Genomic DNA, 56,918 nt, shown 5'->3' on the forward strand with positions numbered 1-56,918 from the left:
ACATCCAGCCCCGCGTCACGATCGAAGTGCCGCCGGATCCGACAATCGTCGGCCAGCCCGCCATCGTTCGCCTGAAGGTGCTGGTGCCGACCTACATGCCAAATCCGCCGGTCTTTCCATCGCTTGAACAGGAAAACCTTCTGGTACGCCTGCCCGATCGCGCTTCGGGGCCGGTCAGCGAGAGCGTCGAAGGCCAAACATGGTCCGGGGTTCAGCGCAGCTATCGGCTGTATCCGTTGGCCCCCGGTACGTATGAATTTGCGGCGGCCGAGGTGCAGGTGACATTTGCCGATCCCGAAACCAACGATCCCGTTCAGGTCTCGGTTCCCCTGCCTGCCGTTCGCCTGACAGTCGGGATTCCTGACGCAGCCCGAGGATTGGATCCCCTGATAATCGCTGACGGGTTCGAACTGTCGCAGGAGATTGAGGGCGATACCAGCCTTCAAACCGGAGACGCACTGACCCGCACCCTGACGGCAAAGATCACCGGAACGACCCCGATCATGATCCCGCATTTGTTGCCCCAGATCGAGGACCCATTGTTGCGAGCCTATCCCAATGAGCCCCGATTGACGGAAACCGAAGACCGGGGCGTTTTGTCCGGCCAACGAACCGACCGCGTGACCTATGTGGCTCAGGACGGCGGACAGACCCAATTGCCGGCTGTCGAGATCGATTGGTTCAACCTCAAGACCAACAAGGTTGAAACTGCGCGCGCCGATCCCGTCGACCTCGTTCTTGCGCCGCCGCCTTGGCAGCCTCCGGACCGGGAAACCGTTCTGCAGCTGGTCGGCTATTTCTTCATTGGGGTCGTGATATTATGGTTTGTTTTTCGCAAACTACATCCGGTTCTTTTGGCACGCTGGGCAGCGGCCAGGCAACGCAGGCTGGCCTCGGCAGCGCATGCCTTTTCGGAACTCAAGCAGGCTGTGCGCCAACAAGACTTGGCCCGTGTTTATCAAAAGTTGGAAGTCTGGAAACGGCGACTGGCCGACCCGCCAGACACTGCTGAATTCGAGGCTTCGCTGGGCGAAATCGGCGCGTCCAGATATGGCGGCGGCGATCAACAAGCGGAAAACTGGAGCAAGGTCCGAGATTGCCTTGACCGTATCGCCCGCCCCTTGCGCCACTCTAAATCCGCCTTGCCCCAGCTCAATCCCTGACGCGGCTGCCAATTACTTACCTAACGTCAACCCAATCTGAGCCAAATCCCAGGGCGCTATCTTCAAACATAAGTATTTTTAGATTGGTCTTTGTGATAGTTATCAATTGCCTAGAGGGGCTTGTCTTGATTCCCCCTTTTTGCCGAACCGCCTGACCTGCGAAGGGCGTGTTGAATGATTGACGGATCGGGGGACGCATTTTCGCCTTTTTGACTTTCCTGCAAGGCCGTTTTTGCCTGACCACATAAGGAGAAAAAGATGTCATCACAGGGAAATTTAACGCATCTATGGCGCAGAGGACTGCGACGATTGGCAGTTGCTACGGTTTCTGTCGCGCTGGCCGCGCCGGCCTGGGCGCAAGATCAGAAACCCAACATTCTGGTCATCTGGGGCGACGACATCGGTCAGTCGAACATCTCGGCCTATACCAAAGGCATGATGGGATACCGTACGCCCAATATCGACCGGGTCGCGAATGAAGGCATGATCTTCACCGACTATTATGGTGAGCAGTCCTGTACCGCGGGGCGGTCGTCTTACATCATGGGTCAGTCAGTGTTCCGCACAGGGCTGTCGAAGGTCGGCCTGCCGGGTGCCGATCTTGGTATGCAGGTCGAGGATCCGACCATTGCTGGTTTGTTGAAGGATCACGGCTATGCCACCGGTCAATTCGGCAAGAACCACCTAGGCGACAAAGATGAACATCTTCCGACAAACCACGGATTTGACGAGTTTTTCGGAAACCTCTACCACCTGAACGCGGAAGAGGAACCCGAAAACGAAGACTATCCGGGTGACACCGTTCTGCCCGATGGTCGGACTTTCCGCGAAGCCTTTGGTCCCCGTGGCGTCATCAAGTCCAAGGCCGACGGAACCATCGAAGATACCGGACCGCTGACCAAGAAGCGGATGGAGACCGTGGATGAGGAAACGGTGGCTGCGGCGATCGACTTCATCAAGCGGGCCCACGAGCAAGGCCAGCCCTTCTATGTCTGGTGGAACGGAACGCGCATGCACTTCCGCACTCATGTCAAAGACGAGATGCGCCAGCAGGCCAATGACATGACCGGACGTGTGATGGACGAATACTCGGCCGGCATGATCGAACATGACATGCATGTGGGCCAGCTGCTCGATCTGCTGGACGAGCTGGGCATCGCCGACAACACGATCGTCCATTACTCGACAGACAACGGACCGCACTACAATACGTGGCCCGATGCTGCGTCCACGCCGTTCTGGGGCGAAAAGAACACCAACTGGGAAGGCGGCTGGCGCGTGCCTTCGATGGTGCGTTGGCCCGGCAAGATCGAACCCGGATCTGTCACCAACGAGATCGTGCATCACATGGACTGGCTCCCGACCTATCTGGCGGCGGCCGGAGATCCCGAGATCAAGGACAAGCTTAAAGCAGGCTATTCGTCCTCGGGGATGGGTCGCGACTACAAGGTGCATCTGGACGGCTACAACATCCTGCCGCTGTTGACGGGTGAAACCACAGAAAGCCCGCGCAAGGAGATCTTCTATTTCTCGGATGACGGCGACATGACGGCGCTGCGCTTCGGAGACTGGAAGCTGATCTTCCTGGAGCAGAAGGCCTGGGCCACCCTGCGCGCCTGGATGGAGCCGTGGACCGAACTTCGCGTTCCGATCATCGTGAACCTGCGCCGCGATCCCTATGAACGCGGATATCGCACGTCCAACACCTATTATGACTGGATGATCGACCGCGTGTATTTCCTAGTGCCCGCGCAGCAATACGTGGCGAATTTCCTCGCAACCTTCCAGGAGTTCCCGCCGCGCCAGAAGGCGGCGAGCTTCAGCCTGGATCAGGTGATGGAAACGATGCTGACGCCGACCAACAACTGATAAAGGTCGGTTCTACTCTCGAGGGTCGCCGGCTTGATCGGCGACCCTCATTTCTTTGATGCGAAAGGATATTTCATGTTCCGCCTGATCTTCTCAGCCGCCGTTTTCGCGTTGCCTGCGGGCCTTGCGGCGGACCCTCTGCCCAGTTGGACCGACAGTCCGGCCAAGGAACGGATCATCGCCTTTGTCGATACGGTGACGACGCCGAACTCGGACGACTATGTCACCCCCGCAGACAGGGTGGCGGTGTTTGACAATGACGGAACGCTCTGGGCCGAGCAGCCGGTCTATTTCCAGTTCATCTACGCCATGGATGAGTTGGCCGAGATGGCGCAGGACGATCCCTCGGTCCTGACTACGCCGACCTTGGAGGCCGCGGCCAAGGGCGACGCCGAAACCGTGCTGAAGGGCGGTGAGGATGCCTTGATCGAAGTCGTCAGCGCCACGCATTCGGGGCTCAGCGTCGATGCCTTCCAGGCTTCCGTTGCAGAATGGCTTCAGACGGAACGCCATCCCGATACGGGGCTGGCCTACGACCAGATGACGTATCAGCCCATGGTCGAACTGCTCCGGTATCTGCGTGACGAGGGGTTCACGACCTACATAGTTTCGGGCGGAGGCCTGCATTTCATGCGCGTGTTCGCCGAGGACGCCTATGGAATACCGCCCAACCAGATTTTGGGAACCTATGCGGACAGCACCTACGAAATTGTTGACGGCACGCCCACGATCATGAAGGCGCCCGCGCTGGCGTTCATCGACGATAAGGACGGCAAACCGATCAATATCGAGCGTACGATCGGGAAACGACCGATCCTGGCGGTCGGGAACTCGGACGGTGATTTTGCCATGCTGGAATGGACTACCGCTGGCGACGGGCCGCGGATGGGCGTTCTGATCCACCACACAGATGCCGAACGGGAATGGGCCTATGATCGCGACAGCCACATCGGGCGGCTTGTCGACGGGCTGGACAAAGGCCCAGAAATGGGCTGGGTTATCGTGGATATGGCCAAAGACTGGTCCCGGGTTTTCACCGGCTCGAACTAAAGCGCGGAAAGGTCGGCACACACATGTGGACATTCATCGCCTCGCTGTCCGTCTTTGCCATCTACTGTGTCGCGGTTTTTTTTGCAGTACGGGCCGCTCAGACGGCGCGCACTCCGCAGGGCGCCGTGGGATGGGTGGTGTTTCTGCTTTCGGCACCGTTTCTGGCGGTGCCGCTATACCTGTTCCTGGGACATCACCGGTTCAAAGGGTATCGGATCGCCCGCAAGGAAAGCGAGCGCGTGGTCGAAGGGATCCGCAGCTTTGCCGATCACTCAAAACCCGATCCCGCGACGCTGACCGTCAATCCGCGCCCGTTTGAGGCGCTGGCTCACCTGCCCCTGTCCCGCGGCAACGGGGCCGAACTATTGATCGACGGAGAGGCGACGTTCCAATCCATCTTCCGCGCGATCGATGCGGCCAAGAACTATGTCCTCATTCAGTTCTACATCGTGCGCGATGACGCGCTGGGGCTGGAGCTGCAAGACAGGCTGATCGATGCGGCCAAACGCGGGGTCAGCGTCCGGTTCATGACTGACGCGGTGGGCAGCTATGGCCTGCCGTCCTCATACCTGGAGGAGCTGCGCTCGGCCGGTGTGGATGTCGCTGATCCACGGGACCAGCGCGGGCCGAAGTTCCGGTTTCAGCTGAATTACCGCAACCACCGCAAGACCGTGATCATCGACGGCGAAACCGGGTTCATCGGCGGGCACAATGTAGGCGTCGAATACCTGGGGCAGGATCCGTATTTTGGCCGCTGGCGGGACACCCACATCAAGATGACCGGCCATATCGTTCGTCAGTTGCAGCTGATTTTCACCGAGGACTGGCACTGGGCCCGCGGAGAAGACCTGATTGACGTGCTGGACTGGGCCGGATCGGAATCCGATCAGGACATGAACGCGCTGCTGGTCGCCACCGGACCGGGCGACGCGACTGAAACGGGGTCGTTGATGTTCTTTTCCACGATCGCTGCGGCACAGGAGCGGCTGTGGATCGCATCACCCTATTTCGTGCCGGATATCGACGTGATGACGGCACTGGAACATGCCGCGCTGCGCGGCGTCGATGTCCGCATTCTGGTGCCGGACATGATTGACCACCGCCTGCCCTGGTTGGCCGCCTTTGCCTATTTCGATGAAATCCGGGATTCCGGCGTGCGTGTATTCCGCTACACCGACGGGTTCATGCACCAAAAGGTAATTCTGGTGGACGACACGTTGGCCGCAGTTGGCACCACCAACCTGGACAACCGCTCGTTCCGTCTGAATTTCGAAGCGATGGCGCTGTTCTTCGACAGCCGGGCAGCCGCTGCCGCCGAGGACATGCTGAAGACCGATTTCGAAGCCAGCTACGAAATGTCCAGAAGCCTCGCCCAGCAACCGCCGCATATCCGCTATGGCGCGCCTTTGGCGCGGCTGTTCTCGCCGATCCTCTAGGTCAGGAACCGTTCCTGGAATACGCGCGTCATCAGCGCGACCATGAATGCCGTGGAAAGACCGAAGGCCAACAATCCGGTGACCGAGGCGAAGGCCCCGAAAATCCGCAAGCCCTCGCCCAATACAATGTCGCCATAGCCCAGCGTCGTGAAGGTCACGAGCGAAAAATACAAGGCCGAGTTCCAGTCCGGCAGGACATCTCCCATCACCCAGACGATCGCCCAGATCCACACCTGAATCGTATGCGTCGCCACGATGACGGCCAGCGCCAAGGCGATCGGGCCTGCCGTGGGCAGAAAGGTTCCCTGCCCTTCCCATCTGTCGATCACCTTGCGCACCATGATGGTGCACCATGTGAGCAGCCCGATCTCGATCAGGAAACACAGCCCCAGATAGAAGCTGCCCCAAAGGATCTGCTGCGACAATGTCATGGTAATACCCTGCATCCGCCCGGAAACTGAAACTGCACAATGGCGGCTCTGCCCTCAAGGCACAAGGCCGGACAGCGGGCAGTCGTGCGACGAAAAGAACCGAAACTTTTTGAAGGCTGGACAGCGGATCGGCGCGCCGCACATTGTAGAGCGCACTATGTGAGACTGATCATGTTGTTGGAAATACAGAATATCCACAAAACCTACCCGCGCGGGCGGCCTGTCCTGAACGACGTATCGTTGTCGCTGGAACGCGGTCAGACGCTTGCCATCACCGGCGAAAGTGGCAGCGGCAAAAGCACGTTGCTCAACCTTGCCGGCGCGCTGGACAGTTTTGACAGCGGTGAGATCGTTCTGGATGGCACGGCGTTGTCGCGACTGGACGATCGCGGCCGCGCATTGCTAAGGCGCAAAGACGTGTCCATGGTGTTCCAGCAATTCAATCTGATCCCGTCGCTGACGGTTGCGCAGAACCTGTCATTTCATGCCCGGCTGGCAAATCGCGTTGACCCCGAGTGGCTCGCGCATCTGACCGCGACGCTCGGTCTCGCCGATTTGACCCAACGCTATCCCGAACATCTGTCGGGCGGCCAGCAACAGCGGGTCGCGATTGGCCGGGCCCTTGCCGTCCGGCCCAAGCTGCTGCTGGCGGACGAGCCGACGGGAAACCTGGACGAGACTGCAAGCGCGGCGGTTCTGGACCTGATGCTGTCCTTGGTTGCGGATACCGGGGCAGCCCTGCTGTTGGTCACGCATTCGCACGTGATTGCGGCCCGGCTTGATCGAACGGCGCACCTTGCAAACGGGCGGATCGTATGACTCGCACCGTGATCCAGGCCCTCTGGTCGCATTGGCGTTGGCACCGTATCCAACTGGCCACGCTGCTGATCGGAATCGCGCTTGCGACAGGCCTTTGGTCGGCGGTCCAGGCCATCAACGCCGAAGCCCGTGCCAGCTATGCGCGTGCCAACCAACAATTGGCGCTTGGGCAGATGGAGATGCTGCGGCATCCATCCGGCCACATTCCTTTGGAAACATACGTAAATCTGCGTCGCGCCGGATGGCAGGTCGCAGCCGTTCTGGAAGGTCGGTACAGGGTTGGGGACCGATCGGTTCTTTTGACCGGAGTGGACCTTGTCTCCTACCCGCCGCTTCCGGCGGTAACGCAACTGGAACAGGAAGAGGCCCCACCCGACCCGGCGACCATGCTGACCGCGCCCGGCCGACTGCTGGCGCCACCAGACTTGGTGCCAATGCTGCAGGATCAGCCCGATCTTCCACCGGCGATCGCCAGCACTGCGCTTCCCCCCAATGTGGTTCTGACCGATATCGGCGTGGCTGAGACACTGTTGAACAAACCGGGTGAGATTTCGCGACTTGCCATCCTGCCCGATCAGCCTCGCGGCATTGCGCCCCTGTCCCAGGTTGCGCCGGAGCTGAACCGTCAGCCCCCTTCCAACAGCGTCGACACTACACGCCTGACCGACAGCTTCCACCTGAACCTTTCCGCGTTCGGCCTGCTGTCCTTCGCCGTAGGGCTGTTCATCGTGCACGGAACGGTTGGGCTGGCCTTTGCGCAGCGCCGTGGAATGGTCCGCAGTCTGCGCGCGATGGGTGTCCCGATGGGTACGCTTTCCCGCATCATTCTGGCCGAACTTTTAGGTCTGGCTTTGATCGGTGGATCCATGGGCCTGCTGCTGGGTTTTTTCCTGGCCGGAGCGTTGTTACCCGATGTCGCCGCAACCCTGCGCGGGCTCTATGGGGCTCCGGTGGATGGTCAGTTGCAACTGAGGAGCGGTTGGGTGCTGACCGGACTGGGTATGTCCATCGCAGGAACCCTAGCGGCCAGCGGATACGCCCTGTGGCGTCTGGGCCGAATGCCGGTATTGTCCGGCCCAGGCTTGCAGGCATGGCGTGGCCGCAGCACACGAGCCGTCGTGACCGGACTGGCGGGTGTTGGGCTCGCTCTTGGCGGGGTCGTGATCTTTCTGCTCTTTGACGGATTGGTCGCTGGTTTCGCTCTGATGGCAGGCATTCTGACCGGCAGCGCCCTTTTGCTGCCTCTGGTTCTGTCCAGCATATTGCACCTGTGCGCGGGGCGCGCCCGTGACCCGGTTCGGCAGTGGGTGCTGGCCGACATGCAGGCCCAGCTGCCGGGCCTGTCGCTTGCGCTGATGGCTCTGCTGCTGGCCCTGGCCGCCAATATCGGTGTCGGAACCATGGTGTCCAGCTTCCGGCTTACCTTCGTCGGTTGGCTGGACCAGCGCCTGATGGCCGAGCTATACATCACGGCAAAGGACTCGGATCAAGGTCTCGAGATCGAGACATGGCTGACCCCGCGCGTTGACGCAGTCCTACCGATACGGAATGTGGAGCTGGATCATCCAACAGGCCCGCTGTTTCTGTACGGAGTGGTCGATCACGCGACCTACCGGGACAACTGGCCCCTTGTCGCCGCTGCCCCGGACGTATGGACCAAGGTTCTGTCCGACGGCGCCATCCTGATCAACGAACAACTGGCCCGCCGTGCTGATCTGTGGCCCGGGGACTCGATTGCGCTCACCGCCGATCACACTCTGGCAATCGCTGGCGTCTATTCCGACTACGGCAATCCGACCGGGCAAGGGATCGTCTCAATGGACCTGTTCGGCAGGATCGCACCAAATGCCGAAAACCGACGGTTTGGTATTCGCATCGCTCCGGAGCGCGTAGATGAGCTGGCGGCGGATCTGCAGAACAGGTTTGATCTGGACCCCGGCGCGATCATCGGGCAGGCCGCGGTGAAGGCGCAGTCCATGGCGATCTTCGAAAAGACATTTGTCGTGACATCCGCGCTGAACATCCTGACGCTTGGCGTGGCCGGCTTCGCCATTCTGACCAGCTTGCTTACGCTCTGGACCCAGCGGCTGCCTCAGATCGCTCCGGTCTGGGCAATGGGGCTGACGCTGTCGCATCTGTCGAAACTGGAACTGGCGCGGAGCATGGTTCTGGCTTTCCTTACCGCCTGCCTCGCCTTGCCGCTGGGTCTGGCGCTGGCTTGGATTCTGCTGGCCGTCATCAATGTCGAGGCGTTTGGATGGCGGCTACCCATGCACCTTTTCCCGTCGTCATGGGTGCAGCTCATGCTTTGGACACTTGTGGCCGCCGCCCTTGCCGCGGCGCTGCCCGCCTTGCGTCTTCGTCGGGTGCCGCCGGCCGATCTGCTGAGGGTCTTTGCCAATGAACGCTAAACTACTCGTGTGTGCGTTGTTCTGGCCCCTTGCGGCGATGGCGCAGGGGTTTGCCGGTTTGGGCGGTTCGGCCGACGGGTTTGACGTACCACAACCAGAGTACCAGTTCGAATTCCCCGCCGACCACGGCCCGCATCCATCCTATCGGATCGAATGGTGGTACCTGACGGCCAACCTGACCGGAGAAGACGGTCGGGACTACGGCATACAGTGGACTCTGTTTCGCTCTGCCTTGAAGCCATTTGAAGCCGCCGGCTGGCAAAGCCCACAGATCTGGATGGGCCATGCAGCACTGACAACTCCGGAACGCCACTTCTTTGCCGAGCGCTTGTCTCGTGGAGGAATTGGGCAGGCCGGCGTCACGGCCGACCCGTTCGAAGCATGGATCGACGAATGGCGCATGGCAGGACCAACGCTCCAGACCCTGACCCTGACTGCAAACGGAGCCGATTTCGGGTACGACCTGAACCTGTCTGCTTCGGGGCCGCTGGTCTTTCATGGTGAGAATGGCTTTTCCGTGAAATCCGCTGATGGGCAAGCCAGCTACTATTATTCGCAGCCGGGCTACGCCGTCCAAGGCACGCTGCATCTGCCCGACGGCGATGTGGCGGTCACCGGGAACGGATGGCTGGACCGAGAGTGGTCTTCGCAGCCTTTGGCCGCCGATCAGTCAGGGTGGGACTGGTTCTCACTCAGTTTCGAGGACGGCGACAAGTTGATGGCGTTTCGCCTGCGCGGCGGACGTGGGAACTATACTTCGGCCACTTGGATCAACCCGGATGGCTCCAGCCGCAGCCTGTCGGACGGGTCGGTTATATTCACACCACTGGAAACCAGCCGGGTGGCGGACCGCGATGTTCCGACGGATTGGCGCGTGACCATCCCGGGTGAGGATCTGGACGTTCGCGTCCAAGCTCAGAACACCCAAGCCTGGATGGGGACGCGCTTTCAATACTGGGAGGGTCCAGTCACCGTGTCAGGCAGCCACGAGGGGCGCGGCTACCTTGAGATGACCGGCTACTAGCGGGTTTAGCGGACCACGTAGACCGAAACGTTCGAGTGGCGCACCACTCGCGCCGCGTTCGGCCCTAGCAGGTAATCCTTGAAATCGGGCTTGTGTGCGCCAATCACAATCAGGTCGCTGCCCGCACTTTCGGCGGTCTTCAGGATCTCCTGATAGGCCGTGCCGGTTGCAACGACATGGCGGATCGTGGCGTTGCGCTCCGACCCGACCGCATCGACACACAGCTCAACCAGCTTGTCATGCGCTTCATGCTGCGCCTTGTCGTGGAAGTCGGGCCGGAAAAAGCCGGACACCCAGCTTTCACCGAAATCCGGCAGTACGGTCACCACGTCCAGCTGGGCCCCGTCGAGATCGGCCAGTTTCGCGGCAATTTTCAGGACAGGAGCATCGATATTGCCGTTGCTGATATCAACGGCGCACAGGACGGACTTTGTCATGCGGGCACCTCTTGTCTGGCGGCACGGCCGCGTTGCAGGAAGGCGATCAACCCCAGCAGCAGCATGGCCGGGATGTAGATCAGCTGTTTCGGCGGCTGGCTGACCGGCAGATCGGCGGATGCGATACGCACCGGCTCGTCCGCGTAATAGTCGAAATTGGCCAGGTCATCGGCGATGGGCGAGCCGAACATAGGTTCGTCCATCTTCACCAGGCCATCTTCCTCGATCAACAAAAAGCCCATGGCATCAACACGCGCCGCACCATCAGGTTCGGACCCCACGGTGACGACGACCGTGGTCTCGGTCATGTTGCCGGTGTCGAAATCCGGACCACTGACCACCACCCGCACGTCGGTGCCGGGTTCAGCCTCACCAATGGCCTGCACGAATCCGGCCGGCTCGACCTCGAGGTGCGAGGGCGAGATGCGATCCATGAAGTAGTCCGGCCGGAACAGCGCGAAGGCGATCGCAATCAGCGCAACGCTTTCGTAGATGCGGCTGTGGGTCAGGAAGTAGCCCATCGTGCCGGCCGTGAACACGAGGATCGCAATCGTGGCGAATATGGCCACTATGATCCCCTCAACCCAGGTGACATCGATCAGCAGCAGGTCGGTGTTGAAGATGAACACGAAAGGCAACGCCACGGTACGCAGACTGTAGAAGAACGCGGTGAAGCCGGTCTTGATCGCATCACCGCCCGATACGGCGGCCGCAGCAAAGCTGGCCAGACCCACAGGAGGCGTCACGTCGGCCATGATGCCGAAGTAGAACACGAACAGGTGCACCGCGATCAGCGGCACGATCAGGCCGCTTTGCGCGCCCAGTTCGACCACAACGCCCGCCATCAGCGAGCTGACGACGATATAGTTTGCCGTGGTCGGCAGACCCATGCCCAGGATCAGGCTGAGCAGCCCGACCATCACCAGCATCAGGATCAGATTGCCGCCGGACAGGAACTCGACCAGATCGGCCATCACCTGCCCCACACCGGTCAGGGTCACGGTACCGACGATCACGCCGGCCGTGGCCGTGGCCAGCGCAATGCCGATCATGTTGCGGGCGCCGTCAATCAGGCCCTGCCACAGATCGGCAACCCCATCGACAAAGGAGTTTGCCAGATCGCTCTGCCCCCGGAAGATCGCCTTGAGCGGTTTCTGCGTCAGCAGGATCACGAACAGCAGCGCGGTCGCCCAGAAGGCCGACAGACCCGGCGACTTCTGTTCGATCATAAGGAAGTAGACCAGAACGATGATCGGCAGCAGGTAGTGCAGGCCGGCCTTGTAGATCTCGGAGATCACCGGCAGCTTCACTTCGGTCGCGTTCGGGTCATCGGGCTCAAGGTCGGGAACCTGAGCCGCCAGGTACAGCAGAGCAACATAGACGGCGCACACCGCCAGGCTCAGGATCAGACCAGCGCTGGACGGCGCCCAGCTTGTGACAGCATCCACCGGGAACTGCGAACCATAGCAGAGCCCCGCAAACACCAGGAAGAACATCAGCATCCCCACGACCGTCCGCGCCAGATGCACGTCGCGGTCGCCCAGAGTGGGCATGTTCCGCTTCACGGCCTCGAGATGGACGATGTAGACCAGCGCAATGTAGGAAATCGCCGCCGGAAGGAAGGCGTGGGTGATGACCTCGACATACGAGATGCCCACGTACTCCACCATCAGGAAGGCGGCGGCGCCCATCACGGGCGGCATGATCTGGCCGTTGACCGAACTTGCAACCTCGACCGAGCCGGCCTGCTCGCTGGTAAAGCCTACGCGCTTCATCAGCGGGATGGTGAAGGTGCCGGTGGTGACGACGTTGGCGATGGACGAGCCCGAAATCAGGCCGGTTGCGGCCGAACCGACAACGGCGGCCTTGGCCGGACCGCCGCGCAGGTGACCCAGCGCGCCGAAGGCCATCTTGATGAAGTAATTCCCTGCCCCGGCCTTATCCAGCAAAGCGCCGAACAGAACGAAGAGGAACACGAATTTCGTCGAAACACCCAAGGCGATGCCGAACACACCCTCGGACGTGATCCACATGTGGCTCATCGCCTTTTTCAGGCTGGCGCCTTTCCACCGGATCACTTCGGGCACCCACTCGGACGAGCCGAAGAACACATAGGCCAGGAAGATCGTCGCAATGATCGCCATGGCGGGGCCAAGCGCGCGCCGCGCGGCTTCGAACAGCAGGATCAAGCCACCGAGGGCGATCCATTTGTCGACATCGTCCGCCAGACCGCCCGCATTGACGATCTTGTCATAGAAGAAATAACCGTAAAGGGCGACACCGGCCCCCAGAACACCCATGATCCAATCCTGGATCGGAATGTAGTTTCGCGGACTGGATTTAAGCGCTGGATAAGCCGCGAAGGCCAGGAACATCGCGAAGGCCAAATGAAACTGACGCGCGTTGTTCACAACGCTGCCGGGCAGCACATAGTTGGCAATCGGTGACGCCAGAACGACTTGAAAGATCGACCAGATCGCGGCCACGATCGCCAGGAACAAGCCGACATTGCCAGCCGGGTCCCGCGCCCCCGCATCCGAGGATGCAACCAGTTCCTGTAGTTCTTCTTCGGATAACGGACGATTGCCCTGTTGATCAGCGCTCATCAAATGTCTCCCCGTCCAACGGCCGGTTTCCGGCGCAGTTTTGGTATTACCGGCCTCTCACCGGTGAAAACGAGGCGCGAACAGCGCCTCGTTTCTGGACTTGAAGGTGGATTACTGGATCCAGCCTTTTTCTTTGTAGTACTTCTCGGCGCCCGGATGCAGCGGAGCCGACAGACCGTCCTTGATCATTTCCTCAGGCTTGAGGTTGGCGAAGGCCGGGTGCAGCTTTTTGAAGTCGTCGAAGTTCTCGAAGACCGAGCTGACAACCGCGTACACCGCATCGTCAGACACGTTTGCCGAAGTCACGAAGGTCGCGCCCACACCGAAGGTCTGGGTGTCAGCGTCCGAACCGCGATACATGCCGCCGGGGATGGTGGCCGTACGGTAGAACGAGTTGTCGGCAACCAGCTTGTCAACGGCTTCGCCGCTGACGTTCACCAGAACCGAGTCGCACGCAGTGGTGGCTTCCTGGATCGAACCGGACGGGTGGCCGACGGTGTAGACCATCGCATCGATTTGGTTGTCACACAGCGCGGCCGACTGTTCGGCGGCCTTCAGCTCGGTTGCCAGTTCGAAGTCATCCGTGGTCCAGCCCAGGGCTTCCATCAGAACTTCCATGGTGCCGCGCTGACCCGAACCGGGGTTGCCGATGTTGACGCGCTTGCCCTTCAGGTCTTCGAAGTTCTTGATGCCGGAATCGGCACGGGCCACCACCGTAAACGGCTCGGGGTGGACAGAGAATACGGCGCGCAGCTCTTCGAACGGGCCGTTTTCCTCGAATTTCGACGTGCCGTTGTAAGCATGGTACTGCCAGTCGGACTGGGCCACACCGAATTCCAGCTCGCCTTCGCGAATGGTGTTGATGTTGTAGACCGATCCACCCGTCGATTCGACCGAGCAACGCACGCCATGTTCTTTGCGGCCCTTGTTCACCAGACGGCAGATCGCGCCACCGGTGGGATAGTACACGCCGGTCACACCGCCGGTGCCGATGGTGATGAATTCTTCGGCATAAGCCGCCGGAGCCATGAGGGCAGCGGTCACGACCGCGCCGAGGCTGAGCTTGCTTTTCTTGATCATTTAGGAACTCCCAAGATTCTTATTGTGGACGGAAGACAGGCCAAAGGCCCCTTGTCCGGGGGACGAGCCATTATGACAATCCGCATGAGCAGGCAACGGATGAGCTCAAATTTTCCCGAATTCTCCCAACAGTCACGATGGTTTGTTGCCCGTACCGCTGTTGTCAAGCGTTATGCGCCCGACCCCGGCGCCGGGACGCACATATGACGTAGAACCCGAAAATTTCCCCGGCTTGACCCCGCAACTATGGGTGTCGCACCGTGTTGACCGGTCCGCGGCGCGTCAAGTATGATCTCTCAGGTCGCTGAGTTCGAAGATTTTTTGTTTTCTGACAATCGGTTATTTGTTTTTTTCCTGTTCGTGTGAGTTCACAGCGTGATTGGTTATTCTTCTTTGCAAAGCAAATCGTCATCAATCAGCGAGTTCCGCTGGCATTTGTTTCTGGCGCTGGTCTTTACGGTCGCCGCCGGAGAGATGTTTTTCGACACATATCGCGTCGTTTACTTCGGCGCGGTCTCTTTCGACGACTATTCCCACTACCTGCTGTATCTTCTGGATGAAGAGCGTGGCCGCGTTCCCCCTTCGCCGCATGTTTACCGCATAGGCTCGGTCATACTTGCGCTGCCGTTCTACAATCTGCCGTTCGTGTCACTGTCTACCGGGTCAGGAGAAGTCTTTCTTCCTGACAGCGTTGCCGACGCCAAGGCTCTGGCCGCGATGTGTGCCGCCAACGTCTTCTACCTGGTCCTGACGGCGCTTCTGGTTTACGCCTATTTGCTGCGGCGTGTTGGAACCACTGCGCAATGGGCATTCATCGGCGCCGCGTCAGTTCTGTTTCTGGGGCAGTTTCTGGCGCTGGAAGGCAATGACGGCATATCGGTCTTTCCATTGACGGTGGCCCTTTTGTTGGCTGCCGAGAAGAAATGGAAGTGGTTTGTTCTTACCGTGTTTCTTGGCGCGTTCATCAATGAAAAGATCATCATCGTGACGCTGCTGATCTTTGGTCTGCGCGCATTGGCAATGATGTCCTTGCGCAGCGACGAGGCCAGGGTCACGGCCGCCCTGTTCTGCCTTTTCGTTGGATTTCTGGTTGTCATTACCGCATTTCCGTTTCCCGGCGTGAACGACAATCAGAGACAGGTTGGGCAATTCATCACCAGCGCGCTGTCCACGCTGAAAGGCAGCACAAGTGTCAAAGGACTGTATCTGAATGTCTGGCCGTTGTTGGTTCTGACCGCCTGCTGGTGGATTGCCGTAACCGGTCAGGCTGCAAATCAGGTCCTGCGCCGGACGGACGTTTTGGCGCTGCTGGCGTTTTTCTCGCTCATCGCCATGTTGAACGTACAGTTCAATATCGGTCGTCTGGTCACGTATTTCATGCCGTTTTTTGTCGTGGGCTGCATTCAGGCCCTCGCAGCCAGCGAAAGCCAGCGCGCGACTACGCCCAGAGACGGTAATGGGTGACCGGTTCACCCGGCAACGCGAGGTCAGATGCTGAGCTTCTTGAACACCGGCTCGGGGATGTTTCGGATGATCGCCATGATCAATTGCCAAATCGGCTTGACGTAGATTACGTTCCGACCGCGCTCGACCGCCCGGGCCGTTGCGGCTGCAACCTCGGACGGCTGCGCGGTCAGACGCTCGGGCAAGTCCATTCCTTCGGTCATCTGCGTGTCGACGAACCCCGGAAGAACCGTCACGACATGCACACCTTTCTTGGCGAGCCGGTTGCGCAACCCTGACAGAAATGCGGTCAGGCCGGCCTTGGCTGATCCGTATACATAGTTGGTCGCCCGGCCCCGATCACCAGCCACGGAACTGACACCCACGATCGTGCCCGATCCGCGCTCTTCGAACCGGTTGGCAAAGGCTCCGAGGATCTGAGCCGGCCCTTCGAAGTTGCTGCGCATCACCAGATAAGCCGCGGCGGCGTCCCTTTCGTTCTCGGCCTGCTCGCCCATGTACCCGACAACGCAAACGACGATGCCCGGCAATTCAGGCAACGCATCGATGAACCCATCGAAGCTGTTGGCTTCCAGAACGTCGAACTCGTGCAAGGTTGCCCCTATACCATAGCGCAGTTCGATATCGGCCTTGTCGGCCTCGAGCGTCTCAGCATTCCGGGCGGCCAGCTGGACCGGGTGCCCCCGCTCGGCAAACTCATGAGCGATGGCCTTGCCGATATCCGACCGGGCACCAAGAACGAGAACGGGTTCCATTGTCATATTTCAAGCCTTTCTGACTGGGCCGAGCGGAACCGGTCCCGCCAACCATTGACGTTGCGCGCCTCGCGGAATCGGGTCACGCGATCGTCTGAACTGTTCAAAGTATTGGCCGACATCCTGCTGTCTTTGGCCAGGTAGAACCGTCCACCATGTTCCAGAGTGATCCGATCCAGCTTGTCCATGAGAATGAGAGTTTTGTCGGAAATCGGGAAATCTAGCGCCAGCGTGTATCCCTCCATGGGGAAGGAAAACGGGCTGTCCTGCGGGCCGAACCGTTTCAGCACGGACAAAAACGAACCCATGCCCTTGCCAGCGATGGCTTGCAAAAGCTCGGTCAGGCCGGCGCGTGAACGATGTATAGGCAACGCGCATTGAAACTGGGCAAAGCCGCTGCGACCGTAGATACGGTTCCATCCCAATATGGCGTCCAGCGGATAAAAGAACGTATCCCAGTTCACCAGCTTGGTGTCGCCGTTTCGAACTCCCATCCAGTAGTAACCGGCGTTGAATGCCCGAACCGTATGGCGATTCAAGGCAAACGACGGCAGATCCATCGGAACGGATTTTTTGCGCTTGGTCGGGCAGATCAGGGGTTGCCGGGCATACCGCCCCGGCAGGTCCGAGACCGCAGCGTGTTCTCCCAGCATCACCAGAGACCGCCCCAGGTTTCGGCCTGTGGACAAGCAGTCGATCCACGCGACCGAGTATGTTGCATCCTGTGCGGCCTCGAATGCATTCATCGCATCCTGAAGGCTGGGTGCGGCTATGGTCTTTTGCTTGATCCAACCTGACTCGACCGGCTGCAACCGAACCGCCGCCCGCACGATGATCCCGGTAAGGCCCATGCCGCCCAAGGTGTGATCGAACAATGCGCTGTTCGACGCGCGGCTGCATCGGGTGATCTCCCCGTCATCGCCCATGACCTCAACCCATTCGACGCAATGGCGGAAACTACCGACACGGTGGTGGTTCTTGCCATGAACATCTGCGGCGATGGCACCGCCGATCGTGACGAATTTGGTGCCCGGTGTAACGATCGGAAACCAACCCCGAGGCAGAAACGCTGCGATCACGTCGCCCAGCAGAACTCCCGCCTCGGCAACCAGCACTCCGGTCTGGTTGTCGAAGGAGACCATCCTGTTCAGATGCCGGGTGTGTACGGTTGTCGTGAGGCCAATTGCGCTGTCCCCATAGGCGCGCCCATTGCCGCGCGCGATCACATCGGGTCCCTCCCGCACGACCGATCGAAGGCTTTCGACGCTGCGCGGCGCGATCACTCTGGTCTCAAGAACGGGGTACCTGCCCCAGCCGGAAAGCCTCATGCCCGCGCCTCCGCCGAGCCGGTGTTGAATACGAAGCGCTTATCCAGATGGTACTTGATCACGTAACCCACCGTCAGCCCGATAACCGCGCCAACCTCGCGCATTAGATCGGTTTTCCAAACCACCCAAAAGGCCGTCTCGGTGCCCCAAAAAATTGCGGTGGTGACCACACCCATCGCCGTATACAGCGAAAATTTCTGACCGTGGGCCTTCAGTCCCGTCTGCCGGTCATAGAAAATCCAGTGCTTGTCGAGGGTATATTTGACCACAAGTCCGACAAGTGTACCCGCAAACACTGCAGCCGCGAAGTACCAGCCACCCTCGCCAAGCGACAGGACTGCGCGCTGCGCAGCGAGGTTCAAGGTCATCGCCACGATGGCAAAGGCGGAATAGCGCAGAATCAACCCCTGAACCGTCACAGCATTGACCCCGCGACAACGAACAGCAGAATTATGGCAAAGCAAAGCAGGCTGACAGGGTCCTTGGCCGCGTAGATCACGGGATCATCGTGCATGTTGCCACGATGCGTAATCATGACGGTCCGGGTGATCCAGAACAGCAGGACCGCACACACGCCCCATAGGGCTTGCGGGTAGGAGTAGAGCTGCACCACCGCCGGCGAGCTGACATAGAGTGCCATCACCAAAACGGCGACATAACCCGCGCTGACGGCGATCATGGAGATAATCGGAAGGTCATCCACGTGATAGCCGCGCCCGGTTGCCGACAATTTACCGCGCGCCGCATAGTCCACCAACTCGGCCTGCCTTTTGACCGCCGCAAGCGACAGGAACAGAAACATCGAAAATGCAAGGAGCCAGACTGAAAGCTCCAACCCTGTTGCCGCTCCACCCGCCACGATCCGGGTCGTGTAAAGGCCGGCCAAGACACAGATGTCGATGACCAACTGGCGCTTTAGATACAATGAATACCCGGTCGTCAGCGCATAATACGCCACCATCACCAGGAAAAAATCCAGCCCGACCATGGCTGCAATGACCGAGCCTGAAATCAGCAGACCGGCAGCCATCCACGTTCCGGACGAAATCGGAATGCTGCCCGAAGCAAACGGCCGCGCGCGTTTGCGCGGATGCGCCCGATCTGCTGCAAGGTCCAGCAAGTCATTCAGGACATAGACACTGGATGCGATCAGGTTGAACGATATGAAAGCCAGCAACGACAACCAAAACACCTGCCCCGTCAGTTGATGGGCCGCCAGCATCGGCAAAAAGACCAGAAGGTTCTTCATCCATTGATGCGGACGCAACGCCTTGAGATAGGCCTTGGCGGTCACTTCGTGTGTGTGCAGATGCTCGACCTTGGGTGCGACCGCTTCCGCTTGTTTCGCCAGTCCCGGCCCCGCGTTCACGGAAACCGCCAGATTGGCCCTTCGCCACACCGCAAGGTCGGCGTGGGAATCGCCCATATAGGCGTATCCGCCCGGACCAAAGCGTTCGTCCAGAAACTCGGCTTTGTTTTCACCTTTCAGGTTCAGCGACCCGTCGGAGCCATAAACCTCGTCGAAAATACCCAGATGGGCTCCGATGCTTTGGGCAATGCCCTCATCCGAGGCCGTCACAAGAGCGGTCTTGCCGCCATCAGCGCGCCATTTCTCGACGTATTCCACCACCTTGGGATCATAGGGCAACGAGGTGACGTCAATTTCGGCCTCTTCGGCCAGGTAACGTTTCAATGAAGCGCGTCCACCCAACAGAGCCGCGGCGGAGTGAAACGGGCTGCGCCAGTTCCGTCCGAAAGCCGACCAAAAGCTTTCGTACAGCATGTCACTCTTCAAAAGAGTGCCATCCAGATCTACCACAAGGATTTTGCACATAAATCAACCAACTATAATCATTACCCGGGACGGGGAACTATGAGGTCCGTTATTGCAAAGCTCAAAAGGCATGGCAACTGCACAGCCGTGCCAGCCAACCCTTCTCGTCATAGCCTGCTTCGATATCACGTCAGTGCCTGTCACGGCTCTTTGTTTCACCAATTTCTATGGCCAAATGATGGCGTCACGGCCTGTCCCGGTGACGCTGTACCATAATCGCGTTCTTTCAAGTGTTTGACGGCTCTGCACCCAAAGCGGCCGTATTCATATTGCGCGAGCTTGAAGGATCACGTCACTCTGGAATGCGCCCACTTCAGCGCCCAGACACGCGCGGATACGCTGCCAGAGACACCGTGCAGCGGAGACACAGACGACCCTTGTTGTAGCTATAGTTGACGATCTGGAAACTCTACCGCCGCGCCCGATATTGCATCGAAGACGGTCCAGATCCCGCTAGTCCGCGTACAGTTTCGTCGCCCAATTCGAGGCTGGATGCCCGAGTCGCAGTCAACCGCACACGCCACAATTGACAGAGCAAATGCCCTGAACACTATACCAAAACGGGTGCGGTGGTGGTGCCCAAGGAGAGACTCGAACTCTCACGCCCGTGAAGGCGGGGGATTTTGAATCCCCTGCGTCTACCATTCCGCCACTTGGGCCACGCGCATTGAATTACCGCCCATCTTGCCGAAGGTCCAGAGGCAAAAATCGGTCAATCGACGATCAGCCCGGGACAGATCGGTTGACGCCCCGTCGGACGCGTGGTTTGCCTCGTCATGACAAAGCTTGGGAACACGTGCTGATGCTGCAATCGCTTTATGATCGGACGATCCGACTGGCCGACCACCCACACGCCCTGTGGGTGTTGGCATTTGTGGCATTCATCGAAAGCTCGGTCTTTCCGATTCCACCCGACGTGCTGATGATCCCTATGATTCTGGCGCGCCCATCGCGGGCATGGCTGATTGCCACCGTTGCACTGGTGTTTTCGGTCCTGGGCGGCCTTTTGGGATACGCAATCGGCGCGTTCTTCTACGACAGCATCGGACAACCCATCCTCGAAGCGATGGGCAAGGGTCACGCGATGCAGGAATTCAACCAGCGGTTCAACGATTTCGGGTTCTGGGCCGTTCTGACCGCCGGTGTCACGCCTTTCCCGTACAAAGTCATCACGATCATGTCCGGCTGGACGGGAATGCCGCTGGGAACGTTCATCGCCACTTCTATTCTCGCCCGCGCTCTGCGGTTCTACATCGTCGCCGGGTTGCTTTGGGGCTTTGGCGAGCCGATCCGGGACTTCATCGAAAAGCGGCTTGGGCTGATGTTCACCTTGTTCATCATTCTTCTGATCGGCGGATTTCTGGTGGTGAAATACATATGACGCGGAAACGGACACTCATTTTGCTGGCCGCGGGTGGGTCTGCAGCTTTGCTTCTTGCGGCTTGGGGGTTCCAGTATCTGGGCGGCATGGCCCCGTGCAAATTGTGCATCTGGCAACGCTACCCGCATGGTGCGGCTGTGTTGCTCGGCGTGCTGGCTTTTGCATTTCCGGGCGTGCGCCTGCTGCCCCTCCTCGGCGCAGCCGCTGCCGCCACCACGTCCGGCATCGGCGTCTATCACGCCGGGGTCGAGCGCGGCCTGTGGGAAGGCCCGTCCAGTTGCACATCGGGCAGTATCAGCGGCCTGTCCGCCGAGGAGTTGATGGAGCAGATCATGGCCGCCCCGTTGGTACGGTGCGATGATATCCCGTGGGAAATGTTCGGGCTGTCCATGGCTGGGTGGAACGCACTGCTGTCCGCAGGTCTGGTTCTGGTGTGGCTGGCCGCCTGGCGCGCGCGCTGACCCTATTAGGCGTCCAGTTCCGCGTCCCAGTACAGAAAGTCGATCCAGCTTTCGTGCAGGTGGTTCGGCGGAAATTTCCGTCCGATATTCTGCAGCATACTGGCGTCAGGCTGCCGAGGCGGCTTGCGCAGGCTCATCCCCGCCTGACGCAGCGATTTCGACCCCTTGCGCAGATTGCATGGACTGCAGGCGGCCACCACGTTCTGCCAACTTGTGACACCCCCTGCTGCACGCGGCACGACATGGTCGAAAGTCAGTTCGCCCCGGCTGCCGCAGTACTGGCAGCGGAATTCATCCCTAAGAAATAAATTAAAGCGCGTGAAGGCCACGCGCTTTCTGGGTTTCACATAGTCTTTCAGGACAACCACCGACGGTATTCGGATCACCGTACTCGGGCTGCGGACCACTTCGTCATACTCGGCGACGATATCGACCCGGTCCAGCCAGGCGGCCTTTATCGCCTCCTGCCAGGGCCACAGCGACAGCGGATAGTAGGAAAGCGGGCGGTAATCGGCGTTCAAAACCAATGCCGGATGGTGCTTGAGGGCACCTGGCTCCCTGACAAATTCGGTCCTGAAATCTCCGTCCATGGCTGAATCGCTCCTCGCTCTCGGCTGCCTGTATGGGACACCAGAGCGGGGAGCACCCGCCCCGGTCTTAACTTAACTATATATCGTGTTAAAACTCTGACAAGTCCTGTTTTTCCACAACATCTCGGTAACGGACTATTCTGAATCCGTAACAATCACGTGACAGTTATCCACAGCTTGCGCAGGTCCGGAACTGAGAGTATGGCGGAGCTCATGTCATGGTTCATCCGCTTCAACAAACCCTTTGACGTGCTGCCGCAGTTCACCGACCGGCAAAATGCCGACTCGCCCCGCAGCACCCTGTCGGATTTCATCGACCTGCCGGGGGTCTATCCGGCCGGGCGGCTGGACCGTGACAGCGAGGGGCTGATGCTGTTGACCGACAATGGGCGGCTGCAATCCCAGATCTCGGATCCCAAGCACAAAATGCCCAAAACCTATTGGGTCCAGGTCGAGGGCATCCCGGATGCGGCTGCCATTCGGGCCCTGCGCGACGGGGTCGAGTTGAATGACGGCATGACCCGCCCAGCCAAGGCGCGGCTGATCGACGAACCCGAGGGTCTGTGGCCACGCACGCCCCCAATCCGCGAACGCAAGACGGTGTCGGATTGCTGGCTGGAACTGACCCTGCGCGAGGGGCGCAACCGGCAGGTGCGCCGCATGACGGCCGCCGTGGGCCACCCCACCCTGCGCCTGATCCGCGCCCAGATCGGAGACTGGACACTGGACGATCTCGCACCCGGCAGCTGGGACAGCCTGCCGATGCCCATTCTGGAAACCGCCCCCCAACGCAAGCGGGACCGGCGTCCGCGGCGGTGACTTTTTCGGCGATTTCCTCTATCATATTTCCATGAAAGTAGCAGCCGGAATCCCGTCGCCTTCGGGCATTCTCGAGGCCGCGCTGTATGTCGATGATCTGGACGCCGCCGAACGGTTCTATGGCGAGGTTCTGGGCTTGGAACGCATTCAGCGCGTCAAAGGTCGGCATGTGTTCTTTCGGGTCGGCGCCTCGGTGTTGCTGTTGTTCAACCCGGACCAGACGAAACAGCCCACGACCAACCCTGACCTGCCGGTGCCGCCGCATGGCGCACGCGGTCCGGGGCATGTGTGCCTGATCCTGACGCGCGACCAGATCGCGTCGATGCGCAAGCATCTGCTGAACTGGAACGTCCCGGTCGAGGCCGAGTTTGACTGGCCCAACGGGGCACGATCGCTCTATGTGCGCGACCCGGCCGGAAATTCGGTGGAGTTTGCCGAGGGTCACCTGTGGGGGTGACCCTGCCGCGTCACAGGCTCAGCTTGTCGCGCATGAAGGCCAAGGCGACGCCCAGCCCGTCGGGCGCGATACCGTGGCCGGTGCCCTTCATGACATGAGCAAAGACCTCCTTGAAGCCTGCGCGCTGCAGGGCCTCGGCGGCCTCGGGCAGCGATTGCGGCGGCACCACGTCATCGGCATCTCCATGAACCAGCAGTACAGGCATCCGGCTGACCACCTCGTCGGCCAGCAGGTCCGGCTCCAGCAGGCGGCCCGAAAACGCGATCACGCCGGCCACCGGGTCTTCGCGGCGCGGGGCCACGTGCAGGCTCATCATGCTGCCCTGGGAAAAGCCGAACAGCACCACCTGCTCGGGCAGCACGTCCTCGTCCACCATCAGGGCATCGAGAAAGGCGTTGAAATCCTCGACCGCCATTTCCATGCCGCGCCGAGCCTCTTCCTCGGACGAGCCGTCGATCCACGGGATCGGAAACCACTGATACCCGTTGGGCATGCCGGGGATCTGCTCGGGCGCGTCGGGGGCCACGAACAGCGTGTCGGGCAGGTGTTCGCCCAGAACGTCCGCAAGCCCCAGCAGATCGGCCCCGTTGGCGCCATAGCCGTGCACGAACACCACGACCGAGCGCGTGTCGCCCGAAACCGGCTCTTTGCGGAGCGCGTTCAAAACCCGTGTCATCTGATCCCTTCCCTATCCTTGGCCACGCGGTAATAGGCCCACAGAACCCGGGCTGCAACCGACCGCCACGGCGACCACGCCTCGGCCATTTGCCGCAGCGCCTTGTCGGTCGGCCGATCCGGCAGGCCGTACAGCATCCGTGCGGCCTCCTGCAGGGCCAGATCGCCGGGCGCGATCACATCCGCCCGCCCCAGCGAGAACATGGCATAGATCTCGGCCGTCCAGACCCCGATGCCCGGCACTTGCGTCAGGGTCGCAATGACCACGTCATCGGGTGCCTGGCGCAGGGCCTTGTAGTCGATCCGCGCATCGGCCAGCGCACGGGCATAGCGGATCTTCTGGCGGCTCAGCCCCACGGCGCGCAGCTCATCATCGGTGGCCCATTTGATCTTGCGCGGCCCGGTCAGGCCGGCCTGCTGCATCCGCCCCCAAATCGCGTTGGCCGAGGCCACGCTGACCTGCTGGCTGACGATGGCGCTGAGCAGTTGCGCGAAGCCGTCGGGCCGGCGGCGCAGGGGCAGCGGGCGGGTCAGTTCGATCGCGTGCGCCATGCGCGGACAGGCGTCAGACAGCCACTCGGCCCCTTCCGCAACGCATTCTGGTGTCTCGATAATTCGACCAACGGTCATGGCTGCTCCGGGTGGCGGTTCGGGGCGCAGGTTAGGCTGCTTTGTCGCATATGCAACCCGCTTGTATGTCCGCCGGTTCGCCGATACCCATTTGCGCATGACGATGACCAGCACCGCCCCCGACGATACCCGCGCCAAGCGCAACGTTGCCGTTCTGGTGGCGGCGCAGGCGATTCTGGGCGCACAGATGCCGATGATCTTCATCGTCGGCGGATTGGCGGGCCAGTCGCTGGCCAGCAACGCCTGCCTCGCCACGCTGCCGATTTCGCTGATCGTTCTGGGGTCGATGCTGGCGGCCACGCCTGTCTCGGCCATCATGCAGCGCTGGGGCCGCCGCGCCGGGTTCCTCGTCGGCGCAACCGCCGGAGCGGTGGGCGGCGCCGTAGGAGCCTATGGCCTGTACCTAGGGTCGTTCCCCGTCTTTCTTGTCGGCAGCCTGCTGACCGGCATCTACATGAGCGCACATGGCTTCTATCGCTTTGCCGCCGCCGATACCGCGTCGGACGCATTCCGGCCCAAGGCGATCTCTTACGTCATGGCTGGCGGTCTGGCTGCGGCCATCATCGGGCCGCAGGTCGTCAAACTGACCTCGCAGGCCTATGTCATTCCGTTCCTGGGCACCTATTTCGCGGTGATCGCGGTGAACGTCATCGGTTCGGTCCTGTTCCTGTTTCTGGACATACCGACACCCGACCGCCCATCGCAGGATGCACCCAAAGGCCGGTCGCGGCTCGAACTGCTTAAAACCCCGCGCATCGCCGTGGCCATCATCTGTGCCATGGTCTCATACGCGCTGATGAACCTTGTGATGACTTCGACGCCGCTGGCCGTTGTCGGCTGTGGCTTCTCCGAAGGTGATGCGGCGGATGTGGTCACCAGCCACGTTTTGGCGATGTACGTTCCCAGTTTCTTCACCGGCCATCTGATCGCCCGGTTCGGGGCCGAGAAGATGGTTGCCATCGGGTTGGCGATTTTAGGCGGCGCGGGTGTCGTCGCGCTGCAGGGCGTTGAGATCGGGAACTTCTTTCTGGCCCTCGTGCTGCTTGGCATCGGCTGGAACTTCGGCTTCATCGGTGCCACCAGCATGCTGGCGGCCGAGCACGATGTGCATGAACGCGGCCGCGTGCAGGGCCTGAACGACCTGCTGGTGTTCGGAGGCGTGACGATTGCGTCGCTGGCCTCGGGCGGATTGATGAACTGTTCTGGCGGGTCCCCGGTCGAGGGATGGACCGCCGTCAACCTGGCGATGGTGCCGTTGCTGACTTTGGCGGGCGGCGCGCTGCTGTGGCTGGTGCTCAGACCCCGCGAGGCCAAACTCTCCTGATCACCACCGACCGGTGGTCGCGGTCCAGATCAGTGACACGCGCCGTCGGATCTCGCCCACGTTCAGCGCACCAGCAGCGACCCGACCGGGCTCAGCCAGCACATGACGCAGGACGCGGTCTGCCTGCCAGCCGCCATAAAGCGCAGGGCGCGCCTGATCCGAAACATCGGCGCGACGCGCCCGGGCCGCGGCCATCCGGTCCAGCGCGCGCTCGGCCAATTGGCGCACCCCGTCCGGTGTCCCATCCAACAGGGGGACGCGCCCGCGGGCTTCAAGCTCGGGGATGGCGCGAAACCAGTTCGCCACACCGACCGCGTAGCCAAAATCGCGCAGGACCGTTTCGTCGGCGGCACCCAGGGCTTGCGCCGAGGCGACCATCAGCGACCCGGCGCTGTGGGTCAGGTAGGCCTCGAAGTGTTCCTCATCCTCGAACGGATCCCGGTAGATATCCCAACGCCTTACGGCCACATATTCATCCAGCATCGCCGCCAGATGCGGGGACAGGACGCGCGACAGGGGCGTGACCACCTCGTGCCGCCGCACGGAGGGTCCTTCGGCGATCTCCTGCAGCGCGTCGCGCCACCATTGCAGGCGCATTTCCGCGATCATCGGCTCTTGGGTGACCCACGGCGCGCGGGCGACCTCGATATTCATCGCATAGATCGGAAACAGCACGGCCCGCGCCTGAACCGGCGCCGCCATCGCGGCCATGAACCGATCAGGGTCGGCCCGGTGGACCAGCGCCGCGCAGGCCTTGACGTCGTCTTCGAAGGGCACGCTCACCCGGCCACCACCGATTGCGGGCTGCAATCGCGCACCAGCTTCCACTGGATGGCCTCCAGCAGAGCCTCGAACGAGGCGTCAACGATGTTCGCGCTGACCCCTACCGTGGACCAGCGCCGCCCCTGCCCGTCTTCGCTGTCAATGATGACGCGGGTCACCGCCTCGGTCCCGCCTTGGGTGATGCGCACCTTGAAGTCCACCAGGTGCATATCGTCCAGGATGGGCGAGTACTGCCCCAGATCCTTGGCCAGCGCCTTGGCCAGCGCGTTCACCGGGCCACGGTCGCTGCCGCTCTCGTCCATCGACTCACTGACCGACAACTTCTTCTCACCGTCCACCTTCACCACGACGACCGCCTCGGACAGGCTGACCATCTGGTTGTACTTGTTCTTGCGCCGCTCGACCGTGACCTTGTAGCGCTTGACCTCGAAGAATTGCGGCAGCTGGCCCAGTTCATCGCGGGCCAACAGCTCGAAACTGGCCTGCGCTGTGTCATAGGAATACCCCTCGGCCTCGCGCGCCTTGATCCGTTCAAGGATGCGCCCCAACGCCGGGTCGCCCGGCTCCACCTGCAACCCGGCCTCGGTCAGGCGTTTGCGCAGGTTCGACTGGCCGGCCTGGTTCGACATCGGAATGATCCGCGCATTGCCCACGGTGGCCGGATCGACATGTTCATAGGTCGAAGGGTCCTTGAGGATCGCACTGGCATGCAGCCCCGCCTTGTGCGCAAAGGCCGACGCCCCGACATAGGCCGCCTGTTTGCTGGGCACCCGGTTCAGGATGTCGTCCAGCATGCGGCTGATGCGGGTCAGACCGGTCAGCGCATCGCGGCTGACCCCGATCTCGAAGGCCGAGGCATAGGGTTCCTTCAACAGAAGCGTCGGGATCAGGGCGGTCAGGTTGGCGTTGCCGCACCGCTCACCCAGCCCGTTCAATGTGCCTTGGATCTGGCGTGCGCCGGCATCCACGGCCGCCAGAGAACAGGCCACGGCATTTTCGGTGTCGTTGTGGGTGTGGATGCCCAGCCGGTCGCCGGGAAAACCCGCCGCGATCAGCTCGGACACGATCCGCCCCACTTCGGCCGGCAGCGCGCCGCCATTGGTGTCGCACAACACCACCCAGCGGGCACCGGCCTCCAGCGCAGCCTGGCAGACCCGCATGGCATAGGCGGGGTTGTCCTTGTAGCCGTCAAAGAAATGCTCGGCGTCGAACAACGCCTCGCGCCCCTGCGCCACGATATGCGCGACCGAGGCGCGGACGTTCTCGACATTTTCCTCCAGCGAGATCCCCAGCGCGTCGGTCACGTGATAGTCATGCGACTTTCCGACCAGACAGACCGCCCGCGTGCCGGCGTTCATGACGGCGGCCAGCACGTCGTCATTCTCGGCCGAGCGCCCGGCCCGCTTGGTCATGCCAAAGGCGGTCAGGCAGGCGCGCGTCTTGAGCGCGGCGTCAAAAAACGCGCTGTCGGTGGGGTTCGCACCGGGCCAGCCGCCTTCGATATAGTCCACCCCCAAAGCATCCAGCGCCTGCGCGATCTGGACCTTTTCGGCGGTCGAGAACTGAACGCCCTGCGTCTGCTGCCCGTCGCGCAGCGTGGTGTCATAGAGGTACAGGCGCTTTTTGGTCATTCCACGCCCTCCAGCCTGCTGGCGTCAAAACCCGCGCCGGGCACCAGTTCGACCCCGTCCTTGTTCATCCGCACTTCCAGACCAGCCGCCAGATAGACGGCCTTCAACCGATCCACTTCCGAGAAATCCTTGGTCTGCATCGCCTCGGCCCGAACACGGGCCAGCCGGTCGGCATGGACCGACAGATCCACGCCGTCGGTTTCGGCCCAGGCCCCCATATCAGGCTCCAACAGGCCCAAGACCCGCGCACTGGCCAGCAAGGTCGCGGCGTCGCCGTCCGAGGCCAGACGATGCAGCTCGGCCAGGGCGCCCGCCGTGTTCAGGTCATCGGCAAGCGCCTCGATCACCGCGGGCGCCGCGCTGGCTGCGGGTTCGATGCCCGCAGTCAGCGCCCGCCACTTGCGCAACGTGGCCTCAGCCTCGCGCGCCTTTTTCTCGGTCCAGTCCATCGGCTTGCGATAGTGGGTCTGCAGGAAGACGAACCGGATCACCTCACCCGGCACGCCCTGATCCAGCAGGTCATGCACGGTGAAGAAATTGCCCAGCGATTTGGACATTTTCTTTCCCTCGACCTGCAGCATCTCGTTATGCAGCCAATAGCGCGCGAATTCGCCGTGCGGATGGGCGCATTTGCTCTGGGCGATCTCGTTTTCGTGGTGCGGGAACATCAGGTCATTGCCGCCACCATGGATGTCGAAACTCTCGCCCAGCAACTCATAGCTCATGGCCGAGCATTCTATATGCCAACCCGGACGCCCCCGGCCCCAAGGAGACTCCCAACCGGGCAGTTCATCATCCGAGGGCTTCCACAGCACAAAATCCATCGCGTTCTTCTTGTAGGGCGCCACCTCGACCCGCGCGCCTGCGATCATGTCATCGACCGACCGGCCCGACAGCTTGCCATACTCGTCGCGCCAGCTGTCCACCGCGAACAGAACATGCCCCTCGGCCTCATAGGCGTGCCCCTTGGCGATCAGGTCCTCGATCATGGCGATCATCTGGTCGATATACCGCGTGGCCCGCGGCATCTGGTCGGGCTCCAGCGCCCCCAGCGCGCCCATGTCATGCAGGTACCAGCCGATCGTCTCGTCCGACCGCTCTTGCACCAACTGCTCGAGCGTTCCTTCGGCCCCGGCCCGCTTGCGCGCCAGGGCCGTCGCGTTGATCTTGTCATCGACGTCTGTGAAGTTGCGCACATAGGTCACATGCGCGGGCCCGTAGACGTGACGCAGCAGACGGTACAGCACGTCAAACACCACCACGGGCCGTGCATTGCCCAGATGCGCCCGGTCATACACGGTGGGACCACAGACATACATCCGCACGTTGTCGGGATCGATCGGAACGAAATCTTCCTTCGTCCGGGTCCGCGTGTTGTGCAGTTTGATCGTCGTCATGCGTCTGGCTCCTGGATACAGCAATAGCGTGCGCGTTGACGCGGGCTTAGCAACTTGTCTCAGGGAAGAAAACGAAAGAAACCGGCCCGCGTGAAAGTTCAGCAGGGAATGCAGCAGATAATGATGCAGGTCTTCCGGTTCATGGCCCATCGCATAACACGCCCGGTCCCGCGCGCCAAGACTTCTATTGCCGGCGGGGGAAGCTGATTGACAAATCATCGCGGCTCTGACCCATTCGGCGGACTTGCTGCAACGGAGGCGCGCCATGAAACTTTCGCACCGCATCACGCATCTGACCGGAGGCGGTTCGGACGGGTGGGACGTGTTCTATCGCGCGCGCCGCATGATTGCCGAAGGCCAAGCCGTGACCGAACTGACCATCGGCGAGCATGACATCCGCACCCACCCCTCGATCCTGGCCGAGATGGACCGGTCGGCGCGCGCGGGCCATACCGGATACGCCATGGTGCCGGGCACGGATCTGCTGCGCGATACCGTAGCCGCGCGGGTGCAGACCCGCACGGGCGTTCCCACCACGCGCCACAACGTGCTGATCACCCCGGGCGGACAAGCCGCACTGTTCGCCGCGCATATGGCAGCGTGCGACCCGGGCGATGTGGGTCTCTATCTCGATCCATTCTACGCGACCTATCCCGGCACGATCCGCGGAGCCGGCGCGATCGCGCGCGCGGTTCAGACCCGGGCCGAGGATGCCTTTCAGCCCGACGCAGCCTTGATCACGGAACAGGCCGAGGGTGCCGCTTCGCTGCTGATCAACACGCCAAACAACCCGACCGGGGTCGTCTATTCCCGCGAGACCCTGACCGAGATCGCCGATCTGTGCCGCGAACGCGACATCTGGCTGATTTCGGACGAGGTCTATGACACGCAGGTCTGGGACGGCGCACACCTGTCGCCCCGCGCCCTGCCCGGTATGGCCGACCGCACCCTGGTCGTGGGCTCGATGTCGAAATCCCACGCCATGACCGGGTCGCGCTGTGGCTGGATCGTTGGCCCCGAAGAGGCCATCGACCATTTGATCAACCTCGCCACGCACACCACCTACGGGGTTCCGGGATTCATTCAGGACGCTGCCAGCTTTGCGCTGACCGCCGGGGACGAACTGGAGGAAGAGGTCGCGGCCCCCTTCCGCCGCCGCCGCGCCCTGGCGATGCAGGTTCTGGCCCGACAGAACACGGTGGGCCTGATCCCGGCTCAAGGCGCGATGTATCTGATGCTGGACATCCGCGCGACGGGGCAAAGCGGCGAAGACTTCGCCAATGCGCTGCTGGACACCCACGCCATCGCGGTCATGCCCGGAGAAAGCTTCGGCCAAGCCGCCGCTGGACATGTGCGCGTGGCCATGACCATTGACGATGACCGGTTCGCCGCCGCCCTTCAGACCCTATGCGATTTCGCCGCCCGGTTGGCGAGCCAGACGGCGGCCGAGTGACCGAGACGGGTTTTGTTCAGAACCGGAAGGTCGTGCGCAGATTGAAGGTGTTGGTGTCCAGATCGCCGCGCGACCGCGTGACATCGTTGAAATTCTGCCGCAAGGCTTCGCCACTGATGATCAGCCGGTCGCCCAGAGGATAGGCTACGCCGATCCCGTAGACGGCCGCCGTGTCGCTGTCGCCCGAAGTATTCGCCCGCGCGGCACCCACCACGACGTAGCCCAAAACGCGCCCGAACTCGTACCCGCCGCGCAGTTTCACGCGGGATACGCTGTCCAAACTGCCCTCCGAAGCGCCCAGGTCGAGGTTCAGCCGGTCATATTCCAACTCACCCCCGACGACGAAGCTGCCAAGATCCAGATCGTATCCGATATTCGCGCCGATGCTGCCCGAATTGCTTCCACTGCCGCCGGGGCCGTCCGCGTCGGCATAACCGAAGGTGAACCCTGCATAAGGCCCGGTCCAATCCTCGGCCAACGCCACCTGCGCCGCTGGAATCAGCAGGACCGACAGCAAGGCGCGGATCAGTTTCATGCAGACCTCCGGTTTTTGTTCAGCACCCTTTGCGATTGCAACAGATGCGGTGATGTGCACCTCAATTAAACACGTGCTTTGGTGCCGTCAGATCAATTCAAGTCACGCAAATCTTAACAATAAGTAATGGAAGCATAACATATTTCGCCCTTTGCGTGAGGATTTCCTGCGGCGTTCATCGAAGTTTCAAATTTTCGGGGCCAAAAGCGACATCGGTCGCAAACAGGACAGATTGCTTGCGCGGACCCTGACACCATTCGTCGCAGGAGTTGAGGACCACATGCCAAACGATATCTGGAAGATCTGCCTGATCAGCCGCACCATCGGTGCCGATCGGGGGCGTGCGGCACGAGGACGGCCGTGACGGGTTGAAGCTTCCCCCTTTTGACCTGACTTTCAATTTGGAATCCTCACCATGAACGACCACTCCCGCTCAACGTCCCGCAGTGGCGGCCGCGCCGCCCGACGGGCCGCCCGTGCCGCGGCCCTGCCCGAACATCTACGCCCCGTCCGCCCGGGGCTTGAGGGCGGCACCTACAAACCGCTCAGCCAACAGGACATGGAGCGTATTCACTCCGCCGCTCTCGATGCGCTCGAAACCATCGGTCTGGCCGACGCGCCACCCAGCGGGATCGATTACCTGGTCAATGCCGGCTGTACGCTGGGCGATGACGGACGCATCCGTTTTCCCCGGGCGCTGGTCGAGGACACGATCGCCCGCGCCAACCGCTCGGTAACGCTGTACAGCCGCGACGGCAAAACCGATCTCGAACTGTCCGGCGGACGCGTTCATTATGGAACCGCCGGTGCAGCCGTCAGCATGGTCGACGCCCAAGGCCGCAACTACCGCGACTCAACCGTGCAGGACTTGCACGATGCCGCGCGGATTTGCGAACAACTGGACAATATCCATTTCGTGCAGCGCCCCATGGTCTGCCGTGACATCACCGACAACCGCGAGATGGACCTGAACACGATTTATGCTTGTTGTTCTGGGACTTACAAGCATGTCGGAACATCCTTCACAGACCCCAGCTATGTAGCTCCGGCCATGGAAATGCTGCATATGATCGCTGGCGGCGAGGATAAATGGCGTGAACGGCCCTTCGTCTCGAACTCGAACTGCTTTGTCGTGCCTCCGATGAAATTCGCGACCGAGAGCTGCCAGGTGATGGAAGAATGCATCAAGGCGGGGATGCCGGTCCTGTTGCTATCCGCTGGGATGGCGGGTGCCACGGCCCCGTCAACGGTGGCCGGTGCGATTGTCCAGGCTACGGCGGAATGCCTGGCAGGTCTGGTTTATGTAAACGCCGTAAGCCCAGGCGCTCCGGCGGTTTTTGGCACTTGGCCCTTTGGTCTTGACCTCAGGACCGGTGCGATGAGCGTCGGGTCCGGCGAGCAGGCCCTGCTGACGGCAGGCTGCGCCCAGATGCACAAATTCTACGACCTGCCCGGCGGCGCTGCAGCCGGTGCTTCGGACTCCAAACTGCCCGACATGCAAGCCGGATGGGAGCAGATGTGTTCCAACGTCATGGCCGGGCTGTCCGGCCTGAACATGGTCTACGAAGCAGCCGGCATGCACGCTTCGCTGCTGGGTTTCTGCTTTGAAAGCCTGATCCTTGGTGACGATCTGATCGGTCAGGCCCTGCGATGCGTTCGTGGGATCGAGGTCACGGACGACACGCTGGCGCTGGACCAGATCGCGTCGGTCTGTCTCGGTGGCCCGGGTCACTACCTGGGAACCGACGCAACACTCAGCCGGATGCAGGCCGACTATGTCTATCCAGCGCTTGGCGACCGGACCTCGCCCAAGGAATGGGCCGAGCTGGGCAAGCCGGACCTGGTCGAAAAGGCCACCGCGCGCAAAGAAGAGATCCTTGGCGCTCCGTCTCCGGCGCGTTTCGATCCGGCGCTGGATGCGGAACTCAGAAGCAGGTTCAACATTCACTTGCCTGCATAACCAATTGAAAAGCAGCCCAGATCGCTCTGGGCTGCCTCGTTTTTCAAGCTGTTAACCGTTGCTGGGCGGCAGCAGACCGGCTTCTTGCGCGGCTGCGATTTCGGCCTCATCCAGAGCGCCGTCACCATTCGCGTCCAAAAGCGAGAACGCATCGGCATCCATGTCGGGCACAACGGCCTGAACCTCTTCGATGGTCAGAACGCCGTCGCCATTTGCGTCAGCCGAGCTCTGCGCGAATGCAAGCGCAGGGAACCCGAGGGCAACTGCGGCCAGAACGGCCAGTTTCTGAGAGTTCATTGTCAGTCTCCTGATAGGGGGTTTGTGGTAGTCTGTCCGGACAGGCACACAAAACACCTGCTCAGCCGCACTGTCATCGGCCGCAGAGATTTTTCCGCAATTCGCGCCAATCCCTGCCCGTTTGGGCCATTTGGAGTCGCAAGCTTTCGCTGTGCCAAGCCGCCCGCTGGCGCATCGGCACAACTTCCCTCATCCGTACCCCCGTTCCCGGCAATCTGCCGCTCAGCCCGACCGAGTCGAAAAAAGAAAGGGGGCCGAAGCCCCCTGTCAGTTTTGCTGTCCAGGCTCAATTCGTTGACCGCCCGGTATTTTTTTGCCTGCGGCCTGGACTGCACATGGGACGAGCGCACCCGCCCCGTGAGAGAGTGGGAAGGACCGATATTCCGCCCCACCCTGTTCCCGGCCAGCACGGGCATGCCGGCCGAGTGGACCAAGGCGACCTAGGGTAAGTCTCAACGCCCTGATCCGTATTCGTCGGGACCGGAAGTCCGGGGGGAAATCCAGGTCCCTACACCCCGCCTGGCGGGGCGTTTGCCTTAGCTACACCCGCTGGTTGCCCCGCAGGTGTTGCATTTCATGCAGGTGCCGTTGCGCACCAGCGTGTAGTTTCCGCATTCGCCACAAGGATCACCCTCGTATCCCTGCATTTTGGCTTTGGTCCGGGCATCCATCCCGGTAGCCGTTTCGGTGACGACGGTGGTTTCGCTCTTGGTTTCAAAGGTCACGGCCGCTTCGGACAGTCCGGTCGCTTCGCCGGCGGCGCCGTTGAACATCATCAGGTCCTGCGGCAAACGCTTGCGCAAATAACCGGTCGAGCTGATCTGTTTCAGAACCTCCAAGGATTTCGAAGCCGCGCTGTCGCTGATCTCCGAGACGTTCGATACACCCTCTTCTTCGCCACGACCCAAGTCGTCGAATGTTGCGCCCTCGGGTTTCACATGCGCCAGGTCGGTGCGATCGAGGTACGACACGGCCAGTTCGCGGAAGATGTAGTCGAGGATCGACGTCGCGTTCTTGATCGAGTCGTTGCCCTGAACCATCCCGGCCGGTTCGAACTTGGTGAAGGTGAAGGCGTCGACAAACTCTTCCAGCGGCACGCCATATTGCAGACCGACCGAGACGGCGATGGCGAAGTTGTTCATCATCGCACGGAAGCCAGCGCCTTCCTTGTGCATGTCGATGAAGATCTCGCCCAACTGCCCATCTTCGAATTCGCCGGTGCGCAGATAGACTTTGTGCCCGCCCACGATCGCCTTTTGGGTATACCCCTTGCGACGATGCGGCAGTTTTTCGCGGTGACTGCGGATGATCTCTTTGACCACCACCTTTTCGACGACCTTCTCGGCCAGGGTCACGGCCTTTTCCTGGATCGAGCCGCTTTCGAGGATTTCAGCCGCTTCGTCGTCATCCTCGACCAGCGCCGCTGCCAGCGGCTGGCTGAGCTTGGACCCGTCGCGATACAGCGCGTTGGCCTTGACGCCCAGGCTCCAGGACAGCTCGTAGGCCTTCTGGCAATCTTCGATCGTGGCGTCATTAGGCATGTTGATCGTCTTGCTGATCGCGCCCGAGATGAAGCTTTGCGCCGCAGCCATCATGGTGATGTGGCTGTCAACACCGAGGAACCGCTTGCCCTTCTTGCCGCAGGGGTTGGCGCAGTCGAAGATCGCATAGTGCTCGGGCTTCAGATGCGGGGCCCCTTCCAGGGTCATGGTGCCGCAGACATGGTCGTTGGCCGCGTCGATATCCGACTTGCTGAAACCCAGATGGCGCAGCATGTCAAAGGTCGGATCGTTCAGCTTGCTGGCCGGGATGCCCAGGACGCCGGTGCAGAAATCCTCGCCCAGCGTCCACTGGTTGAAGACAAACCGGATGTCGAACGCGCTTTCCAGCGCGGCGTCGATCTTGGCCAGCTCGTTCGGGCCGAACCCGTGACCGGTCAGCGAGGTGTGGTTGATCCCCGGCGCGTTGCCGATGGTGCCATGCCCGACTGCGTAAGACACGATCTCCTCGATCTGGGCCGAGGAATAGCCAAGCTTTTCCAGCGCCGACGGCACCGAGCGGTTGATGATCTTGAAGTAGCCGCCCCCGGCCAGTTTCTTGAACTTGACCAGCGCAAAGTCGGGCTCGATCCCGGTGGTGTCGCAGTCCATCACCAGTCCGATCGTGCCGGTCGGCGCGATCACGGTGGCCTGCGCGTTGCGGTAGCCGTTCTTCTCACCCAGGCTCAACGCTTCGTCCCAGGCGCTCATGGCCAGATCGACAAGGCGTTTGTCCGGACAGTTGGCGTGATCCAGCGGCACCGGCTTGACCGACAGCTTCTCATAGCCCTCGGTCACACCCTGGGCAGCGCGACGGTGGTTGCGGATAACCCGCAGCATATGCTCGGCATTGCGCTTGTAGCCGGCGAACGGCCCCAGCTCTCCGGCGATCTCGGCCGAGGTGGCGTAGGCAACGCCGGTCATGATTGCGGTCAGTGCGCCACAGATCGCCCGACCCTCGTCCGAGTCGTAGCCATAACCCATGTTCATCAGCAGCCCGCCGATGTTGGCATATCCCAGACCCAGCGTACGGAAGTCATAAGACAACTGCGCGATCTCTTTCGACGGGAACTGCGCCATCGTCACCGAGATTTCCAGCGTCAGCGTCCAAAGACGGGCCGCGTGCATGTAGTCGGCCGCCTGGAACTCGCTCTCCTTCAGGAAGGTCAGCAGGTTCATCGACGCCAGGTTGCAGGCCGTGTCATCCAGGAACATGTATTCCGAGCACGGGTTCGAGCCGCGAATCTCGCCGTCTTCGGGGCAAGTGTGCCATTCGTTGACCGTGTCGTGGAATTGAATGCCCGGATCGGCGCAAGCCCAGGCCGCGTGGCCGACTTTTTCCCACAGATCGCGTGCTTTGACCGTGCGGGCAACCTTGCCGTCGGTACGATTGATCAGCTCCCAATCGGCATCTTTCTCGACCGCCTTCAGGAAGGCGTTGGTCACACGGATCGAGTTGTTCGAGTTCTGCCCCGAGACCGAGCTGTAGGCCTCAGAGTCCCAATCGGTATCATAGGTCGGGAACTCGATGCTGTCGTGGCCCTGCTTGGCGTAATCCAGCACGCGCTTAATGTAAGTCTCGGGTATCGCGACCTTTTTCGCCTCGCGGATCGCCGTTTTCAGCGCGTCATTCTTCTTGGGATCATAGGCATCCGCTTGCGCGCCGTCCCAGGCGCGGATGGCCTCGAAAATGCCGTTCAGCATCTTCTCGTGCATCTTCGATCCGGCAACGATCGAGGCCACCTTCTGCTCTTCGATCACCTTCCATTCGATGAATTGCTCGATGTCAGGGTGATCTGCATCGACGATCACCATCTTTGCTGCTCGACGGGTTGTCCCGCCTGATTTGATCGCGCCAGCGGCGCGGTCGCCGATCTTGAGAAAGCCCATGAGGCCCGAGGACTTGCCGCCACCCGACAGCGCTTCGCCTTCCGCGCGCAGATGGCTGAAGTTGGTCCCGGTACCCGAGCCGTATTTGAACAGGCGCGCCTCGCGCACCCACAGATCCATGATGCCGCCTTCGTTCACCAGGTCATCGTCGACCGACTGGATGAAGCACGCATGCGGCTGCGGATGTTCATAGGCCGATTTCGACTTGGTCAGTTTGCCGGTCTTGTAGTCCACATAGTGGTGACCTTGGGCCGGGCCGTCGATCCCATAGGCCCAGTGCAGACCGGTGTTGAACCATTGCGGGCTGTTCGGCGCGGCACGCTGTGTCGCCAGCATATAGCGCATCTCGTCGAAATAGGCGCGCGCGTCCTCCTCGGTCGAGAAGTAACCGCCCTTCCAGCCCCAATAGGCCCAGGCACCCGCGAGGCGGTCAAACACCTGCTTCGAAGACGTTTCGCCACCAAATTCGGCATCGTCGGCCGGAACCGAGCGCCACAGAAACTCGGGCACGTCCTTCTCACGGACTTTTTTCAGTTTGCTGGGAACGCCGGCCTTGCGGAAATACTTCTGAGCGATCACGTCGCTGGCGACCTGGCTCCACCGAGAGGGGACCTCGATGTTATCAAGGCGGAACACGATCGTTCCATCCGGATTGCGGATCTCGGACGTGACGGACACGAAGTCCAATTCTGCGTATGCGTCCTGCCCTGCCTTGGTAAATGTTCTTTCAATCTTCATGTCCGCCGCCCTAGATCAATCAGCCCAAATTCGGTTGTCCGGCACCAATTCCGTTCTCTGGCGGGGTGCCGCCCGCCTTGACCGCCGATCAGGGACGCAGAGGACCGGGCGCTGCCTTTGGCAGCGCAAACCCGTTTGCACGGTTGCACGTCAGTTTGGAGTGCTTTCCGACCCTCGCCCTATGCCAATTCCGGCTATTCCTACCAGATTTAGTGGCAACTCACTCGGCCCATACAATCTGGCGTATCTACCCATAGTTGGTCAACGGCATTTTTTGGCTTCTAACCAAAACTTTTCTGTTGACCGCAAAACCGCAGGATGGGCCAAGGCACAACGCGCCGATTCCTCCACAACGCTGTCCACAAAACCGTGCAGATCGGTCAAATCGGATTTTCTTTTTTCCCGGCCCGGTTACGAGAAAATGGTCACCTGCCCGCCCGTGCCCCATACTGTGAGGAGAATCACCAATCTTCGTGGCAGCGCAACGCGATGCATCACGACACACAAATGACGGAGTGCGCCCTGAAAACCTCGATTATCCGTTTGTTTCCGGTCCTTACCTTGCTGGCCGCTTGTGCGACGCCCGAGCCGGAACAATCTTCACGCAGCGCTCAGTTCGCCGAATACCCCGATCAGTTATTCAGCACGTTCGAGATCAGCTGCGAAGGTCCGGAGGAACGGTTCACACGGCCCGAGCGCAGCAGTTTCGAGTGCCGTTCCTCTCTGCCTCCGGAAACCACCGCGTTCTTGATCCTCAACTATGACGGTTACCCGCAGGACTTGCCCAAAGGGGTGCGCCGCATGTCTTCGACCCGCAATCAGGCCGGTTACCGGGTCGATGCCGAGTTGTTTTTCCTGGTCCCCCAGAAGGACGGAGCGACGATCAAGGTTCCCGTCGAAAGCTCGGTTCTGGATGATGAATTGACACGGCTCTACCGGTATTTCGGTGGAACTCCGTTGTAAGGAAAGTGGTCGGGGCGGCGAGATTCGAACTCACGACCCCCTGTACCCAAAACAGGTGCGCTACCAGACTGCGCCACGCCCCGGACCGTGCGCCTTCCTAACGGCGTCATTCGGATTTGAAAAGCCCTAACAGGGCCAGATTGCCGGGCCTTGCGAAAAAATTTCGTGCCGCATGACCGTACCTGGTGCGATCGAGTAACGGGCGGCAAGCCCCGCATTCACCTCAAGAACCGCAAAGACCGAATCGCCGCCCTCGATTGGGGTCAGATCCCCCGGTACGGCATCGGAATGAACACGGGTCACCAAACCTGTGCGATCCAGAAAGATCATGTCCAGCGGGATCAAGGTGTTCTTCATCCAGAATGCGACCGGCTGGGGCGGATCGAACACGAACAGCATCCCTTCGCCCTGAGGCATGCTTTCGCGGAACATCAAACCCTTTGCCCGCTCCTGCGGGGAAACTGCCAATTCGACCAGAAACCGGACCTGTGCCTTGTCATTGCGAAGGTCCACCCGGTCAGACCGGCATTCAGCAAAGGCGCCTTGTGACAGAAAAATACTCAGAAGAAGACAGGCCAGAATCCGCATCACGCGCAGCGCTCAGTCATTGAGCGCGGATTCCCACGCAAGCACTTGTGCGGCCATGCGGCCCCGCTTGCCGTCGATGACCCGCATCGCCAGCGCCTCGCCCGGTTGGAGATCCGCCAACCCGGACCGGCGCAGAACTTCGATATGCAGAAACACGTCCTCGCTGCGACCAAAGACATTGGCAAAGCCGAAACCCTTGCTCTTGTCGAACCACTTGACCCGCGCGGCCTCGAGCGGCGCATGTGCGATCTCATTGGGATCCATTTCGGCGAAATCCGCCAGCATCACCGAGTCGGCCCGCTCGGGCGGATCAATGCTCACGACCTCAACCGCTTGAACGCCACGATCGGTGCGGTGAGTCATGATCTCAATGCCCGCGCCATCCGCGACCGAGCTTTGCCCGAAGTTCCTCAGAACGTTCACGTGCAGCAGGATATCAGGACCGCCATCGTCGGACACGACAAAGCCATACCCCTTTGCAGGGTCAAACCATTTTACGTGTCCACGAACGCGGTACATGCTGTTCAGGTCTTCTGGCACGGTGTTCCCATCACGAGATTCAAAGGGTCGTTAGGGGTCTGATGTGTATGGAAACGTCGGGCAAATTCAAGCTGAAAAAATTCAGACATTTCCGGGTGTTGCATTTCACGATACGCGAACGTCATGGATTCAACCTCTGTACGTTCCACTTTTGCTCGGACGGGTCGCGCCGCCAGCGGAACCTGTCGTGCAGCCGAAAGGCACCATCCGCCCAAAACTCGATTTCAACCGGCGTCAGCCTGTAGCCACCCCAGAATTCGGGCCTCGGCGGGTTGGATCCCAGCTTTGCCGTCACCTTTGCAACTTCGGCCATCAAAGCAGCCCGGCTGCTCAGAGGTTCCGACTGTCGCGATGCCCAGGCACCCAGCCGGCTTTTCAGCGAGCGTGACGCATAATATTCGTCGGCCAAGGGACCGTCTTCTTTGGTGATTGTACCACGAACCCGGATCTGACGCCGCAGTGATTTCCAGTGCATCACAAAGGCGGCTTTGCCGGCCGCATCCAGCTCTTGGGCCTTGGCACTGTGATAGTTGGTATAGAAAACGAAGGAGTCCGCCTCGATATCCTTCAGCAACACCATCCGTGCGTTCGGCATACCATCGGGGTCCACGGTCGCCAGGGCAATCGCGTTCGGATCGTTCGGTTCCGTCTTTTCGGCCTCGGCCAACCAACGGGCCGCGATCACGAACGGATCGTCACCGGCAAAGATGCCGTTTCGCTCACTCATGTCCATCCCCTGGAACGAATTGAACATGACCCTACGGCGAGAACCCGCCCCGGGCAAGAGTGCACGGCCTTGATGCAGCGCAATCAATGGCATAAACCAACGCAACACATCGCGACGACAGGCGGAGAACCGAACATGTCAAATCAGTTGATGGCCGGCAAGCGCGGCCTCATCATGGGACTGGCCAATGACAAATCAATCGCATGGGGAATCGCCCGCGCCTTGTCCGAAGCCGGAGCCGAACTGGCTTTCTCTTATCAGGGGGATGCACTGAAAAAACGGGTCGACCCGTTGGCGGCCCAACTGGGGAGCGAGATCGTCCTGCCCTGTGACGTCAGCGACGAAGAGTCGATCGATGAGCTGTTCGCAGCGCTGAAAGAAAAATGGGGCAAGCTGGATTTCGTCGTCCACGCCATTGGTTTCTCCGACAAGAACGAACTTCGCGGCCGCTATGTCGACACGTCGCGCGCGAATTTCAAGCTGACGATGGATGTGTCGGTCTACTCCTTCACCGCCGTGATGCAACGCGCCGAGAAGCTGATGACCGACGGCGGCAGCGCCATCACCCTGACCTATTATGGTGCTGAGCAGGTCATGCCGCATTACAATGTCATGGGTGTGGCCAAGGCCGCGCTCGAGGCGTCGGTGAAATACCTGGCCGAGGACCTGGGCAAGGACAACATCCGCATCAACGCGATCTCGGCCGGGCCGATCAAGACCCTCGCCGCCAGCGGCATCGGCGACTTCCGCTACATCATGAAGTGGAACGAGTACAACTCTCCCTTGCGCCGCAACGTGACCATCGATGACGTGGGAAAATCGGCCCTTTATCTTCTGTCCGACCTCAGCAGCGGCGTGACCGGTGAAAACCTGCACGTTGACTCGGGTTATCACATCGTCGGCATGAAAGCCGTCGACGCGCCGGATGTGGAAAAGGGATAAGACCATGAGCGCAAAGGACCGCCTGCCACACGAAAAAGGCTTTCATATCAGCTGGGACCAGATTCACCGCGACTCGCGCGCACTGGCCTGGCGGCTGGACGGTCAGGGACCGGATGAGGGCGCATGGCGCGCCGTCGTCGCGATCACGCGTGGCGGCATGGCACCTGCGATGATCGTCAGCCGAGAGCTGGACATCCGCACCGTAGATACGATCAGCGTCAAATCCTATCACCATCAGGAACGTGGCGAGGCAGAGGTGCTCAAGGCCCCCGATGCCGATCTGATGGGGGATGGTGAGGGCGTGCTGATCATCGATGATCTGGTCGACAGCGGCAAGACGCTGGAACTGGTGCGCAAGATGTACCCCAAGGCCCATTTCGCCACGGTCTATGCCAAGCCCAAGGGCCGCCCGATGGTCGATACCTTCATCACCGAGGTCAGCCAAGACACCTGGATCTTCTTCCCTTGGGATATGGCCCTGCAATATGTCGAGCCCTATCGCGGCACCGACTGATCCCACTTATCCACCACAAATCAGCAAGACCGGACACCCGATGACATTGACCCGCACCGCCGCCACCTTCGCCCCTCCGGTGATGGAGGCGCGGCGTTGGCTCGAAGGGGTCACGTTCTCGGATGACCGCCCGCTGATCAATGTGAGCCAGGCGGCGCCGGTCGATCCGCCGCCGCTGGCGCTGCGGCAGGCGATGGCCGATTTCGCGATCAATCAGGACGCCGCACATCTCTACGGCCCGGTACTGGGCAACCCCGATCTGCGCGCGGAGCTCGCGCGTGAGATCGGCGATCACTACGCTGCCGAGGTTCGGCCGGAGCAGACAGCCATCACCTCGGGCTGCAATCAGGCCTTTGCCTCGGTCATCTCGGCGATCACGGATCAAGAGGATGAGGTCATCCTGCCAACGCCTTGGTATTTCAACCATAAAATGTGGTTGGACATGGCCGGTGTCAAAACGGTTGATCTGCCGACCGGGTCGGACCTGCTGCCCGATCCGGAACAGGCGCGCGCGCTGATCACCAAGCGCACGCGCGCGATCGCGTTGGTCACACCCAACAACCCGGGTGGCGTCGAATACCCGGCGGATCTGGTCCGTGCCTTCTATGACCTGGCGCAACAGCATGGCCTGCGCCTGCTGGTCGATGAAACCTATCGTGATTTCGACAGCCGCAGCGGCCCGCCACACGCGCTGTTCCAGCAGCCCGACTGGGACCGGACGCTGGTGCATCTCTATTCCTTCTCGAAGGCCTACCGCCTGACCGGCCACCGCGTGGGCGCGATCGCCACAGGTGCGCCGCTGCTGGCCGAGGTCGAGAAATTCCTCGACACCGTCGCCATCTGCCCCGGCCAGATGGGCCAGTTCGCGGCGCTGTGGGGGATGCGGAACCTGTCGCAGTGGCTGGCGGGCGAACGCGCCGAGATTCTGGATCGCCGCGCCGCAATCACCGAGAACATGCCCCGCCTCATCGACAAGGGTTGGCGGCTGCTGGGTCTGGGGGCTTATTTCGCCTATCTCGAACATCCGTTCGACATGCCGTCGGACGAACTGGCGCGCAGATTGGTCTCCGAGGCCGGTATTCTGCTGTTGCCGGGCACCATGTTCATGCCCGACCACGACCCCGCCGGGAAACGTCAGGTGCGCATTGCTTTCGCCAATCTGGACCGTGCTGGAATCGGGTTATTGTTCGACCGCTTGAAGGCCCTGTCCTTCTGAGCTTGCCCCCCGGCATCCCGCGTCGTATTCAGGGCCGCAACAGTCACGGCAGAACCCTGCCGCAAGATCCAAGAGGGCACTATGGCCGCAGGCATTAACAAACTCTCCAAAACCTTCGTCTGGATTCTCATGGGCATGCTGATGCTAGGTCTTGCCGGTTTTGGCGCCGTCAACCTCAGCGGAACGGTTCGCACAGTCGCCCAGGTCGGGGATGAGGACGTTTCGGTCGATGCCTATGTCCGCGAGCTGCAGCGCGAAATCCGCGCAGTCGAGGCGCAGACCGGTCAACCGATGCAGATGTCACAGGCCCGGGAACTGGGGTTGGATCAGCGGGCCTTGGGGCGTCTGGTTTCGTTGGCAGCCCTGAACAACGAGGTCGCACAGCTGGGTGTTTCGATCGGTGATGCCAACCTGCAGAAGGAAATCGTCGGCATTCAGGCCTTTCAGGGCCCTGACGGATCTTTTGACCGCGAAGCCTACCGGTTCCAGCTGGAACAGATCGGCATGACCGAAACCGAGTTCGAGGAAGACCTGCGAAAGGAAACAGCACGGACAATTGTCCAAGGCGCGATGATGGGCGGAGTTGAAATGCCCGCGATCATGACCAAAGCCCTGGCCGACTATGTTCTCGCTCGCCGCAGCTTTACCGTCGCAACTCTTTCGCCGGACGCTCTGACGACCCCGATCTCCGAGCCAACAGACGCCGATATCCAAGCATATTACGACGCGAATACCGATCGGTTCACCCTGCCGCGCACCAAAAAGATCACCTACGCCGTTCTGTCGCCGGAGATGCTGCAGGATAAGGTCGAAGTAGACGAAGACGCACTCAAGCGTCTGTATGAACAACGCAAGGACCAGTATCAGCAAGCCGAACGTCGTCTGGTTGAGCGGCTGGTCTACCCCTCGGAGGAAGAGGCGACTGCGGCGATGGCGCAGCTGGAAGTCGGCGGAGCGGATTTTGAGCAGCTGGTACGCGAGCGCGAACTTGAACTGAGCAGCGTCGATCTGGGTGATGTGACCCGCGAAGATCTGGGCGAGGCCGCGGATGCCGTTTTTGCCGCAGAGATTGATCAGGTCGTGGGCCCCCTGCCCTCGGTCTTTGGTCCGGCCCTGTTCCGGGTCAACGGATCGCTGGCCGAACAGAACGTGAGCTTTGAGGACGCCGAACCGGAACTGCGTGCAGAGCTGGCCGGCGAACGCGCCCGGCGCCTGATTGAGAGCCAGGCCGAAGACATCAACGACATGCTGGCCGGCGGCGCCACGCTGGAAGAATTGGCCAACGAAACCGAAATGGAGCTTGGTAAGATTGACTGGACCCGTCAAAGCGATGACGGCATCGCCGCGTATGACGGCTTCCGCCAGGCTGCGCAGGCCGTCCGCGAAGATGATTTCCCTGAAATCGGATTCCTCGAGGATGGTTCGATCTTTGCCCTGCGACTGGATGAGGTTCTGCCGCCGCGCCCCGAGCCGCTGGAGTCCGCACGCGACCGCGTCGCCGCCGCATGGGTACAAGAACAGACAGCCAAGGCGCTTGAGGAACAGGCCAACGGCATCGTGACTCAATTGGCCGTCGACGGTGACTTCACGGCGACCGGGCTGCCATTCCGTGTCGAAAACGCGCTGACCCGGACCGCCTTTTTGGACAACGTCCCGGCCGACTTCATGACCCAGATTTTTGAGATGGAGCCCAATGAACTGCGCGTGATCGCGGGACCGGATGCGGCATTCATCGTGCGGCTGGACGAGGTTCTTCCGCCTGCGGAAACCGACGAACAGCGCCTGATGCAAGAGGCCGCTGCCGCTCAGCTGAACCAGGCACTGGCCCAAAACATTTTCGACATCTATGTGCGCGACGCTCAGACACGCGCGCAGCCGACCCTGGACCAGCGCGCGCTGAACGCGGTTCAGGCCAACTTCTGACCGGAACGAAAATGGCTCTGACACCCGATTTCGACAGCTTTGCCCGCGCCTATGAGGCCGGACAGAACCAGGTCGTTTATACCCGTCTGGCCGCGGATCTGGACACACCGGTTTCGCTGATGCTCAAGCTGACGGGCGCCCAGAAGGACGCCTTCGTGCTTGAATCGGTGACCGGAGGCGAAGTTCGCGGGCGGTATTCGATCATCGGGATGAAGCCGGATCTGATCTGGCGCTGTCGGGGCGAAACCTCGGAATTGAACCGTTCGGCGCGGTTTGATGCGGATGCGTTCGACGCGCAAGATGGCAACCCGATGGACAACCTGCGCGCGCTGCTCGCCGAAAGCCGCATCGACCTGCCCGATGACCTGCCCCAGGCTGCGGCCGGCCTGTTCGGTTATCTGGGTTACGACATGGTGCGCCTTGTCGAATACCTGCCGGATGTGAACCCCGATCCTTTGGGCCTGCCGGATGCGATACTGCTGCGCCCGTCGGTGGTTGCGGTCCTGGACGGCGTGAAAGGCGAAGTCACCATTGTGTCTCCGGCCTGGGCCAGCGACGGGCAGTCAGCCAAGGCAGCCTACGCACAAGCGGCCGAGCGTGTGATGGACGCGGTTCGCGACCTGGAACGCGCGATGCCCTCGGAGTCGCGGGATTTGGGCGAAGCACACGAGATCGCGCCGCCGGTATCCAACTTCACCAAGTCGGGCTACATGGAAGCCGTGGAAAAGGCCAAGGAGTACATCCGGGCTGGTGACATCTTCCAGGTGGTTCCGGCACAACGCTGGACGCAGGATTTCCCGCTGCCGCCCTTTGCGCTGTATCGTTCCTTGCGCCGCACAAATCCGTCGCCGTTCATGTTCTATTTCAACTTCGGTGGCTTCCAGGTGATCGGCGCCAGCCCCGAAATACTTGTGCGCGTGTTCGGCAACGAAGTGACCATCCGGCCGATCGCCGGAACACGTCCTCGCGGTGCCACCCCCGAAGAGGACAAGGCGAACGAGCTGGATTTGCTGGCCGACAAAAAGGAACTGGCCGAGCACCTCATGCTGCTGGACCTGGGCCGCAACGACACAGGACGCGTGTCCAAAATCGGCACCGTCCGCCCGACCGAGGAATTCATCATCGAGCGCTACAGCCACGTGATGCACATCGTGTCGAACGTTGTGGGCGAGTTGGCCGGCGACAAGGATGCCCTGGACGCCTTCTTTGCCGGGATGCCGGCGGGCACAGTGTCAGGTGCACCGAAGGTCCGGGCGATGCAGATCATCGACGAGTTGGAGCCCGAAAAGCGCGGTGTCTACGGCGGCGGTGTCGGCTATTTCAGCGCCGGTGGCGACATGGACATGTGCATTGCGCTGCGTACGGCCATCGTGAAGGACCAGAAACTGTATATCCAGGCCGGTGGTGGTGTCGTCTATGACAGCGACCCCGAGGCCGAATACATGGAAACCGTGCACAAATCGAATGCCATCAGGCGAGCCGCGGCGGATGCGGCGCGGTTCACCGGATCCGGGAATTCATAAAAAAAGGCGGCCAATCTGGCCGCCTTTTCTTCTTTTTCTGCACTGATTACTGGATCTGGCTTTTCATCACCGCCGAGATCGGGGCCAGGGCAACTCGGTTGCCGCGATCCTCAAGCCCCCAGAGCAACAACGCCGAAATTGTCTCGGGCCGCAATCGGCCCAGCATCACAACTGCGCCTTCCTGCCCGGCACGAAAAGCTGCCTGGTCCAGGAACCGGCGCATGACCGTTGGATCCTGACGCGCACCGTCGATGTCGCGGAACACCACACTGGATGGAATGCCATTCCGCGCGGCCAGCTTTTGGACGGTGTTCAACCCGTTGTCCTGCACGACCAGCCCACGGCCCGTTCCTGCCGCGATGGCAGCCACCTGATCGGCCAACTTGCGGTTGCCCTGTATCCCGGTGTTCACGCCCTCGAGCAGGCCAACGGTTTCAGGCAAGGTTTCAAGCCAGACCGCCAGCGAAACTTCGGCATCCTGCGCGCTGGCCGCCTTTGGCAGGTCGGTCAAGGCCAGAACCTCGAACCCAGCCTCGCGATAGCGCTTCATCTTCTCCGCCGCTTGCGGATCCGAAGGGCTGACCGCAAAGCTCAGCGGATACGGAAAATCCTTCAGCGCCTCGGCCCCGAACGCACCTTCGTCATCGATCAGGATGATCGACATCAGAGGTTTGGCATCCGGGTTGTCAAAGGCGGCGGCATAAGCATCGATCGGCTTACCGGGCATGCCCTCACCCTCTGCCGGCTGATCGGCCGGGGCATCATCGCGTTCGGTCAGCGGGATCACGCGTTTGCCGGCAATCGAAGATGAGGCCGTTGCCTGTTCGCCGCCGATCTGGGGCAAGGCCGCGATCCGGGCCCGTTTGCGGGGCTGCGTGTCTTCGTCCCCCTCGACCGCGATCGGGCTGTCGCCGGTTCCGGTCGGTTGATCCGGCTCAGGTGTCGACGGCAGCGCGGCTGTTTCCGGCGCCGGGGTCGCCTCGAGTTCCGCATTTGCCGCGGTCTCTGGTTCGGCGGTCTCTGGCTCGACGGTCGTGACCTCTTGCGCCGGGGGCTGTGGTGCGGCCGGCGGTGTCGCGTCCACGGTAACGGGCTGGACCTCCTCGTCCGGACTGGAGGGAACCGGTCCGGGCGCCGGGGGCGCGGCTGGCGCGTCGGTCGTCACATCGACCGACGCGGCGTCTCCCGCACCCGGGTCGTTCAGGCCTGCCACGGTGTCACCGACCTGCGGACGATCATCCGGCTCGGCCTGAATGCCATCCAGTCCAGTGGCCCCATCCGCCGTATCGTCCAGCGCCTCCAACGCTCGTGGTGCGATTTCGACAAGATCGGAATCCGGACCAGCGCCCTGCACTTCCGTATCCGCCTTGGGCAGATCGGCTTCCACCGCGGCTGGCGCCGCTGTCTGAATATCCGGTTTGCTGCCAAGTGGCGTGTTCAGGGAAAGCACTGCGCCCAGAACCAACACAACGACCGCGCCGGCGATCATTCCACCGATAAATCCGCCCATCTGTTCTTGCCTCTCGTCTTTCATCCTGCCTCGGCAGCCAGTGCACCGTCTCTGCGGCACTCACCCGTCCGGTCGCCTTGTTGGGGTTGTCCCCTTGACGCTGCCGCACAAGCCTGAGCATGTATGTCCCGACACTATACCGTGGCGCGGGGCTGTATCGCCAGTCCGAATTGCCCAAACACAAGACAAGTGCCAAATGCTGCTGCTGATCGACAACTACGACTCGTTTACCTACAACCTTGTCCACTATTTGGGCGAATTGGGCGCGGAAATGGTCGTGCGCCGCAATGATGCGCTGGATGTGCAGGAAGCGATGGCCATGAACCCTGCCGGCATCTTGCTGAGTCCCGGCCCTTGTGATCCTGACCAGGCAGGGATCTGCCTCGCCCTGACCGAGGCAGCTGCGGAAACGCGCACGCCTTTGATGGGTGTTTGTCTGGGTCACCAGACCATCGGTCAGGCCTTTGGCGGCAAGGTCGTGCGGTGCCACGAAATCGTGCACGGCAAAATGGGAACCATGCATCACACTGGCAAAGGCCTGTTCGCCGGCCTGCCGTCACCGTTTGAGGCGACCCGCTACCACTCACTGGTCGTCGATCGGGATACCCTGCCCGATTGCCTCGAAATCACGGCAGAGTTGGAAGACGGCACCATCATGGGCCTGCAACACAAAGAGCTGCCGATCCACGGTGTTCAATTCCACCCGGAGTCGATCGCCTCGGAACACGGCCACGCTCTGCTGAAGAATTTCCTGAACGAAATGAAAGTCCCCGCATGAGTGACGCGCTGAAACCGCTGATCGGAGCTGCGGCCGATCGCGCCCTTACCCGTGCCGAAGCCGAACAGGCCTTTGAGATCCTGTTTGAAGGCCGCGCCACGCCCAGCCAGATCGGCGGTCTGTTGATGGCCATGCGGACGCGCGGCGAAACGGTCGAGGAATATGCCGCCGCTGCCGCCGTGATGCGCGCGAAATGCAACGCGGTCAAAGCGCCATCTGGCGCGATCGACATCGTTGGAACCGGCGGCGACGGGAAAGGCACGCTCAATATCTCGACCGCAACGGCTTTTGTCGTGGCTGGCGCGGGCGTGACCGTGGCCAAGCACGGCAACCGGAATCTCAGCTCGAAATCCGGGGCCGCCGACGCATTGGGACAGATGGGAATCAACGTGATGGTCGGGCCGCAAGTCGTTGAAAAGGCTTTGCAGACCGTCGGCATCGGGTTCATGATGGCGCCCATGCATCACCCGGCCATCGCCCATGTCATGCCCACCCGGCAAGAGCTTGGTACCCGAACCATCTTCAACATCCTTGGCCCCCTGACCAACCCCGCCGGTGTCAAGCGGCAGCTGACCGGAGCCTTCAGCCGCGACCTGATCCGACCGATGGCGGAAACCCTTGGTCTGCTCGGGGCCGAGCACGCCTGGCTGGTACATGGCTCGGACGGGACCGACGAGTTGACGATTACTGGCATCAGCTGGGTCGCGTCGCTTGAGGACGGACGGGTGAAAGAGGTCGAACTGCATCCCGAAGATGCGGGCCTGCCGGTTCATCCGTTTGAAGATATTCTGGGCGGAACACCCGAGGAAAACGCCGTCGCGTTCCGCGCATTGCTGGATGGCGCGCCGTCGGCCTACCGGGATGCGGTCCTGCTGAACGCGGCTGCGGCCCTTGTGGTCGCCGAAGCTGCACCGGACCTGAAACAAGGCGTCGAAATGGCCGCCGAAAGCATCGACAGCGGCAAGGCGAAAGACAAGATTGCTGCTCTGGCACAACTCACACAGGAAGCCGCATGACCGAAACCGTTCTGGATAAGATCAAGGCCTACAAGCTGGAAGAAGTCGCCGCCGACAAAGCCCAAGTTCCCCTTGACGAGGTCGAGCAACAAGCCCGCGAAGCGTCTGAAACGCGCGGCTTTGTGGATGCTCTGCGCACGGCCAGTCGCCGCGGTTATGGTCTGATCGCCGAAATCAAGAAGGCAAGCCCGTCCAAGGGTTTGATCCGTGAGGATTTCGATCCGCCCGCGCTGGCAAAAGCCTATGAAGAAGGTGGCGCCGCCTGCCTTTCGGTTTTGACCGACACACCCAGCTTTCAGGGCGCCAAGGGCTTCCTGACCGCCGCCCGGGCTTCATGCTCGCTTCCGGCACTGCGCAAGGACTTCATGTATGATCCCTATCAAGTGGTCGAAGCGCGGGCACTGGGTGCCGACTGTATCCTGATCATCATGGCATCGGTCGACGATCAGCAAGCCGCCGAACTGGAACAGACCGCGTTTGACTGGGAAATGGATGTCCTGATCGAGGTACATGACGAGGCCGAGCTTGAGCGCGCGGCCGATCTCAAAAGCCCTCTCATTGGAATAAACAACCGCAATCTCAAGACGTTCGAGACCTCGCTTGATACCACTCGCCGCTTGTCCAAGCTGGTTCCCGCTGACCGCATGATCGTGTGCGAAAGCGGGCTGAACACCCCGGAAGACCTTGCGGATATCGCCCGCTATGGTGCCCGGTGTTTCCTGATCGGAGAAAGCCTCATGCGGCAGCAGGACGTCGCCGCCGCGACCCGTCACATCCTGTCGAACCCGCTGGTGCCGGGGGTCATGTGATGCCCTTGACGCATTTTGACAGCGACGGCCAGGCCCATATGGTCGATGTATCGGACAAGGACACGACAAACCGCGTCGCCGTTGCAACGGGTCACGTGAAAATGGCGCAACAAACATTTGAAATCATTTCCGAAGGCCGCGCGAAGAAGGGCGATGTTCTTGGGGTTGCCCGGTTGGCCGGGATCATGGGGGCAAAGAAGACACCGGACCTGATTCCGCTGTGCCATCCCTTGCCTGTCACCAAGGTGTCGGTTGACCTGACATTGGACCCGGACCTGCCGGGCGTGCAGATCGAAGCGACGGTCAAGACCACCGGTCAGACTGGTGTCGAGATGGAGGCCCTGACAGCTGTGTCTACCGCGGCGCTGACCGTCTATGACATGGCCAAAGCCGTTGACAAGGCAATGGAAATCGGCGGGATCCGCGTTCTGCTGAAAGATGGCGGCAAATCAGGTCGTTACGAGGCGAAATGATAACGGTTGAAGAAGCCCGACAGTTGCTGTTCGGCCTGGTAGCCACCATGCCCGAAGAGCAGATTGCGCTTGCTGACGCGGCCGGTCGAGTGCTGATGCGGGATGTCAAAGCCGAGCGGGATCAACCCCCGTTTGCCGCTTCTTCAATGGATGGATATGCGCTGAAGTCGGCCGAAGTGGAACGTCACGCGATGTTCAAGGTCATCGGTGAGGCCGCCGCTGGCCAGCGTTTCACCGGCACGGTTGGCCCGGGCCAGGCGGTTCGGATCTTCACCGGGGCTCCGGTCCCCGAGGGGGCAGATTTCGTCGTCATCCAGGAAGATACCGACCGGCGCGGCGATCTGTTGACGATCACGGAAGAACCCGGCCAAAAAACCAACATCCGACCGGCAGGCGTGGACTTTACCATCGGCGATGTAGTTAGTGCACCACGAGTCCTCTCGCCCGAAGATCTTGCATTGCTGGCGGCGATGAATGTTCCAACCGTCTCAGTGGCCAGCAAACCTCAGATCGTGCTGATCGCTACGGGAAACGAGCTGGTCATGCCGGGCGAAACTCCGGGACCTGACCAGATCATTGCCTCAAACTCGTTTGGCATCAAAGCGTTGCTCGAGAAAGCTGGCGCAAATGTTCGCATGTTGCCAGTGGCACAGGACACCCTGTCATCGCTGGAAACCGCGTTTGGCTTGGCCGAAGGCTCCGATCTGGTCGTGACAATTGGCGGAGCGTCGGTGGGTGACTACGACCTTGTGGCCGAAGCATCGCATCGGCTGGGGCTCGAGCAATCCTTCTACAAGGTCCTGATGCGCCCCGGCAAGCCGCTGATGGCCGGGCGGCTGGGTGATGCGACGATGATCGGGTTGCCCGGCAACCCGGTCAGCGCGATGGTTTGCGGATATCTCTTCCTGGTCCCCTTGGTCAAAAAGATGCTGGGCATCCAGACTGTTGACCCGATTCTCCATCAGGCCATCTTGTCGGATGCCCTTCCACCAAACGGCCCGCGCGAGCATTACATGCGCGCTCGATTGGAAAGCAATGGGATACGCGCATTCGAGGATCAGGACAGTTCGCTGCTCAGCGTTCTGGCGCGGTCGAACGCCTTGCTGATGCGCCCTCCAAACGATCCCGCGCGGGCTGCGGGGGAAACGGTGTCCTACCTGGCCATCTAGGTTCAGTCGGCAAATCCATTGACACAAAACGTGAACATGCGTAGAACAAAAGAAAACGTATGGGCAACGAGGTGTGAGCGATGCTGACCAAGAAGCAATTGGATTTGCTGGAATTCATCCACAAACGCGTTCAGGCGGACGGTGTTCCACCCAGCTTTGACGAAATGAAAACGGCGTTGGACCTGAGATCCAAATCCGGCATCCATCGGTTGATTACCGCACTGGAAGAGCGTGGATTCATCCGGCGTCTCGCCCACAGGGCGCGCGCGATCGAGATCGTGAAACTGCCCGAGAGTCTTGGAGGCGAGCCGACCGCCGGCTTCACGCCCCGCGTGATCGAAGGTGACAAGCCCAGCATGCCCCGCCCCGCCAATGTCGATCCTGTGTCGGTGGACGCTCTCGAACTTCCGGTGATGGGCAGAATTGCCGCCGGTGTTCCTATCGAGGCGATCAGCCACATTTCCCATCATGTTGCGGTACCGGGCACGATGGTATCGGGCCGTGGCGAACACTATGCCCTTGAGGTGCGGGGAGACTCCATGATCGACGCCGGTATCAATGACGGGGACGTGGTCGTGATCCGCGAAACGTCTTCGGCAGACAATGGCGACATCGTCGTGGCTTTGGTCGAAGATCAGGAGGCAACCCTGAAAAGGTTTTTTCGGCGCGGCCAGGCGATCGCGCTCGAGGCCGCCAACCCCGCTTACGAAACGCGGGTATTGCCCGAGGACAAAGTCAAGGTTCAAGGGCGTCTCGTCGGACTTATTCGGACTTACTGAAGCCGTCGGGCCGAGCCGGTGACCAAAGGCGCGGCCCCGTCGCATCAGCGCTGCTGAACATCTTTCCTTGGCGGATCGCAAGGCTGCCGGTCTTTCGCAGTCGGTCAGGATCAAAAACGGCGCAGTCACCGGTCAGTTTGATCGGCACGGCAGAGACCACGAGTTCGCCCGGTCGGCAAACGGTGACCTGCTGCGCCGCGCGCTTGCCCGTGATGTGGACCAGCTGGAAATCCTCTAAAGGATATCGCTGAACAAGATCTGGGGCCGATGGCCACCGGCCCGCGGCCTCCGGCTGGGTTGCTCCGTCTCCATCGTTTTCAAGCCAGACCGAAGCGACGAACCCAGCGCCTTTTTCCTTGCTCAACGCGCGACCCTTCTCGGTCATCACCCCGACCAAACCACCTGAATCGGCGATCAGCACCTCGGGCCGCTGGCCTTGTCCCCAGAATACTGCGGCGAACGCCATCGGAAAAACTCCAACCCAGCGGCTGCGTCCCTGCCACAAAATGACCCACAGCGCACCCAAGGAAAACAGCGGCAGGACAAAACCGGGCGAGCTGGCAACGAAGCCCCGTGCACCATCCAGGCCGGACACCCAGTCCGAGACGGCCAGGATCCACGCCAGTCCGATACCCATAACATGGATCGCAACGGCCTCGAGCCCGAAAGGCGCGAGGATCGCTGCCAGAACTGCCGAGGGAACCACGACGGATCCCATAACCGGCACGGACAGGGTGTTGGCCAGCAAGCCGTAGTACGACACCATGTTGAAATGTGCCGCACCAATTGGGGCCGTCGCCAAACCAGCGACCGCCGAGGAGCACAGAAGCCCACCCACCGGGCGCAACCACTTGGGCACTCTTGGAACCTCAACGTCGCGAAGGGCACCGAAAACCGCGACCAGTGCTGTCGTGGCGGCAAAGGACATCTGAAATCCGGGGCTGAGCAATGATTCGGGGCGAAGAAACAGCACCAACAGCGCCGCAACCGCGACGGCCCGCAAAGATATGGCACGCCGATCGATCAAAACCGCCCCAAACAGAACCGATACCATCACGAAGGCGCGCTCGGTCGCGACATTGCCCCCAGAAAGCAACAGATAGAGCGTTGCAGCGATCAGCGCGCAGACCGCGGCAACCTTGCGAACCGGCCACCGCAACGCCAAGGCGGGCAAGGCCGCAAGCAGTACCCGGCAAGTCACAAAGACGAACCCCGTCAACAACCCCATATGCAGGCCGGAGATTGCAAGCAGATGGGCAAGGTTCGACGCGCGCAAATTGTCCAAAGCGGCGGCGCTGATGCCGCTGCGATCCCCGGTCGAAACAGCTGCGGCAAAGCCACCGACATCACCTGGCAGCACTTCTCTCACTCTGTCGGAAATGGCCATGCGCACGGCAGCGACACGCACCCCGGCCTCAAAGCGGGACGGAGCGGCGGTGACCACTGGCGTGCGCGCGTATCCGACCGCGCCCAAGCGCTGAAACCAGGCGTGTCTGCGAAAATCAAAGCCGCCGGGTTCGACGGGACCTTGCGGCGGTGACAGATGGGCCGTCGTCATAACGCGTTGCCCTGGCACAATCGGTACATGGTCGCCATGCAACGAAAGTCGGATGCGCCGCGGGGCTTGGTCCGACGGAACGTCCCCGATCCGTACCTGGTCCAGCGTAACCCGCAGCGCATCCGAAGCAGAGCGATCCAACGCCACGACCCTCCCCTCAACCGGGCCGTAATAGCGCCATTTCAAAACCGGCTCTGCAACCATGTGAGCGCGAGCACCCGCCAGGATGAACCCAACGGCGACCAGCGCCCCCCCTATAGCCAACGGAGCCCAGGCAGACGACATCCGGCGGCTGGCCCAAATGGCAAGCAGGGCCAACCCGGACAGGCCCGAATAAATCCGCGCATCCGGCTCGAACCGGATTGCGAAATACAGGCCTATGCCGATGGCCAGACAAACCGGAGACCAAGGCAAAAGGTGCCCTCGCTGGATTAGCAACGCACCTTCGACCCACGCCACAACACGCATGGTTGCCCCCGTCCTTGAGGCTCGTTAGACAGGCTCGACTCTACGCTCAACGCGGTTACCAAAAGGTTAATCACTATAATGTCCGATCAGGTCGTCACCCGATTTGCACCCTCGCCCACCGGCTATCTGCACATTGGCGGAGCCCGTACTGCGCTGTTCAATTGGCTTTACGCCCGTGGTCGAGGCGGAAAGTTCCTGCTGCGGATCGAAGACACGGACCGCGAACGGTCAACGCCCGAAGCGACCGAGGCCATCCTCAAGGGCATGAGCTGGCTCGGGCTCGACCACGACGGAGATGTCATCAGCCAGTTCGAGGGCGCAGCTCGTCACGCCGAAGTCGCGCATCAGCTGCTGGCAGAAGGCAAAGCATACAAGTGCTTTGCGACCCAGGAAGAAATCGCGGCCTTTCGTGAACAGGCCCGGGCCGAGGGCAAGTCGACCCTGTTCCGCAGCCCGTGGCGCGACGCCGACCCCAGCACACACCCCGACCGCCCCTTCGTTGTGCGGATCAAGGCTCCGCAGGATGGCACAACCGTCATCCGCGACAAGGTCCAAGGTGACGTAACCATCCGAAACGATCAGCTGGACGACATGGTCCTCCTGCGTTCGGACGGCACACCGGTCTATATGCTGGCGGTGGTCGTTGATGACCACGACATGGGTGTGACGCATGTCATTCGTGGCGACGACCACCTGAACAACGCGGCGCGGCAGATGATGATCTATGAAGCCATGGGCTGGAAAGTTCCGGTCTGGGCGCACATCCCGCTGATCCACGGCCCTGACGGAAAGAAACTCAGCAAGCGGCACGGCGCATTGGGCGCGCAGGAGTATCAGGCCATGGGCTATCCTGCCGCCGGTATGCGAAACTATCTGGCGCGCCTGGGCTGGAGCCACGGGGACGACGAGTTCTTTACCGATGAACAGGCCAAGGAATGGTTCGACCTGGACGGAATCGGGAAAAGCCCGGCGCGGTTCGATCTGAAAAAGCTCGAGAACTTGTGCGGGCAGCACATCGCCATATCCGATGATGCTGCATTGCGGCAAGAAATCGAAGAATATCTGGACGCCGCTGGCCTGCCTGCGCTGACAGAAACACAATCGGGTGATTTGGAACGTGCGATGTATTGCCTCAAGGATCGGGCGCGTACATTTC

The 56,918-nt window shown here is 61.1% G+C and carries 50 protein-coding genes and 2 tRNA genes (2 of these 52 only partly in view); 28 read left to right on the forward strand and 24 right to left on the reverse strand.

Features of this window, described 5'->3' with window-relative positions:
- From AC2FML_RS03030 to cls, 4 genes are all read left to right on the forward strand, one after another.
- On the forward strand, positions 1–1,163 hold the 3' portion of the coding sequence (locus tag AC2FML_RS03030; RefSeq protein ID WP_496781910.1) for a hypothetical protein. It extends 64 nt beyond the left edge of the window; the window shows 1,163 of its 1,227 coding nt (coding positions 65–1,227); the start codon falls outside the window, past its left edge; it ends in the stop codon at positions 1,161–1,163.
- Positions 1,164–1,421: 258 nt separating this feature from the next.
- On the forward strand, positions 1,422–3,032 hold the full coding sequence (locus AC2FML_RS03035; protein ID WP_496781912.1) for an arylsulfatase: 1,611 nt from the start codon (positions 1,422–1,424) through the stop codon (positions 3,030–3,032).
- Between the two features lie 75 nt (positions 3,033–3,107).
- A complete protein-coding gene (locus AC2FML_RS03040) occupies positions 3,108–4,082 on the forward strand; it encodes an HAD family hydrolase (RefSeq protein WP_496781914.1) in 975 nt (324 codons plus the stop codon).
- A 23-nt stretch (positions 4,083–4,105) separates the two neighbouring features.
- The gene (gene cls / locus AC2FML_RS03045) at positions 4,106–5,518 is read left to right on the forward strand and encodes a cardiolipin synthase (RefSeq protein ID WP_170359141.1); all 1,413 of its coding nucleotides are present in this window, start codon (positions 4,106–4,108) and stop codon (positions 5,516–5,518) included.
- Here the strand turns inward: cls and AC2FML_RS03050 are convergent.
- Positions 5,515–5,949: an ion channel gene (locus AC2FML_RS03050; RefSeq protein ID WP_170338490.1), complete on the reverse strand. Its 435-nt coding sequence runs from the start codon at positions 5,947–5,949 to the stop codon at positions 5,515–5,517. The genes cls and AC2FML_RS03050 overlap by 4 nt on opposite strands.
- Positions 5,950–6,120: 171 nt before the next feature.
- Between AC2FML_RS03050 and AC2FML_RS03055 the strand changes: the two genes are divergently transcribed.
- Genes AC2FML_RS03055 through AC2FML_RS03065 form a run of 3 tightly spaced genes read left to right on the forward strand, consistent with a single transcriptional unit; the run spans position 6,121 to position 10,203 of the window.
- Complete coding sequence (locus AC2FML_RS03055; RefSeq protein ID WP_496781916.1) at positions 6,121–6,768, forward strand: ABC transporter ATP-binding protein; 648 nt, start codon at positions 6,121–6,123, stop codon at positions 6,766–6,768.
- Positions 6,765–9,179 (forward strand): FtsX-like permease family protein, encoded by a 2,415-nt coding sequence (locus AC2FML_RS03060; protein WP_496781917.1) that lies wholly within the window; start codon positions 6,765–6,767, stop codon positions 9,177–9,179. The genes AC2FML_RS03055 and AC2FML_RS03060 overlap by 4 nt, the downstream gene beginning before the upstream one ends.
- Positions 9,169–10,203 (forward strand): lipocalin-like domain-containing protein, encoded by a 1,035-nt coding sequence (locus AC2FML_RS03065; protein ID WP_496781919.1) that lies wholly within the window; start codon positions 9,169–9,171, stop codon positions 10,201–10,203. The genes AC2FML_RS03060 and AC2FML_RS03065 overlap by 11 nt, the downstream gene beginning before the upstream one ends.
- A 5-nt stretch (positions 10,204–10,208) precedes the next feature.
- On the opposite strand, the gene AC2FML_RS03070 is transcribed toward AC2FML_RS03065, so the two are convergent.
- From AC2FML_RS03070 to AC2FML_RS03080, 3 genes are all read right to left on the reverse strand, one after another.
- Positions 10,209–10,640 (reverse strand): universal stress protein, encoded by a 432-nt coding sequence (locus AC2FML_RS03070; RefSeq protein WP_170338483.1) that lies wholly within the window; start codon positions 10,638–10,640, stop codon positions 10,209–10,211.
- Positions 10,637–13,246, reverse strand: coding sequence for a TRAP transporter permease (locus AC2FML_RS03075; protein WP_170359133.1), 2,610 nt, complete (start codon positions 13,244–13,246; stop codon positions 10,637–10,639). Before AC2FML_RS03075 ends, AC2FML_RS03070 begins: the two co-directional genes overlap by 4 nt.
- A 111-nt stretch (positions 13,247–13,357) precedes the next feature.
- On the reverse strand, positions 13,358–14,326 hold the full coding sequence (locus AC2FML_RS03080) for a TAXI family TRAP transporter solute-binding subunit (RefSeq protein ID WP_170338481.1): 969 nt from the start codon (positions 14,324–14,326) through the stop codon (positions 13,358–13,360).
- A 393-nt stretch (positions 14,327–14,719) separates the two neighbouring features.
- Between AC2FML_RS03080 and AC2FML_RS03085 the strand changes: the two genes are divergently transcribed.
- On the forward strand, positions 14,720–15,790 hold the full coding sequence (locus AC2FML_RS03085; protein ID WP_496781920.1) for a hypothetical protein: 1,071 nt from the start codon (positions 14,720–14,722) through the stop codon (positions 15,788–15,790).
- A gap of 23 nt (positions 15,791–15,813) precedes the next feature.
- On the opposite strand, the gene AC2FML_RS03090 is transcribed toward AC2FML_RS03085, so the two are convergent.
- The 5 genes from AC2FML_RS03090 to AC2FML_RS03110 form a co-directional block, all read right to left on the reverse strand.
- Positions 15,814–16,545, reverse strand: coding sequence for an SDR family oxidoreductase (locus tag AC2FML_RS03090; protein ID WP_496781922.1), 732 nt, complete (start codon positions 16,543–16,545; stop codon positions 15,814–15,816).
- A 2-nt stretch (positions 16,546–16,547) separates the two neighbouring features.
- A complete protein-coding gene (locus AC2FML_RS03095; RefSeq protein ID WP_496781923.1) occupies positions 16,548–17,873 on the reverse strand; it encodes an FAD-binding oxidoreductase in 1,326 nt (441 codons plus the stop codon).
- Positions 17,870–18,277: a GtrA family protein gene (locus AC2FML_RS03100; RefSeq protein ID WP_254437550.1), complete on the reverse strand. Its 408-nt coding sequence runs from the start codon at positions 18,275–18,277 to the stop codon at positions 17,870–17,872. The genes AC2FML_RS03095 and AC2FML_RS03100 overlap by 4 nt, the downstream gene beginning before the upstream one ends.
- 11 nt (positions 18,278–18,288) lie before the next feature.
- Positions 18,289–19,707 carry a UbiA family prenyltransferase gene (locus AC2FML_RS03105; RefSeq protein WP_496781925.1) on the reverse strand — a complete coding sequence of 473 codons (1,419 nt, stop codon included), beginning with the start codon at positions 19,705–19,707 and terminating at the stop codon, positions 18,289–18,291.
- Between the two features lie 573 nt (positions 19,708–20,280).
- A tRNA-Leu gene (locus tag AC2FML_RS03110) sits at positions 20,281–20,366 on the reverse strand.
- 143 nt (positions 20,367–20,509) lie between these two features.
- On the opposite strand from AC2FML_RS03110, the gene AC2FML_RS03115 reads away from it, so the two are divergent.
- Both AC2FML_RS03115 and AC2FML_RS03120 read left to right on the forward strand, forming a co-directional pair.
- Positions 20,510–21,088 carry a YqaA family protein gene (locus tag AC2FML_RS03115; RefSeq protein WP_093962156.1) on the forward strand — a complete coding sequence of 193 codons (579 nt, stop codon included), beginning with the start codon at positions 20,510–20,512 and terminating at the stop codon, positions 21,086–21,088.
- The gene (locus tag AC2FML_RS03120) at positions 21,085–21,549 is read left to right on the forward strand and encodes a disulfide bond formation protein B (protein ID WP_496781927.1); all 465 of its coding nucleotides are present in this window, start codon (positions 21,085–21,087) and stop codon (positions 21,547–21,549) included. Before AC2FML_RS03115 ends, AC2FML_RS03120 begins: the two co-directional genes overlap by 4 nt.
- A gap of 5 nt (positions 21,550–21,554) precedes the next feature.
- On the opposite strand, the gene AC2FML_RS03125 is transcribed toward AC2FML_RS03120, so the two are convergent.
- Positions 21,555–22,139 (reverse strand): HNH endonuclease, encoded by a 585-nt coding sequence (locus AC2FML_RS03125; RefSeq protein ID WP_170359119.1) that lies wholly within the window; start codon positions 22,137–22,139, stop codon positions 21,555–21,557.
- A gap of 213 nt (positions 22,140–22,352) precedes the next feature.
- Here AC2FML_RS03125 and AC2FML_RS03130 point away from each other — a divergent pair, with 213 nt between their 5' ends.
- On the forward strand, positions 22,353–22,958 hold the full coding sequence (locus AC2FML_RS03130; RefSeq protein WP_496782012.1) for a pseudouridine synthase: 606 nt from the start codon (positions 22,353–22,355) through the stop codon (positions 22,956–22,958).
- A 31-nt stretch (positions 22,959–22,989) separates the two neighbouring features.
- The gene (locus AC2FML_RS03135) at positions 22,990–23,415 is read left to right on the forward strand and encodes a VOC family protein (RefSeq protein WP_170437622.1); all 426 of its coding nucleotides are present in this window, start codon (positions 22,990–22,992) and stop codon (positions 23,413–23,415) included.
- Positions 23,416–23,425: 10 nt separating this feature from the next.
- On the opposite strand, the gene AC2FML_RS03140 is transcribed toward AC2FML_RS03135, so the two are convergent.
- Together AC2FML_RS03140 and AC2FML_RS03145 are read right to left on the reverse strand one after the other, a co-directional pair.
- Positions 23,426–24,091, reverse strand: coding sequence for an alpha/beta hydrolase (locus AC2FML_RS03140; protein WP_170338468.1), 666 nt, complete (start codon positions 24,089–24,091; stop codon positions 23,426–23,428).
- Positions 24,088–24,720 (reverse strand): DNA-3-methyladenine glycosylase family protein, encoded by a 633-nt coding sequence (locus AC2FML_RS03145; protein WP_170359113.1) that lies wholly within the window; start codon positions 24,718–24,720, stop codon positions 24,088–24,090. The genes AC2FML_RS03140 and AC2FML_RS03145 overlap by 4 nt, the downstream gene beginning before the upstream one ends.
- Before the next feature lie 97 nt (positions 24,721–24,817).
- Here AC2FML_RS03145 and AC2FML_RS03150 point away from each other — a divergent pair, with 97 nt between their 5' ends.
- Positions 24,818–26,044: an MFS transporter gene (locus AC2FML_RS03150; protein WP_496781929.1), complete on the forward strand. Its 1,227-nt coding sequence runs from the start codon at positions 24,818–24,820 to the stop codon at positions 26,042–26,044.
- On the opposite strand, the gene AC2FML_RS03155 is transcribed toward AC2FML_RS03150, so the two are convergent.
- Genes AC2FML_RS03155 through cysS form a run of 3 tightly spaced genes read right to left on the reverse strand, consistent with a single transcriptional unit; the run spans position 26,045 to position 29,855 of the window.
- The gene (locus AC2FML_RS03155) at positions 26,045–26,821 is read right to left on the reverse strand and encodes a squalene/phytoene synthase family protein (protein WP_496782013.1); all 777 of its coding nucleotides are present in this window, start codon (positions 26,819–26,821) and stop codon (positions 26,045–26,047) included.
- A gap of 2 nt (positions 26,822–26,823) precedes the next feature.
- The gene (gene cimA / locus AC2FML_RS03160; RefSeq protein ID WP_496781931.1) at positions 26,824–28,458 is read right to left on the reverse strand and encodes a citramalate synthase; all 1,635 of its coding nucleotides are present in this window, start codon (positions 28,456–28,458) and stop codon (positions 26,824–26,826) included.
- Positions 28,455–29,855 (reverse strand): cysteine--tRNA ligase, encoded by a 1,401-nt coding sequence (cysS, locus tag AC2FML_RS03165; RefSeq protein WP_496781933.1) that lies wholly within the window; start codon positions 29,853–29,855, stop codon positions 28,455–28,457. Before cysS ends, cimA begins: the two co-directional genes overlap by 4 nt.
- Before the next feature lie 265 nt (positions 29,856–30,120).
- On the opposite strand from cysS, the gene AC2FML_RS03170 reads away from it, so the two are divergent.
- On the forward strand, positions 30,121–31,308 hold the full coding sequence (locus AC2FML_RS03170; protein ID WP_170511015.1) for a pyridoxal phosphate-dependent aminotransferase: 1,188 nt from the start codon (positions 30,121–30,123) through the stop codon (positions 31,306–31,308).
- A gap of 16 nt (positions 31,309–31,324) precedes the next feature.
- Here AC2FML_RS03170 and AC2FML_RS03175 read toward each other — a convergent pair whose 3' ends face one another.
- Entirely contained in the window at positions 31,325–31,843 is a 519-nt protein-coding gene (locus tag AC2FML_RS03175) for an outer membrane protein (RefSeq protein WP_496781935.1), read from the reverse strand.
- Positions 31,844–32,258: 415 nt separating this feature from the next.
- Between AC2FML_RS03175 and AC2FML_RS03180 the strand changes: the two genes are divergently transcribed.
- Positions 32,259–33,803, forward strand: a complete 1,545-nt coding sequence (locus AC2FML_RS03180; protein WP_496781936.1) for a trimethylamine methyltransferase family protein — start codon at positions 32,259–32,261, stop codon at positions 33,801–33,803.
- A 51-nt stretch (positions 33,804–33,854) separates the two neighbouring features.
- Here the strand turns inward: AC2FML_RS03180 and AC2FML_RS03185 are convergent, their stop codons facing one another.
- Complete coding sequence (locus tag AC2FML_RS03185; RefSeq protein WP_093962168.1) at positions 33,855–34,100, reverse strand: EF-hand domain-containing protein; 246 nt, start codon at positions 34,098–34,100, stop codon at positions 33,855–33,857.
- A gap of 536 nt (positions 34,101–34,636) precedes the next feature.
- Positions 34,637–38,266 (reverse strand): vitamin B12-dependent ribonucleotide reductase, encoded by a 3,630-nt coding sequence (locus AC2FML_RS03190; RefSeq protein WP_496781938.1) that lies wholly within the window; start codon positions 38,264–38,266, stop codon positions 34,637–34,639.
- Between the two features lie 507 nt (positions 38,267–38,773).
- On the opposite strand from AC2FML_RS03190, the gene AC2FML_RS03195 reads away from it, so the two are divergent.
- On the forward strand, positions 38,774–39,229 hold the full coding sequence (locus tag AC2FML_RS03195) for a hypothetical protein (protein ID WP_170359098.1): 456 nt from the start codon (positions 38,774–38,776) through the stop codon (positions 39,227–39,229).
- A gap of 6 nt (positions 39,230–39,235) precedes the next feature.
- On the opposite strand, the gene AC2FML_RS03200 is transcribed toward AC2FML_RS03195, so the two are convergent.
- The 4 genes from AC2FML_RS03200 to pdxH form a co-directional block, all read right to left on the reverse strand.
- Positions 39,236–39,312, reverse strand: a tRNA-Pro gene (locus tag AC2FML_RS03200).
- A gap of 43 nt (positions 39,313–39,355) precedes the next feature.
- A complete protein-coding gene (locus AC2FML_RS03205) occupies positions 39,356–39,817 on the reverse strand; it encodes a DUF192 domain-containing protein (protein WP_496782015.1) in 462 nt (153 codons plus the stop codon).
- 12 nt (positions 39,818–39,829) lie between these two features.
- The gene (locus tag AC2FML_RS03210; RefSeq protein ID WP_093962172.1) at positions 39,830–40,357 is read right to left on the reverse strand and encodes a cold-shock protein; all 528 of its coding nucleotides are present in this window, start codon (positions 40,355–40,357) and stop codon (positions 39,830–39,832) included.
- Positions 40,358–40,478: 121 nt separating this feature from the next.
- On the reverse strand, positions 40,479–41,084 hold the full coding sequence (gene pdxH, locus AC2FML_RS03215) for a pyridoxamine 5'-phosphate oxidase (protein ID WP_170338455.1): 606 nt from the start codon (positions 41,082–41,084) through the stop codon (positions 40,479–40,481).
- A 135-nt stretch (positions 41,085–41,219) separates the two neighbouring features.
- On the opposite strand from pdxH, the gene fabI reads away from it, so the two are divergent.
- The 5 genes from fabI (at position 41,220) to trpE (ending at position 47,202) form a co-directional block, all read left to right on the forward strand.
- Positions 41,220–42,026 (forward strand): enoyl-ACP reductase FabI, encoded by an 807-nt coding sequence (gene fabI / locus AC2FML_RS03220; RefSeq protein WP_170370522.1) that lies wholly within the window; start codon positions 41,220–41,222, stop codon positions 42,024–42,026.
- A gap of 4 nt (positions 42,027–42,030) precedes the next feature.
- Complete coding sequence (gpt, locus tag AC2FML_RS03225; protein ID WP_149774418.1) at positions 42,031–42,540, forward strand: xanthine phosphoribosyltransferase; 510 nt, start codon at positions 42,031–42,033, stop codon at positions 42,538–42,540.
- A gap of 40 nt (positions 42,541–42,580) precedes the next feature.
- The gene (locus tag AC2FML_RS03230) at positions 42,581–43,756 is read left to right on the forward strand and encodes an aminotransferase (RefSeq protein ID WP_496734832.1); all 1,176 of its coding nucleotides are present in this window, start codon (positions 42,581–42,583) and stop codon (positions 43,754–43,756) included.
- Positions 43,757–43,837: 81 nt separating this feature from the next.
- Complete coding sequence (locus AC2FML_RS03235; RefSeq protein ID WP_496781939.1) at positions 43,838–45,679, forward strand: peptidyl-prolyl cis-trans isomerase; 1,842 nt, start codon at positions 43,838–43,840, stop codon at positions 45,677–45,679.
- 11 nt (positions 45,680–45,690) lie between these two features.
- Positions 45,691–47,202 carry an anthranilate synthase component I gene (gene trpE, locus AC2FML_RS03240; RefSeq protein ID WP_170359089.1) on the forward strand — a complete coding sequence of 504 codons (1,512 nt, stop codon included), beginning with the start codon at positions 45,691–45,693 and terminating at the stop codon, positions 47,200–47,202.
- 46 nt (positions 47,203–47,248) lie between these two features.
- On the opposite strand, the gene AC2FML_RS03245 is transcribed toward trpE, so the two are convergent.
- Positions 47,249–48,712 carry a divergent polysaccharide deacetylase family protein gene (locus tag AC2FML_RS03245; protein ID WP_496781941.1) on the reverse strand — a complete coding sequence of 488 codons (1,464 nt, stop codon included), beginning with the start codon at positions 48,710–48,712 and terminating at the stop codon, positions 47,249–47,251.
- A 196-nt stretch (positions 48,713–48,908) separates the two neighbouring features.
- Between AC2FML_RS03245 and AC2FML_RS03250 the strand changes: the two genes are divergently transcribed.
- The 6 genes from AC2FML_RS03250 (at position 48,909) to lexA (ending at position 53,736) form a co-directional block, all read left to right on the forward strand.
- Complete coding sequence (locus tag AC2FML_RS03250; RefSeq protein ID WP_170338975.1) at positions 48,909–49,490, forward strand: anthranilate synthase component II; 582 nt, start codon at positions 48,909–48,911, stop codon at positions 49,488–49,490.
- Positions 49,487–50,506 (forward strand): anthranilate phosphoribosyltransferase, encoded by a 1,020-nt coding sequence (gene trpD / locus AC2FML_RS03255; protein ID WP_170359083.1) that lies wholly within the window; start codon positions 49,487–49,489, stop codon positions 50,504–50,506. The genes AC2FML_RS03250 and trpD overlap by 4 nt, the downstream gene beginning before the upstream one ends.
- Positions 50,503–51,315: an indole-3-glycerol phosphate synthase TrpC gene (gene trpC / locus AC2FML_RS03260; protein ID WP_170402909.1), complete on the forward strand. Its 813-nt coding sequence runs from the start codon at positions 50,503–50,505 to the stop codon at positions 51,313–51,315. The genes trpD and trpC overlap by 4 nt, the downstream gene beginning before the upstream one ends.
- Entirely contained in the window at positions 51,315–51,788 is a 474-nt protein-coding gene (gene moaC / locus AC2FML_RS03265; RefSeq protein ID WP_496781943.1) for a cyclic pyranopterin monophosphate synthase MoaC, read from the forward strand. Before trpC ends, moaC begins: the two co-directional genes overlap by 1 nt.
- Positions 51,785–52,957: a molybdopterin molybdotransferase MoeA gene (locus tag AC2FML_RS03270; RefSeq protein WP_496781945.1), complete on the forward strand. Its 1,173-nt coding sequence runs from the start codon at positions 51,785–51,787 to the stop codon at positions 52,955–52,957. The genes moaC and AC2FML_RS03270 overlap by 4 nt, the downstream gene beginning before the upstream one ends.
- 80 nt (positions 52,958–53,037) lie before the next feature.
- Positions 53,038–53,736: a transcriptional repressor LexA gene (gene lexA / locus AC2FML_RS03275; RefSeq protein WP_170390251.1), complete on the forward strand. Its 699-nt coding sequence runs from the start codon at positions 53,038–53,040 to the stop codon at positions 53,734–53,736.
- Here lexA and AC2FML_RS03280 read toward each other — a convergent pair.
- The gene (locus AC2FML_RS03280; RefSeq protein ID WP_496781947.1) at positions 53,720–55,762 is read right to left on the reverse strand and encodes a ComEC/Rec2 family competence protein; all 2,043 of its coding nucleotides are present in this window, start codon (positions 55,760–55,762) and stop codon (positions 53,720–53,722) included. The genes lexA and AC2FML_RS03280 overlap by 17 nt on opposite strands.
- A 78-nt stretch (positions 55,763–55,840) precedes the next feature.
- On the opposite strand from AC2FML_RS03280, the gene gltX reads away from it, so the two are divergent.
- Positions 55,841–56,918, forward strand: the 5' portion of a protein-coding gene (gene gltX / locus AC2FML_RS03285; protein WP_170363384.1) for a glutamate--tRNA ligase. Its footprint extends 329 nt past the window's final position; 1,078 of the gene's 1,407 nt are visible here — the first part of the coding sequence; its start codon is at positions 55,841–55,843; the stop codon falls past the right edge of the window.

It is taken from the genome of Ruegeria sp. BHSC029, from assembly GCF_059613085.1.

What these genes read in the sequence shown, in the direction of transcription:
- AC2FML_RS03035 (WP_496781912.1), top strand. Translation starts at nt 1,422, where the DNA reads ATGTCATCACAGGGAAATTTAACGCATCTATGGCGCAGAGGACTGCGA.
- AC2FML_RS03040 (WP_496781914.1), top strand. Translation starts at nt 3,108, where the DNA reads ATGTTCCGCCTGATCTTCTCAGCCGCCGTTTTCGCGTTGCCTGCGGGC.
- cls (WP_170359141.1), top strand. Translation starts at nt 4,106, where the DNA reads ATGTGGACATTCATCGCCTCGCTGTCCGTCTTTGCCATCTACTGTGTC.
- AC2FML_RS03050 (WP_170338490.1), bottom strand. Translation starts at nt 5,949, where the DNA reads ATGACATTGTCGCAGCAGATCCTTTGGGGCAGCTTCTATCTGGGGCTG.
- AC2FML_RS03055 (WP_496781916.1), top strand. Translation starts at nt 6,121, where the DNA reads ATGTTGTTGGAAATACAGAATATCCACAAAACCTACCCGCGCGGGCGG.
- AC2FML_RS03060 (WP_496781917.1), top strand. Translation starts at nt 6,765, where the DNA reads ATGACTCGCACCGTGATCCAGGCCCTCTGGTCGCATTGGCGTTGGCAC.
- AC2FML_RS03065 (WP_496781919.1), top strand. Translation starts at nt 9,169, where the DNA reads ATGAACGCTAAACTACTCGTGTGTGCGTTGTTCTGGCCCCTTGCGGCG.
- AC2FML_RS03070 (WP_170338483.1), bottom strand. Translation starts at nt 10,640, where the DNA reads ATGACAAAGTCCGTCCTGTGCGCCGTTGATATCAGCAACGGCAATATC.
- AC2FML_RS03075 (WP_170359133.1), bottom strand. Translation starts at nt 13,246, where the DNA reads ATGAGCGCTGATCAACAGGGCAATCGTCCGTTATCCGAAGAAGAACTA.
- AC2FML_RS03080 (WP_170338481.1), bottom strand. Translation starts at nt 14,326, where the DNA reads ATGATCAAGAAAAGCAAGCTCAGCCTCGGCGCGGTCGTGACCGCTGCC.
- AC2FML_RS03090 (WP_496781922.1), bottom strand. Translation starts at nt 16,545, where the DNA reads ATGGAACCCGTTCTCGTTCTTGGTGCCCGGTCGGATATCGGCAAGGCC.
- AC2FML_RS03095 (WP_496781923.1), bottom strand. Translation starts at nt 17,873, where the DNA reads ATGAGGCTTTCCGGCTGGGGCAGGTACCCCGTTCTTGAGACCAGAGTG.
- AC2FML_RS03105 (WP_496781925.1), bottom strand. Translation starts at nt 19,707, where the DNA reads ATGTGCAAAATCCTTGTGGTAGATCTGGATGGCACTCTTTTGAAGAGT.
- AC2FML_RS03115 (WP_093962156.1), top strand. Translation starts at nt 20,510, where the DNA reads ATGCTGCAATCGCTTTATGATCGGACGATCCGACTGGCCGACCACCCA.
- AC2FML_RS03120 (WP_496781927.1), top strand. Translation starts at nt 21,085, where the DNA reads ATGACGCGGAAACGGACACTCATTTTGCTGGCCGCGGGTGGGTCTGCA.
- AC2FML_RS03125 (WP_170359119.1), bottom strand. Translation starts at nt 22,139, where the DNA reads ATGGACGGAGATTTCAGGACCGAATTTGTCAGGGAGCCAGGTGCCCTC.
- AC2FML_RS03130 (WP_496782012.1), top strand. Translation starts at nt 22,353, where the DNA reads ATGTCATGGTTCATCCGCTTCAACAAACCCTTTGACGTGCTGCCGCAG.
- AC2FML_RS03135 (WP_170437622.1), top strand. Translation starts at nt 22,990, where the DNA reads ATGAAAGTAGCAGCCGGAATCCCGTCGCCTTCGGGCATTCTCGAGGCC.
- AC2FML_RS03140 (WP_170338468.1), bottom strand. Translation starts at nt 24,091, where the DNA reads ATGACACGGGTTTTGAACGCGCTCCGCAAAGAGCCGGTTTCGGGCGAC.
- AC2FML_RS03145 (WP_170359113.1), bottom strand. Translation starts at nt 24,720, where the DNA reads ATGACCGTTGGTCGAATTATCGAGACACCAGAATGCGTTGCGGAAGGG.
- AC2FML_RS03150 (WP_496781929.1), top strand. Translation starts at nt 24,818, where the DNA reads ATGACGATGACCAGCACCGCCCCCGACGATACCCGCGCCAAGCGCAAC.
- cimA (WP_496781931.1), bottom strand. Translation starts at nt 28,458, where the DNA reads ATGACCAAAAAGCGCCTGTACCTCTATGACACCACGCTGCGCGACGGG.
- cysS (WP_496781933.1), bottom strand. Translation starts at nt 29,855, where the DNA reads ATGACGACGATCAAACTGCACAACACGCGGACCCGGACGAAGGAAGAT.
- AC2FML_RS03170 (WP_170511015.1), top strand. Translation starts at nt 30,121, where the DNA reads ATGAAACTTTCGCACCGCATCACGCATCTGACCGGAGGCGGTTCGGAC.
- AC2FML_RS03175 (WP_496781935.1), bottom strand. Translation starts at nt 31,843, where the DNA reads ATGAAACTGATCCGCGCCTTGCTGTCGGTCCTGCTGATTCCAGCGGCG.
- AC2FML_RS03180 (WP_496781936.1), top strand. Translation starts at nt 32,259, where the DNA reads ATGAACGACCACTCCCGCTCAACGTCCCGCAGTGGCGGCCGCGCCGCC.
- AC2FML_RS03185 (WP_093962168.1), bottom strand. Translation starts at nt 34,100, where the DNA reads ATGAACTCTCAGAAACTGGCCGTTCTGGCCGCAGTTGCCCTCGGGTTC.
- AC2FML_RS03190 (WP_496781938.1), bottom strand. Translation starts at nt 38,266, where the DNA reads ATGAAGATTGAAAGAACATTTACCAAGGCAGGGCAGGACGCATACGCA.
- AC2FML_RS03195 (WP_170359098.1), top strand. Translation starts at nt 38,774, where the DNA reads ATGACGGAGTGCGCCCTGAAAACCTCGATTATCCGTTTGTTTCCGGTC.
- AC2FML_RS03205 (WP_496782015.1), bottom strand. Translation starts at nt 39,817, where the DNA reads ATGCGGATTCTGGCCTGTCTTCTTCTGAGTATTTTTCTGTCACAAGGC.
- pdxH (WP_170338455.1), bottom strand. Translation starts at nt 41,084, where the DNA reads ATGAGTGAGCGAAACGGCATCTTTGCCGGTGACGATCCGTTCGTGATC.
- fabI (WP_170370522.1), top strand. Translation starts at nt 41,220, where the DNA reads ATGTCAAATCAGTTGATGGCCGGCAAGCGCGGCCTCATCATGGGACTG.
- gpt (WP_149774418.1), top strand. Translation starts at nt 42,031, where the DNA reads ATGAGCGCAAAGGACCGCCTGCCACACGAAAAAGGCTTTCATATCAGC.
- AC2FML_RS03230 (WP_496734832.1), top strand. Translation starts at nt 42,581, where the DNA reads ATGACATTGACCCGCACCGCCGCCACCTTCGCCCCTCCGGTGATGGAG.
- AC2FML_RS03235 (WP_496781939.1), top strand. Translation starts at nt 43,838, where the DNA reads ATGGCCGCAGGCATTAACAAACTCTCCAAAACCTTCGTCTGGATTCTC.
- trpE (WP_170359089.1), top strand. Translation starts at nt 45,691, where the DNA reads ATGGCTCTGACACCCGATTTCGACAGCTTTGCCCGCGCCTATGAGGCC.
- AC2FML_RS03245 (WP_496781941.1), bottom strand. Translation starts at nt 48,712, where the DNA reads ATGGGCGGATTTATCGGTGGAATGATCGCCGGCGCGGTCGTTGTGTTG.
- AC2FML_RS03250 (WP_170338975.1), top strand. Translation starts at nt 48,909, where the DNA reads ATGCTGCTGCTGATCGACAACTACGACTCGTTTACCTACAACCTTGTC.
- trpD (WP_170359083.1), top strand. Translation starts at nt 49,487, where the DNA reads ATGAGTGACGCGCTGAAACCGCTGATCGGAGCTGCGGCCGATCGCGCC.
- trpC (WP_170402909.1), top strand. Translation starts at nt 50,503, where the DNA reads ATGACCGAAACCGTTCTGGATAAGATCAAGGCCTACAAGCTGGAAGAA.
- moaC (WP_496781943.1), top strand. Translation starts at nt 51,315, where the DNA reads ATGCCCTTGACGCATTTTGACAGCGACGGCCAGGCCCATATGGTCGAT.
- AC2FML_RS03270 (WP_496781945.1), top strand. Translation starts at nt 51,785, where the DNA reads ATGATAACGGTTGAAGAAGCCCGACAGTTGCTGTTCGGCCTGGTAGCC.
- lexA (WP_170390251.1), top strand. Translation starts at nt 53,038, where the DNA reads ATGCTGACCAAGAAGCAATTGGATTTGCTGGAATTCATCCACAAACGC.
- AC2FML_RS03280 (WP_496781947.1), bottom strand. Translation starts at nt 55,762, where the DNA reads ATGCGTGTTGTGGCGTGGGTCGAAGGTGCGTTGCTAATCCAGCGAGGG.